We start from the raw sequence: 53,140 nt of genomic DNA on the forward strand, positions 1-53,140 counted from the left end.
CCCCATGACGCTCCCCCGCCCCCGCCGCCGTTGTTGACCGCCAACATCCGGGCCTTCCGGGTGATGGTTCGCAATGAGATGTTCCGCAGGGTTGAACTTTTTGCCGACGAGGACTCCGCCGCGTTGGGCGAACTCGACGCCGATGCCGGCTGGGATGCGGAGCGGTGGGAAGAGGTCTTGGACGACTACTTCGACGAACATGACGACATTGGCACCGGTCCTGACGCGCGGGGTCCTGGTTTGCTCATCATCAATGAGGAAACGGGCACGTGGAAGGTCCGGCAAATTTTCGACGATCCCGCGGGCAACCACGACTGGGGAATCTCTGCCGACATCGACTTGGCGGCGTCCGATGAGACCGGCACCGCCGTGGTCCGGGTGACAGACGTCAACAGGCTCTAGGTACACGTGCAATGGAACCCGGCGCCATGGAATCCGTCCCCGATCTGACCTCCGGCCTGCGCGGGGTGGAAGCCCTGCGCAAGGAACAGCCGGCGGCCTGCAGTGGTTCACGTCGGTGGTGGGGTGGCAGCTTGGACGTCGAGGGTTTGGCGCTCGGTTCGGTTCAAAGCGCCGCCACAGCGCTCAACGCACTGACAGGTTCCCCGGGGAGATACTCGGTTGACTCAGGGCTGACGGCAGCATCCTTCGATTCGCTGGGGCACCTCCGGATTGGGGGCCGCAAGCCCCAGGGCTTCGCGCCCGCATCCGGGTTCCGGCGCACTGCGGACGGCTGGATCCGCCTTCACGCCAACTATCCCCATCATGCAGCCCGGTTGATGGAAGCGCTCTCGGCGACCGTTCCGCAGGACGTGGACAACGCGTTGTTGTCCATGACCTCCTTGGAGGCGGAGACTGAAATCGTGGCACACAAGGGTGCGGCTTCCGCTGTCCGGCGCCGCGATGCATGGGTCTCATCCCCCATGCACTCTGCGGCAAGCTCCGGCCCTTGGGTCAGCCTGTCCCTCTCTGATATTGCGTCCTTGGGTTCGAAGGCCTCGTCATGGGCGCCGTCTGCGGACCCGCTCCGGCCCTTGGACGGGCTGAAAGTGCTCGACCTGACGCGCGTCATCGCCGGGCCCACGTCAACGCGCCTTTTAGGTGCGCTGGGTGCGGACGTTTTGCGTATCGACCCGCCCCTCCTTCCGGAGCTGAGCGAAGCCTTCATCGACGCCGGGTTCGACAAGCGCAGCGCCGAATCGGATCTCAGGAAGTCGGACCACCTGGCAGCTGTCCACGGTCTTGTTGCCTCCGCGGATGTGGTGATCACCGGGTACCGGGCCGGCGGCTTGGACAGATTCGGTTTATCTCCCGCTGCCCTGCTCGCTGCGAGGCCGGAGCTCGTGGTGGGCACCCTGACAGCTTGGGGCACTAGCGGCCATTGGCGGGAAAGGCGTGGCTTTGACAGCCTGGTACAGGCGGCTTGCGGAATAGCGGAGCGGTATGGACAGAAGCACGACGACGGGTGGAAACCCGGGGCGCTCCCGGTACAGGCCCTGGACCACGCCACAGGTTACGGACTCGCGGCGGCGGTGTTGGCTTTGCTGGCGGAGCGATCAAGGACTGGAGCCGGTGGATCTGCGAGTCTCTCTTTGGCACGGACGGCAGAGGAGCTGTTCGCCTTGCCTTCCGGGTATCAGGGCATCCCTGTGAGCTCACTACGGGAGCCGAACCTCCTGGGAGCAGAGAGCCCCTACGGCCAGCTCACGTTTGTAGGGCCGCCTCTTCTGGTTGAGGGCGCCCCACTCAGGTATCGGCAGCCGCCTGTTCGTTACGGAACGTCAAAGCTTGCCTGGCGGTAGGAAGCCCGCGGGCCCCTAGTAAGCTCGAATGCATGAGTGTAATCCGCCCCGCCACCATTGAAGACGTCCCTGCCATCCTTCGGATGATCCACGACCTTGCGATCTACGAAAAGGAACCGGACGCCGTGAAGAACACCCCGGCCATGCTCACCGAAGTACTCTTTGGCGAGAATCCACGTGTCTACGCCACCATTGCGGAAAACAGTGCGGGCACAGTTCAGGGTTTCGCGCTCTGGTTCCTGAACTACTCCACCTGGGAGGGCGTCCACGGCATCTATCTTGAGGACCTCTACGTGGTTCCGGATGCCCGTGGCGAGGGCCACGGGAAGGCGCTCTTGCAGTATCTGGCCACCACCGCCGTCGAACGCGGTTACGCCCGGGTGGAGTGGAGCGTCCTGAACTGGAACGAACCCTCCATCAACTTCTACAAGAACCTCGGTGCATTCCCAATGGAGGAATGGTCAACGTTCAGGCTGACGGGCGACGCACTCCAGGCGTACGGGACGAGCATCGGTGAGGCGAAAGAGGCTCTCACCCATGGCTGAATCGTCAGTGGCTGACCAGCGGCCCTCCGCCGGCGGGCACCGCATCCAAGCCCGCCACGAATTTCGTGGACTCCGGACGGCGGAGCATTATTTTACGGTTCCCTTGGTGCACCAGGAGCTGGTCCCCGAAGAGACGATCACCATCTTTGCGCGGGAATACTCTTCCACCAGCCATTCGCCGCAAGAGGCCGCCAAGCTGCCGTGGCTGCTGTACCTCCAGGGTGGGCCAGGCGGCCGGGGTAACCGCGTCACGTCACTGTCCGGCTGGATGAAGGCGGCCGCCAAGGACTTCCGCATCCTGATGCTTGATCAACGCGGCACGGGTTTATCCACTCCGATTGAGCGGCAGTCATTGGAGCTCCGTGGCGACGCCGCAGCGCAAGCGGACTACCTGACCCATTTCCGCGCTGATTCCATCGTGGCCGATGCCGAGTACATCCGGGGCGTTCTGGGCTCCGGGCCGTGGTCGGTGCTGGGACAGAGCTTCGGTGGATTCTGTGCGCTGACGTATCTGTCCTTTGCGCCGGAGGGTTTGCGTGAGGTGCTGATCACCGGTGGCCTGGCCCCGCTCCACGGTTCAGCAGACCGCGTTTACCAGGCAACGTTCCGTCGGGTTGCCGCAAGGAACGCCGAGTATTTCTCGTGGTACCCGGAGGACCGGGAAAAGGTCACGCGAATCGCCCGTCATCTGGAGCAGCACCCTGAACTCCTGGCCAGCGGTGAACGGCTGACTCCTGAGCGTTTCCAGATGGTGGGATCCTTCCTGGGCGGAAACACCAGGGTGGATGGGCTCCACTACCTTCTGGAAGACGCGTTCATCAGCACGCTCACCGGTGAGCGGTTGTCCGAATCTTTCCTGGAACAGGTACGGGCACTCGTGAGCCGTGCGGCCAATCCGCTCTATGCCGTCCTGCACGAATCCATCTACGGCCAAGGCGAGGCAACCAATTGGGCTGCTTGGCGTGTTCTTGAGGACTACCCGGAGTTCAAGCCTGAAGCAGTCGAGCCGCTGCTCACGGGAGAAATGGTTTACCCCTGGTACTTCGAACAGGATCCGGCGCTTGTTCCCCTGCGGGAAGTCGCCGAACACCTCGCGGCCCGGAAAGACTGGAAACCGTTGTATGACCCCGCCCGGTTGGCATCCAACAGCGTGCCCGTAGCGGCAGCCGTGTACAAAGACGATATCTACGTGGACCACGATCTCTCGCTGGAGACCGCTGCAGCCGTGCGAGGTCTTCAGGCCTGGGTCACATCGGACTTCCACCATGATGGCATCGGTGAAGACGGTGAGGGGATCTTCAGGAAGCTCTTGGGCATGGTGCGCGCCCAGCGCTAGGTGGATGTGTTCTCCAGTGGTCCGCTCCCCGCGGCCGACATACGCTGGCGGACAGCAATGACGGCCGTCAAGGCCAACACTGCTGCCGCCAGAAGGCTTGAAGCGATGTTGAGCCCCTGATAGCCGATCCAGGCTAAGAGCAGGCCGGACGTTGCGCCGCCGAGTGCTCCTGCGGCACCCATCAGGGTGTCCGAGACGCCTTGCACAGTGACCCGTTGTTCGGGTTCGACGCTTTCGGCCAAGAGCGTTGACCCGGCAATGGTTGCCGCGGACCATCCCAGGCCGAGGAATATCAACCCCACAGTGACCAACACAGGTTCACGTTGGCCGAATCCGGCGATGAACACCGCCACCAACAGGAGCCCGTGCCCCATGGCAATGGTCTGGAAGCGGCCGGCCTTGTCCGTCAGCCACCCCCAGAGGGGCGACAGGGCGAACATGCCGGCAATGTGGAGGGAGATCGTTAGCCCAATAACCACCAGGGCATCCGTGCTGTCCGTGGTCCCACCATGGTGTCCATCATGGCTTCCACCCACAAGCTGTTGGAGATGCAGCGGTGTCATGGACATAACGGCCACCATGACGCCATGGGCGGCGACGACTGCCGCCAGCGCCAACACCGCCTGGGGTGATGCACGAACGGCGCGAAGACCGGACCGGATGGTTCCCCGGACGGGTTGCGCCCCTGGATCGTCACCAGCCCCAACGTGAGCAGCCAGCTGACGGGACAGCAGTAGTGGATCCGGCCTCAAGCCTGCGAACAACAGTCCGGCTGCCAGGAAAAGTCCCACAGCGGAGAACACGAAGGGGCCTGCGATGGGCGGCAGGCCAAGTGCCTCCCCCACTGCGGCTCCGGGCTGGATCAGGTTGGGCCCAGCCACGGCTCCGATGGTGATGGCCCAGACCACGGTGGACAATGATCGGCCCCGGCGCTCCGGTTCAGCGAGGTCGACGGCGGCGAACCGGGCCTGCAGGTTAGCGGCAGTGCCCAGTCCGAGGAAGGCTGCGCCCAGCAAAAGTAGAACGAAAGACTGGCTCATGACTGAGGCGATGATGAGCAGTGCACCGACCATCGCAGCTACCAACCCGGTGACAAGGCCCACGCGCCGTCCGCGGGCCTCAGCCAAGCGAGCCAGCGGCAGTGCTGCGATTGCGGCAGCCAGTGTCAGGACGGTGGTGATGGATCCCGCCCAGGCTTCGGATCCGGACAAATCCACGGCCAGCAAGGACCCAATGGAGAGTGTGGCGCCATTGCCGACGCCGCTGAGCAACTGCGCGGAACTGAGCAGGAAAACAGTACGGCGCTGAACCCGTTGTGGGTCCAGCGCCGTAGTTGAAGTGGTAGTCACTTCACGAGACTACAACTTTTGGGGGTCAGTTACTCTGCCTCGCTCATGCTCTTGCGTGCGTCCTCTTCCAAACGCGCATCCAGCTTCGCCTGGCGTGCTGCGGGGCTCATCAGGCTGGCTACGACAGCAATGATGATGGTACCGACAATGACGGCCAACGATACGTAAGTGGGGATCTCAGGAGCCCACTCAATGTGCTGGCCGCCGTTGATGAACGGGAGCTCATTGACGTGCATGGCGTGCAGGACAAGCTTGACGCCGATGAAGGCCAGGATCACGGATAGGGCGTGCTTGAGGTACACCAGACGTGTCATGAGCCCGCCGAGGAGGAAGTACAGCTGACGCAGGCCCATCAACGCGAAGATGTTCGCCGTAAAGACGATGAAGGCGCTCTGGGTCAGGCCGAAGATAGCGGGGATGGAGTCAACGGCGAACAGGAGGTCGGTCAAGCCAATGGTCACGAAGACGATCAGCATGGGGGTGAAGACCTTCTTGCCGTCCACCACCGTGCGGATTTTGTTGCCGTCGAACTTCTCGGACATCGGCAAGACCTTGCGGAGGCGACCGATCAGCGGGTTCTCGGCGCCCTCTTCTTCGTCTTCACCGGAATCCTTGGCTTGCTTCCACGCAGTCCAGAGGAGGAACGCGCCGAAGATGTAGAAGACCCAGCTGAACTGCTCGATCACTACTGCACCCAGGGCGATGAAGATTCCGCGAAGGATCAGCGCGATGATGATGCCCACCATCAGCACTTCCTGCTGGTACTTACGGGGCACCGAGAAGCGGGCCATGATGATGATGAACACAAAGAGGTTGTCGATGCTGAGGCTGTACTCAGTGACCCACCCTGCGACGAACTGGCCCCCATATTCGGGACCGGCGAATGCGAACATGGCTACTGCGAACAGCAGCGCCAGTCCTACATAGAAGCCGACCCAGAGGCCGGCTTCCTTCATGGAAGGTTCGTGGGGACGCTTGACGACCAACAGGAGGTCGATGAGCAGGATGATTCCGAGAACGACAAAGGAGCCGATCTCAAACCAGACGGGAAGCTGCATTAAAGGTGCCTTTCGCAGGGTACGGGAAAGCGGTGTAAGTCTCTCCGGCCTGCCAGGGTGCGGTGAATGCAAAAATTGGCGGCCCGCTAGATCCGGCGAGGCATCTGTGCCTTGCGTGCTGACGGATGTAGCGCTTGGGATACTCCCCTACGTGACCTAAACCATACCTTAGGCGTGCCCGGCGGACTGCATCTGGCGTAATTCGCGCTTCAACTCCTTGACTTCGTCACGGATGCGGGCGGCAACTTCGAACTGGAGTTCTGCAGCCGCCCCGTGCATCTGTTCTGTTAGTTGCTCAATGAGGCCCACAAGGTCTTCGGCTGGAGCTGCGGCAAGACCGTCCTGGCGTACGGTGGCGGCACCCTTTGCGGACGTCTTGCGCTTGCCCCCCTTGGCGAGCCGGTTGTTATTGAGCAGTTCCTGGGTGTCTGCGTCTTCCTTAGCCAGCTGATCGGTTATGTCGGCAATCTTTTTGCGCAATGGCTGAGGATCAATGCCATGGTCCGTGTTGTACTGAACCTGGATGGCGCGGCGTCGGTTGGTCTCCTCGATGGCGTGGGCCATGGAGTCGGTGATCCTGTCCGCGTACATATGGACTTGGCCGGACACGTTACGCGCTGCGCGGCCGATGGTCTGGATCAAGGAGGTTGAGGATCGCAGGAACCCTTCTTTGTCAGCGTCGAGGATACTCACGAGGGAAACTTCAGGCAGGTCGAGGCCTTCACGGAGGAGGTTGATGCCAACCAGGACATCGAACACGCCCATGCGGAGTTCGCGGAGCAGTTCCACCCGCCGCAGGGTGTCGACGTCGGAGTGCAAATACTCAACTTTCACTCCGTGGCCCACGAGGTAGTCCGTCAGGTCCTCCGCCATGCGCTTGGTGAGCGTGGTGACAAGAACGCGTTCATTCTTCTCCGTCCGGGTCCTGATTTCACCGAGGAGGTCGTCGATTTGACCCTTGGTGGGCTTGACCACGACCTCGGGATCGATAAGGCCGGTGGGGCGGATGATCTGCTGGACGTAGCCGTCGGCTTTGCCGAGCTCGTACTTACCCGGCGTTGCGGACAGATAGACGGTCTGGCCGATGCGCTCCAGGAATTCGTCCCACTTCAGGGGCCGGTTGTCCATGGCCGAGGGAAGGCGGAAGCCGAAGTCCACGAGGTTCCGCTTGCGGGACATGTCGCCCTCGTACATGGCACCGATCTGCGGAATGGTGACGTGTGATTCATCCACTACCAGAAGGAAATCATCAGGGAAGTAGTCGATCAGGCAGTGTGGCGCCGTTCCGGGTTCGCGGCCATCGATATGGACGGAATAGTTCTCGATGCCGTTGCAGAAACCCATCTGCTGCATCATTTCGAGGTCGTATGTTGTGCGCATCCGCAGCCGTTGGGCTTCGACAAGCTTGTTTTGGCCTTCGAGGACCTTCAAACGGTCAGCAAGTTCGTCCTCAATCCGCTTGATGGCGCGGGCCATCCGCTCCGGACCAGCCACGTAGTGTGAGGCCGGGAAAACATACATTTCTTCTTCGTCCCGCAGCACTTCGCCGGTGAGGGGATGGAGCGTTTGAATGTTCTCGATCTCATCGCCGAAGAACTCAATCCTGATGGCGAGTTCTTCATACATGGGAATGATCTCCACGGTGTCGCCGCGAACCCGGAAGGTACCCCGGTGGAAATCCATGTCATTCCGGGCGTACTGCATGGAGACAAACTTCCGGAGAAGGTGGTCGCGGTTCATCTCTGCGCCCTTGCGGAGCGTGACCATGCCGGCGATGTATTCCTCGGGCGTGCCCAGGCCATAAATGCAGGAAACCGTGGCCACCACGATGACGTCGCGTCGGGTCAGCAACGCATTGGTGGCGGAGTGACGGAGTCTTTCCACTTCCTCATTGATGGAGGAATCCTTCTCAATGAAAGTATCCGTCTGCGCTACGTAGGCCTCAGGTTGGTAGTAGTCATAGTAGGACACGAAGTATTCCACCGCGTTGTTGGGCAGCAGTTCCCTGAACTCATTGGCCAGCTGCGCGGCGAGTGTCTTGTTTTGGACCATCACCAGGGTGGGTCGCTGGACCTGTTCGATGAGCCACGCCGTCGTTGCACTCTTACCTGTACCTGTGGCGCCGAGGAGGACAACGTCTTTTTCGCCGTTGTTGATTCGCTCGGTCAGTTCCGCGATAGCGGTGGGCTGATCGCCGGCAGGTTTGAATTCACTGATTACTTCGAAGGGCGCGACCACACGATTGATCTCCTGGGCAAGACTCATATAAACCAATCTACCCCTGCCCTAGGACAGCTACTGTCCGCGTTTGCCATCAGCAGAAGACATATACGACGGCGGCATCCACCCTGTGCGGGTGGCCCACGCATCCATGAGTGGCCAAGCGACCTCTGTGAACCACGGCTCCTTTGCGTCGGCGTAGGCAGCAGTGCCCTGGTCCCCGGCGTGCGTGGCCGCCACTTCATGTTTGTGTGCTTGATACAGTTCCGCCGCAGACTGTTCTGCCCGTAACCAGTCGCGGAACAGCAGTGCGTACCGCCATCCGGGTGAGCCGGCCACCCGGACGTGCAGGTTCACCGCACGGCCCGGATCAGCGTTGGCGTGGAACCGTTTCTGCCATAGCGCGGGATCTAGTTCCGGTGGCTTCGGGGTGTCCTGATGGGAATCGGGCACGGCGGGGAAACCGGCCGCGGCGAGGGCAGGAGCAATGCGGTCCGCTGTCTCAAGGTCAGCCACGGCGAGTTGAAGGTCGATCACGTCCTTTGCCGCCAGCCCTGGCACCGAGGTAGAGCCTACGTGATCCACTGCAAGGATCTCGCGGGGAGCTGCAGCGGTGATGCGCGCAGCCAACCGCTGCGCCTGCACAATCCACTCCGACTTGGAAGCGTTCATGACCGGCCCGGTTTCGCGCGGGGCCCTGGTGCCCCGCTGAAGGTTCTCCGCGAAGGGCGCCAGGCGGTGCGTCCATAAAGCATCCACCGCGGCGAGCAACTGCTCCCGGGCTCCGGAGTTGTCCAGGACGACGTCGGCAGCGGCGTTGCGTTCTGCTCGCGTAGCCTGTGAGGCCATACGAGCCAACGCGTCCTCCGTGGTCATCTGCCGAAACTCCACCATGCGTTGAACGCGGACGTCATCCGGGGCATCCACCACCACTACCAGATGGAAGTTGCTGCCCTGCCCGGTTTCGACAAGAAGTGGAATGTCCTGGACCACGATGTCACCAGGTCCCGCACTGGCCACGATTGCCGCAGCAACCTCCCGGACCAGCGGATGGATGATGCTGTTGAGAACTTCGCGTTGGGAAGGGTCCTGAAACACCATGGAACCGAGCTTCGGCCGGTCAAGCCTGCCATTGGCGTCGAGGATGCCGGGACCGAAGGCCCCAACAACCCGCTCCAGGCCAGGAGTTCCGGGCTCCACTACCTCACGCGCAATAAGATCTGCGTCCACCAGGATTGCACCAAGTTCCCGCAACCTGGACGCCACCAACGATTTTCCCGAGGCGATGCCGCCAGTCAACCCAATCTTCAACACCCTCCAACACTAGACTGAAGCGGTGAAAAATGAGGATGACAGCCGCGCTACGACGTATACGACCATCGCGGCCGGTGCGGATTTCCGCAACGAACTGGAGATCCGCAGATCCCGCTTCATCACAGTCCTCCGTCGCGCAACCGATGAGGAAATAGCACGCTCATTGGTCAGTGACCTTCGCCGTGAATTCCACGACGCCCGCCACCATTGCTCAGCTTTCGTCATAGGTCCTGATCGCATGATCCAACGCTCCAGCGATGACGGCGAACCCTCGGGTACGGCGGGTGTCCCCATGCTGGAGGCGCTCGTCAAAAGGGAGACCTCACCCAAGGTGACGAACCTTAGCGACGTCAGTGTCGTCGTCGTGCGCTATTTCGGCGGGGTCTTGCTGGGCGCAGGCGGCCTGGTCCGCGCGTACTCCGAGTCGGTGTCCGCCGCCTTGGACCTGGCACCGTTGGTTCAGCGGCGAAGACTGCGCCTGTGCTCCATTGACGTCCCCCACGCGGAGGCTGGTCGTTTGGAAAACGAACTTCGCGGCGCCGGGTATGTCATGGCGGAAACCGGATACGAAGCCAGAGACACGGTTCTTCGAGTGGCTTTGCCTGACGATGCAGGCGCCATCTCCGAGGCCCACGCCCGGCTGGCGTCCCTCACCGCAGGAACTCTTGAGCTGCTGCCACAGGGCACCGAATGGGTGGACGTCCCCTACTGAACTGCGTTCGCACCCCTAACGCCGTTTACACCCCCTAACGCCGTTTGCACCTGGCTCATCCCGGCAGCGCGCCCGTTGCCGCCTATTGCACCAGTGGTTAAGGGTGCGTCGGGAGGAAACAGATGCGATGTAGGGGCCGAAAGCAGAAGGACCCCTGCCCGGAGGCAGGGGTCCTTCGTTGGCTATTCAGCTCATCCCGTGAGGGAAGCGGAATTAGTTGCCGGTCAGCTTCTCACGCAGTGCAGCGAGTGCTTCGTCGGACGCCAGGGTACCGCCGCCGGTGTTGGACTCAGCAGCAGCCGGCTCCGAGGAGTAGCTGGTGGTGCCGGAATCGGACTCACCGGACGTTGCAGCAGCAGCGTCGTCAGCAGCGTGCTGGGCAACCTGCTTCTTGTGAGCTTCCCAGCGGGTCTGGGCGTCAGCGTACTGCTGCTCCCAAGCGGCGCGCTGGGTCTCGTAGCCCTCGAGCCATTCGTTCGACTCGGGGTCGAAGCCCTCGGGGTACTTGTAGTTGCCCTCTTCGTCGTACTCAGCGGCCATGCCGTACAGAGCGGGATCGAACTCGGTGCTGTCAGCGTCAACGCCCTCGTTAGCCTGCTTGAGGGAGAGGGAGATGCGGCGACGCTCGAGGTCGATGTCGATGACCTTGACGAACAGTTCGTCGCCAACGGAGACAACCTGCTCTGCAAGCTCCACGTGGCGGACAGCCAGCTCGGAGATGTGCACGAGGCCTTCGATGCCGTCTTCGACGCGAACGAACGCACCGAACGGAACCAGCTTGGTGACCTTACCCGGAACAACCTGGCCGAGGGCGTGGGTGCGGGCGAAGGTCTGCCACGGATCTTCCTGCGTAGCCTTGAGCGACAGGGAGACACGCTCGCGGTCCAGATCCACTTCGAGGACCTCGACAGTGACTTCCTGGCCAACCTCGACAACCTCGGACGGGTGGTCGATGTGCTTCCAGGACAGCTCGGAAACGTGAACGAGGCCGTCTACGCCGCCCAGGTCCACGAATGCACCGAAGTTGACGATGGAGGAAACAACGCCCGGACGAACCTGGCCCTTTTCCAGCTTGTTGAGGAACGTGGAGCGAACCTCGGACTGGGTCTGCTCGAGCCATGCACGGCGGGACAGCACAACGTTGTTGCGGTTCTTGTCCAGCTCGATGATCTTGGCTTCGATCTGCTGACCGATGTACGGAGCGAGGTCGCGGACACGACGCATCTCCACGAGCGATGCGGGGAGGAAGCCACGCAGGCCGATGTCCAGGATGAGGCCACCCTTGACAACCTCGATGACGGTACCGGTAACGACGCCGTCTTCTTCCTTGACCTTCTCGATGTCGCCCCAGGCGCGCTCGTACTGAGCACGCTTCTTGGAGAGGATCAGACGGCCTTCTTTGTCTTCCTTGGTGAGAACCAAAGCTTCGACCTGATCGCCAACGGCGACAACGTCGCCGGGATCAACATCGTGCTTGATGGAAAGCTCGCGGGAAGGGATGACACCTTCGGTCTTGTAACCGATGTCGAGCAGAACTTCGTCGCGGTCGACCTTGACGACGGTACCTTCGACGAGGTCTCCGTCGTTGAAGTACTTGATGGTGGCGTCGACAGCTGCGAGGAAGTCCTCAGCGGTACCGATGTCGTTAATGGCGACTACGGGGGTACCGGGCTTCTCGGTGGAGGTGATGGTCATGTAGTAGGGGCTCCGTTGTGGATAGTTAGTCGGTCAGGCAAACCGCTGCCGCCCGGGTCCGGACGGCAGAACACGGCAAATTACCGGGTCATCCTGATTTGTGGATTAGTACAAAATGGATGCATGCACGTAGTACACGCCCGTTTATTCTAGTCGCATTGGCAAAGCAGGGTCAAAAGGAGCGTTATACCGTCAGGACGTCCCCGAGGCGGGCAAAGGAGACTCCGTGGTCCAGCAGCTGGGGCAAAGCCCGCGCGTAGCCGCCGGCGGTGCCTGCCGCAGGTCTGTTGAAATGCGAAATGACGATGTCCCCGGCCACCACACGCCCCACTTCACCGGCCACTGTGGCAGCAGAATATGTGGCTCCACCGTCGCCGTTGACTGTGAAGTTGACCGGCAACATACCGAGCCTTCGCGTCATTTCCACCGCAACTTCGTCGTAGAACGCAGTGCCTGGGCGGAAAAACTTCGGGGCCGTTCCGCACAGCTCCTGCAGGATTTGCTGGTTACCCATCAACTCATCGTAAGCGGCTGCCACTGAAGCGGTACCCTGAATGCCGTAGGCGGACTTGCCACTCACTGACAACGGCAGGTGGGCAGTGCCGTGATTGGCGAGTTCGAACAGGGGGTCGGCGGCCAACTCTGCCGAGAGCGCGGGGTTGGCATGGATCCATCGGCTGTTGATGAACAGCGTTGCAGGGACGTTGTGTCTCCGGAGAGTTTGCAGGAGTGCGTGGTCGCATCCTGTGCCGCCGTGACCGCCACACGCATCAAATGTCAAGACCACCTTGGCGGACGCTGTGCGGTTCACCACTCCCGTCACGTGCAGTCCCCATTCCTTGGGGTGCCTTCCGTGGAACTCCGCCATGATGTGTTGCTTCGACGGCACAGTGGATGCGGGCCCTGGCGAAGCGGGAGACGTTGGAGCGAGGGCCGCAACGGCTTGCTCGCGGGACTTGGCGGCTATGGAAGGCGGCGGTGTGGCCGGGCCCGAACGAGGGGACGTTGGGGCAGCAAGGTCTCCGCTCGAGCCGGCGGTATGCGTAGGGCCACTCGCACACGCCGTCAGGGCAGCCGAGGCAAGGCCTGCCATTCCAAGCAGCACTGATCGCCGGCCGGCCAACGGCCGCCGCGTGGAATCCCCCATGGATGTCCTTCTCTGGTTGTAACTATGTGGTTGTGGTGGTGGTCGCGCTTGCTTGACGGCCTCTAGAAGTGCGTCAGGCAGTGCGCGGATCGTTCCACAGCAAACAGTTGCTGTGCTAGGAACGCAGCTCCCGGCGTGTGCTCGCTAATGCGACCAGCGGCCGCCAAGGTAACGGGCGACACAGCCCCAAGATAAATGGAGGCGAGGTCGGCGACGTCCAGGCTGAGGTCGGGCGCCTCGCCTGACGCTTCCGTCACGACGGCGGCAGCACCGCCGTCGGACTCCAGAACCCAGGTGCCACCCGCCAAATCCAGGGAGTCCGTCACCTCCAGCACCAGCCTGCCGGCAACGGGGAAGCTGCGGGCCTGCAAGGCAGCTGGTGTATCCAGGATCCTGAGCCACAGCATGTCGCGGATCTCCGAGGCCTCAATGCACCTCGGATCTTCCAGCGCCCACGCAAGAGGGTCATCCACCGGCGCTTCAACCCACGTCACTTTGTCGATGAGGTCAATGCTGCCCAGAAACCTCCACAGGTCCATGTAGGCCGCATTGCTTGCGGCCACGAGGTCCACGATCTCCATGGTGAACGGCTTGTGGTCCCAGCCCTTGAAGCGGTAGGAAACGTAGCCATCCAATGATCCGGAAAGGTCATAGTGCAGGGCGCAACGAACGGAGGTGTCGGGCTTGCCGTCGTGGCCGATGGAACCGGAAGCGAGAAGCCGGTAGTATTCCTGCCGGTCAATGGAACCCGGCGAGAGCCGCTGGACACGTTCAAAGACCTGCGGTGCCACGTCCAGGAGCACGGACGGATCGGCGACTTCCATGGTGCCTTGCGGCAGCCCCCGGAGCCTGAACCGAGGGCCGGTATCAACCTTGATGCTTCGCTCAAAAGTGGCCACGCCAAAGCCAAAACGGCCGTAGATGGACGCTTCAGACGCCGTGAGGGCGGCCATGGCAAGGCCGTCATCCTTGGCAGCTTCCAGATCGGCGGTCATCATGCCGCGCAGGATTCCGTTCCGCCGGTGCGTGCCGCGGACCGTCACGGCGGTAACGAGGTTGGACTCAAGTTGGCGGCCAAAACCAATGTTCAAGGCCTTGCGCATGGTGGCGTACGTTGCCACGGGAACCTCTGAGCCAAGAGAATGCTCCGGCACGTTGCCGTTGACGTAGACGCCCGTCAGCTCGCGCTGATCTGTTTGATAGGCCGCCAAGGTTCTGGCGAGGTATTCATCGTCGCGCCGTTGTTGGTGGAACCCGTGGGATACGGCCTGCACCCAGGTGGTGCAGCGGCTGTAGCCGGCGTCATCTGGATCAGCTACGGCAGGGAATCGTTGAACGGTGTACTTTCCGGACTTGTTTTCATTGGGATCGGCCACGCCATTGAGCCTAGCCAGACGCCGGAGGGCGCGCCACCATCTCGGCGGCGCGCCCTCAGGCGTTCGCTTGAATCCTTGGCTGGACTCAACAAATACGTGCCTGGCTTAGTGTCCGGCCTCGTACCAGCTGGAACCGACGCCAATCTGGACATCCAGCGGCACTGACAATTCAGCAGCCGAGCCCATCTGTTCGATGACCAGCTTCTCCACGGCTTCGCGTTCTCCCGGCGCAACTTCCAGCACCAGTTCGTCGTGGACCTGGAGCAGCATGCGGGACTTGAGTCCTTGGCTGGCGAGTTCGGCCGAGACGCCCAGCATGGCGCGCTTGATGAGGTCTGCCGCTGAGCCTTGGATGGGTGAGTTCAAGGCGATGCGCTCGGCTGCTTCGCGGGCTTGCCGGTTGGTGCTGGTCAAGTCCGGGAGGTAGCGGCGGCGGCCCTCGATGGTGGCTGTGTAACCGTCTGTCCGGGCCTGGTCCACTACGCCGCGCAGGTAGTCGCGGACTCCGCCGAAGCGGTCGAAGTAGTCCTTCATGAGAGTCCGGGCTTCATCCACGGAGATTTCCAACTGCTTGGATAATCCGAAGGACGTCAGGCCGTACGCCAGGCCGTAAGACATTGCCTTGACCTTGGAACGCATGGCACTGGTGACTTCGGCCGGCGCAACGTTGAAGATCCGCGATCCCACGAAGCGGTGGAGGTCCTCGCCATCACGGTAGGCCTGGATGAGGGCCTCGTCCCCGGAGAGGTGCGCCATGATGCGCATCTCGATCTGGGAGTAGTCGGCCGACAGCAAGCACTCATAGCCGTCGCTGACGACGAAGATGCCGCGAACGCGACGCCCTTCTTCACTGCGGACCGGGATGTTCTGCAAGTTGGGGTTGTTGGAGGAGATGCGGCCTGTTGCTGCAATGTTCTGCGCATACGTGGTGTGGATACGACCATCATCGGCAACGGACTTCTTGAGGGTCTCCACCATCTGGGCGAGCTTGGAAGATTCCCTGTGTGCCATGAGCTGGACCAGGAATTCGTGGCCGGTCTTCTCCAGCAGCCCCTTCAGGGACGCGGCGTCGGTGGTGTAGCCGGACTTGATCTTCTTGGTCTTGGGCAGGCCGAGTTCCTCGAACAGGACGGTCTGCAACTGCTTGGGCGAACCGAGATTGACCTCGTGTCCGATCGCGGCAAAAGCCTGCTCCTGAGCGTTCTCGATGACCTTGGTGAGGTCGGCGAGCTGTTCGTCCATCCGGTCGGTGGATACGTAGATGCCGGTGAGTTCCATCTGGGCCAGCACGCGCGCCACGGGGAGTTCCAGCGTGGTCAACAGGGCGTCGGCCTTGATGTCGGCAAGTTCGGTTTCGAAGTGTTTGCTGAGTGCATGCACGACGGCGGCATGCTGGACGAGCGCTGCTGCGGCAGCTTCGTCGGTGTCACCGGAAAGGTCCAATTCCAACTGTCCGGATTGGGCCGCAGCAGCGGCCAAGGAGATCTTCAGGTGCACTTGGGCCAGCTCAGCGAGGTCGTAGCTGCGGCGGTCCGGCTGGATCAGGTAGCCGGAGATGGAGGTGTCATCCACCACGCCTTCCAAGCCGAGGCCACGGTTGTGGAGGGCCTTGAGTGCAGACTTGAACTCGTGCAGCACCTTGGCTTCCTCGGGGTCCTGGAGCCACCGGGACAAAACCGACTCAGCTGCGGCGTCCAGGCCCGTTAGGTCGATGTAGGCCGCACCGTTGCTCCTGACGACAGCCAGGGCACTTGCGTCATCACCGACGCGTCCGGGTACCAGTTGGACCGCGAGTGCCGAACGCACGCCGGATCCAGCGGCAAAGAAGGCCTCGAGTCCCGGGGCGTCCTTGAGGACGGTGTATTCCGGGGTTTCAATGGTGTCCGGGGCCGCTCCGGCGGTGTCCTCACCGTAGAGATCGAACAGCCGCGTCCGGAGAGTCCGGAATTCGAGTTCCTCAAAAAGCTCCTCGATCGCCTGGCGGTCCGGACGTGGCTCGTGCAAGTCAGCCAAGGTGAGGGGTAGGTCGAGGTCGGTCAGCAGCTGGTTCAGCCTGCGGTTGCGCTTGACGTTCTCAAGGTTCTCCTTCAGGGCGCCGCCCACTTTGCCGCCGATGGAGTCTAGGTTTTCCAGGATGCCCTCAAGGCCACCGTAGAGATTGATCCATTTGGCCGCGGTCTTGGGGCCGACGCCCGGAACGCCGGGAAGGTTGTCCGCGGTTTCACCCACGAGGGCAGCGAGGTCAGAGTACAAACCGGGCTTGACGAAGTATTTTTCCTCAATGGCCGCAGCATCCATCCGGGGGATATTGCTGACACCCTGCTTGGGGTACAGGACAAAGACGTTGTCATTGATGAGCTGGAACGCATCCCTATCACCGGAAACAAGCAGCACCTCAAAGCCTGCGGCGTCGCCCTGGGCGGCCAGCGTGGCCAGGACGTCATCGGCTTCATATCCGGGCATGGCAATGGTCCTGATGCCCCAGGCTTCCATGACCTTGGCGATGAGGCCGATCTGGCCGGCGAACTCGGCGGGGGTGGCGTTGCGGCCGCCCTTGTATTCGCTGTACTCAGCCTTACGGAACGTGGTGTCGTCAGAAACGTCGAATGCCACGGCAACGTGGGTGGGCTTCTGGTCCTTGATCAGGTTGATCAGCATGGAAGTAAACCCATGGACAGCGTTGGTGTATTGCCCCCTGGCCGTAGAGAAATTCTCCGCAGGAAGGGCATAGAAAGCCCGGAATGCCATGGAGTGGCCGTCCAGGACCAGCAGCCTGGGCCGGCCCTCCCCCGTAGTGCTGGTGGTGGTTGATGCAGAGGGGGTGGGTGCTGTAGCGATGGCAGCAGCTTGGGCCGTTGGAACCTGGTCCGGTTTGGTTGTTTCACTCACAGGTGCCAGCCTAGTTGGCATGATGGACAATTTCACGCCGAACCGGTTTGTCGACGAGCTCAATGAAGCAGGTGTCCCCGAAGAGTTCCACGATTGGCTCTCAGCGCATGGCGTTGGCGCCCTCGTGGTGAAACTGGGTATCCGATTCACGGAAATGGGTGCGGAGCGCACGGTGGCCACTATGCCGGTGGAAGGAAACACGCAGGTGGCAGGTATCCTGCACGGCGGAGCCCACGTTGTCCTTGCAGAGACCTTGGGGTCGTTCGCTGCATCGCTTCACGCCGGCCGGGGACGACACGCCGTAGGCATAGAGGTGGGCGCAACCCACCACCGTTCCGTTGCCAGCGGTATCGTGACGGGCACCTGCACCGCCATCCATCTGGGTGGCACACTGGCAACGCACGAGATTGTTATCACCGATGACAAGGGCCGCCGGCTCTCAACTGCCCGGATCACCAATATGATCCGGGACAACCGTCACTGAAGCCGGTAGTGAAGTTCAGCCGCCGCCCCACCAAGGATCTTGGAAGAGACCAACTCAAGCGGCGCCGTCGGGCCGTTGAGCGGCAGCAGCCGTTTTCCCGCGCCCAGCACCACGGGAATGATGGTGACGATCATCTCGTGGAGCAATCCGGCGTTGGCGAACTGAGCCACGAGGTGGCCTCCGCCCACCAGCCAGACGTTCTTGTCGCCTGCATCCTTGAGTAAGTCCGGTGCGAACTCGCGGACGTCGCCACGGACAAAGGTGATATCCGCTCCGGCCGGTGCTGAGTACTCATGGTGGGTGAAGACCCAGCATGGGGTATCCGGGTACGGCCATTTGCCGGGTTCATGTTCCATGAGCCAGCGGTAGGTGTCGCCGCCCATGGCAATGCATCCAACGCCCGCCATGAAAGATTCGATGCTCTCATTGACTCCCTCAGCTTGGTCGAACTGGAGGAGCCAGCCAAGATCGTCCTCAGGTGAGGCGATGAAGCCATCAATGGTTGAAGCTACGTAATACTGGAAAATCGCCATGGCCTCAGACTAGGGCAATCCGAGCGGGCCAGGACAGTGACCGGCCATTACAGTGACCGGACTGGGCAGCGACCGGACTGGGCAGCGACCCTGACTCATCAGCGGGCTGCGGTATTGGCTGGCTTACCCGGGACGACTTTTTTCGGAGTCGTACGCGGCGATGAACTGGGCGTCTAGGGCTCCTTGGCCGGTTCAGCAGCAGGTGGAAGGGTGCTGCCAGGCACGGCAGGATCCACGTAGAAGAACGTCACCGTTCCGGCAACCTCCACCGTGTCTTTGATGGAGATCCGGATGGATTCCCTGCCTTCAGCGGGCGGCATCCGCAGGTATAACGCTTGGTAGTCCCCTCCCCCGGCCACAATGTCCGGAACTGTGGGGACGCCATCAAACAGGACTTCTCCTACCCGCACGTAGTAGCCGTCCAAGCGAACAATAGTGCCCCCTGAGATGGGTCCCGATGCGCGGGGCATGCCAATCACTGGCCGCAAGTCCTCGTCCACTACGGTCAACCTCAGCAATTGCCGGGGGCACGCTTCGCCGGGACCGGGCTCCGCCTTGAAAACAGATCCGGGGTTACTGCGGTACTGAGCCACCAGAAATGCCGATGTGGCCGCCACCCGGAACTCAAGGCACTGCTTTTGCGGGATACGCGGGGTCCTGGCCACGGCTAAGGATGCTTGCTGCCAGTCGTCCTGACTTCCGGTTTGCAGGGCCCTGCACACCGCCGCGCCCGCCTGCCAGACGGCAGCGTCTGCTGCGCCCTCAACGCTTTGAGTCAGCGCATCGCATTGGAACTGCTGCAGCATGAGGTACCGCTGACCGGGGGCGGGATCATCTGACCCAATGGGCCCGGTTGGCAGCCAACTCACCACGGTGGGCTCCTGCGGGGGCGCCTCTGCGGTTTCCTCGGACTTCGGCGCCCGCTCGGGTTGACTGCCGCTGCGGGGACTGCCGGTTGGTCCGACGCCGGTGGGCTGTTGCGGCGCCGACTCACTTTGCGGCGTTGCGGCCGGCGGTGGGCTGGTCTGGACAGCGTCCGGTGTTGAGGCGGCCTGCGTGGCGGTGGCTTCAGCTGAAGCTTCCTGCGGTGATGTGGCCTCTGGTGAGGCGGCCTGAGCCGTGGACGTCGCCGGGGGTGAGACGGACGTCGAGGTGGGCGTGGAGATAGAGGGGAGGCCGTCGTTTCCGGAAGGAAGGCAGGCAGAAAGTCCCAAGACGACGACGGGAACCAGCACCACTCCAATGAGCTGGTCCCGGGTAAGGAACGTCATGACGGCCCCACATCTGCCGGTTCAGAATGACGCAGCTATGTGCATAACTGCACTGCTGATTATTCTCCCTGGAGGACCTCACAGCCAGAAAACAGCGGCTACTTTCCGAAATAGGGCACAATCAGGTAGATGCCGAAAAGTACCGCGGCTGCGCAGAACGCGAAGCATACGTAGGCCAATGAGCGCACCAAAACAGGCGACTTTTGCTGGGCGTCACCGGCGATGGCCGTTAGGCGAACGCCCAATGAGTAAAGCACCACCAAGGTAACGGCGGCCACGAGGGTTACTCCCGCCACCTGCAGCAATTCCAACCATTTCATCGCTGCACATCCTCGCTGGGGGTTGTCTTTCGGGATTTCTTCTTCTTGCGGAACCGCACGGCATGGCCGGCTTCTTCAACTTCGACGGCGTTGTGGTGGCCGACGTGCGACTTGCGGGAAACGACGAACATGAACAGTACCGCGGCAGTACCCACCACTGCGGCGATGATGACGCCAACGACGCCGATGCTCACCAGGAGAGCCGTCAGCGCGCCGACGATGGCAGAGGCCGGTAGCGTGAACAACCAGCCCAGGGCAATCTTGCCCGCAGTGCCCCAGCGGACAGATGTCCCCTTGCGGCCAAGGCCTGAGCCGATGACTGAGCCTGATGCTACCTGCGTGGTGGAAAGGGCAAAGCCCAGGTGGGATGAGGCCAGGATGGCAGAGGCGGTGCTGGTTTCCGCGGAGAAACCCTGTGCCGGCTTTACCTCGGTGAGGCCCGAGCCCATGGTGCGGATGATGCGCCAACCACCTGCGTAGGTACCGATGGCGATGGCGAAAGCACAGGCTGCGATGACCCAGAACTGCGGACCACTGCCCGGAGCCTGAGTGCCTCCTGCGATAAGCACCAGGGTGATGATGCCCATGGTCTTCTGGGCGTCGTTGGTTCCGTGTGCCAGGGCCACCAGGCTTGAGGTGAAAATCTGTCCAGTGCGGAAGCCACCACGTTTCTGAGTTAGCTTGTCGCCTGTCTCGGGATCATGCCGGGAGGTGAGGGCATAAGCGAGGCGGGTGCAGATGTACGCGACGAGCCCTGCTATGAGCGGCGCGAAGATGGCAGGCAGGATCACCTTCTGCAGTACTGTCTCAAAGTTGATGGAGTGGAAGCCGATGCCTACTACTGCTGCGCCGATGAGGCCGCCGAACAGTGCATGCGACGAACTCGATGGCAGGCCCTTGAGCCAGGTGATCATGTTCCAGAGAACAGCCCCCATGAGGCCGGCAAAAATGATGTCAGGGGTGATGTGGATTCCCTCTGACCCTTCCCGGATCAATCCACCGGAGATGGTCTTGGCCACTTCCGTAGAGAGGAATGCGCCGACGAGGTTGAGCACGGCAGCCAGGGCGACAGCCGTCTTGGGCTTGATCGCCCCCGTGGCGATAGGCGTAGCCATCGCGTTGGCAGTGTCGTGAAACCCGTTGGTGAAGTCAAAGAATAGGGCCAACGCTATTACCAGCGCGACCATGAAGGTGATATCCACCTGTTGCCCAATCTGCAGAGTCGACGACGTTCAGCAGTTTCACTTCCCCATACCTGCCATCCACAGCATAGTTCAGCAAGTGTTCAACTGACTCGGCTTGCGGTATTCACTCCGGCGGGCTTGAAACCTTAAGAATCCTACGTGCCTTCCGGTGAGCGGACAAACGTGCCGGGGCTCCGGTTCACCGCAGGTAAGCCCTGACAGCCTCGAGGTCGCGACGGGATAGACCTTTGCGCGGATCCGGTGAGATGCAAAGCACACGATCCTGCTGGTATTCGGCCCAGGATCGGGCCTCGGACTCCTGGCTGAGTTGGTCGTCAATCCATATGATCCGCTCACTTCCGGCGCCGGCCAGATCCTTTTGAAGGGCCACCAGTTTCCACCACTCATTGCCCTCATCCCAGCCCAGGCTGGAAAGCACCGGCCAGTCCTGTCCGTTCAGGCCGATGGCGGGGCATAGAAACTCCGGCGCGAGGCCCTCCCAGGTGGTCAGCCACACAAATCGAGCATCGGGGTGACGTGCAAGGTCATTGAGTTCAGCGACAACCTCCTGCGCAAAAGCGACATCCAGGATTCCGGCGTCGGCGAAGGTCCATTCGCTTCCCCAGTCCGTGGTTCCGAGGGGACTGAAGGGGTTCACCACGCCGTCGACGTCCAGATATACGGACACAGGTGCATGAGTGTCTTGACGGGCATCCATGGCCACTCCCCTTCCCCAACGGTTGAGATTCAGCCTACGCGAGAACTTAGCTACAAACCGGAGCTGGATACTTTGCGTAAATCAATACCTTGACGTGCGTCATGCAAGTGATATTGTCTAAGCATGGAAAAGCCCACAGTCCATTCCGCCCAAAGCGTCCGCGATATCGAGGACAGTGTCCGCACCGATTTCCGGCATGCAATGTCTTATGGCGGGTATCTGGACCTCGACCGCCTGCTGAGCTCCCAGCACCCCCTCAGTGAGCCAGAGCACCACGACGAGTTGCTGTTCATCATCCAGCACCAGACCAGCGAGCTCTGGTTGAAGCTGGTTTTGCATGAATTGCTGGAAGCCCGGAGGCTTTTCGACGCCGACAATTTGGGCAAGGCGCTCAAGTGCATCGCCCGGGTCAAGGCCATCCAGCGAACCATGACTGAGCAATGGTCCGTCCTTGGGACCCTCACGCCCCGCGAATACGCCCAGTTCCGCGGCTTCCTGGGCAGTTCGTCAGGGTTCCAGTCGTATCAATACCGCGGCGTGGAATTTCTGTTGGGCAACAAGAACCGCGGGATGCTGCGCGTCTTTGAAAGCGAACCCGAAGCTCATGCGTTACTCAGCACGCTCCTGGAGGAGCCCACGTTGTATGACGCTTTCCTGAACGTCCTGGCCCGCGCAGGTTACGACATCCCCGCCGACATCCTGGCCCGGGATACCAGCGAGCCGTGGACCTTCCGTCAAGACCTCGTACCCATCTTCCAGAAGATCTACGAATCGGACGACACTCCGTGGGGCCTTTACGAAGCCTGCGAGGATCTTGTGGATATTGAGGACAACTTCCAAGCCTGGCGGTTCCGCCACCTGAGGACAGTCCAGCGCACCATCGGCTTCAAGGTAGGCACAGGCGGATCGTCGGGAGTGGACTTCCTGAAGCGCGCCCTGGACCTCACGTTCTTCCCCGAGCTTTACGCCGTCCGCACCGAGATCGGCAACTAACCAGACGCCCGGCTCTGCCGCCCAACACTTCCGCAGGAGGAACCATGACAACAGCGCAACAAACCCAAAAACCGACGTCGGCCGAACTGGATGCCGCTGATCCCCTCGCCGCCCAGCGCGAGGCCTTCTACGCGCCCGACGCCGATCAGCTCGTCTCGTATTTGGACGGCAACTCACTGGGCCGCCCGCTGAAGGTCACCTCCGCGAATCTGGCATCCTTTGTCCACGACGCCTGGGGCAGCCGCCTGATCCGCGGATGGGACGAGCAGTGGATGGACGAGCCCACCGCGGTAGGCGACCTCATTGGTGAAGTGACCCTGGGTGCCGCTCCGGGACAGACCACTGTGGGTGACTCCACCTCGGTGATGCTCTATAAAATGATCCGCGCAGCCGTGGACGCCCAGCCGGGCCGCGATGAGATCATCATCGACCGCGACAACTTCCCTACCGACCGATTCATCATTGAGGGCATCGCCAAGGAGCGCGGGGCCAGCATCAAATGGATCGCTGCGAACCCTGCCAGCGGTGTTCGTGCCGAAGACCTGGACGGACTGCTGGGTGAGCGGACGGCAGTGGTGGTCCTCAGCCATGTAGCCTACCGCTCGGGGTTCCTGGCCGACGCCAAGGGGATCACGGAAAAGGTGCACCAAGCCGGAGCACTGATGCTTTGGGACCTTTGCCACTCGGTTGCTTCGGTGCCCATGGAACTTGACGCATGGGGCGTGGACCTCGCCGTCGGTTGCACGTACAAATACCTCAACGGCGGACCAGGCTCACCCGCCTTTGCCTACGTCAACGCCTCTCAGCAGGATCGTTTGCAGCAACCCATCTGGGGTTGGATGGGTGCCGATAATCCCTTCGGAATGACGGAGTCATACAAGCCCGCGCAGGGCATGCGCAGGTTTATCACCGGAACACCTCCGGTGCTGGCCATGCAGCCGATGAAGGACATGCTGGAACTGATCGCCTCGGTAGGCATGGACGCCGTGCGTGAAAAATCGGTCAAACTGACCGAGTACGCAATCGCGCTCTCCGAAGAGCACTTGGTGCCTCTTGGTGCGGAAATCGTAAGCCCCCGGAATCCTGCAGAGCGAGGCTCGCACATTACCGTGGACCACCCGCTGTTCGCCGATGTCACGGCCAAGCTCTGGGAAAAGGGCGTCATCCCGGACTTCCGCCCCCCGCACGGCCTCCGCATTGGCCTGTCGCCCCTGAGCACGAGCTACGCCGAGGTTGAGTTGGGAGTCGCAGCCATCCGCGATGCCCTCTCCGAACTGCTGTGAGCCGGTGATGAGTGCCGTCCTTGACGACATGGACTCCCGCCCCGGGAGTACAACCTCGTTGCTGCGCACAGTCGTTGGCCTGTATCTGCGGGACGCCGGGGGCTGGATGTCCACCAAGGACATTGTGACCCTCATGGAAGCGTTGGGGACTTCCGGAACAGTAACCCGGACTGCCCTGGGCCGGCTTCGCAAGAAAGATGTGGTGTTGCAGGAATCCCGCAATGGTGTGCCCGGGTTTACGCTGACCGAGGGCGCCGCAACCATGCTGGCCCGCGGCGACCGGAGGATCTACAACCCGCGGAGTATGTCGGAATCAGATCCCTGGTGCTTGATTTCCTTCTCCATACCGGAGACCGAACGCGAAAAACGGCATCAATTACGCCGCAGGCTGCACTGGATCGGTTGCGGTACGGTGGCTGCCGGACTGTGGATCTGCCCCGATTCGCTGCGTCCGGAGGTGGAGGAAATCCTCACAGATCTGGAGCTACGGACCATGTCCACCATCTTCGTGACGGAAACTCCGCTGGTGGGCGGCACCCTTCAGGACGCCGCGTCCAAATGGTGGGACCTGGATGCGGTAGCTGCACTGCACAGGGACTTCATCCACGAGCACGGATCAGGCAGCGGAAACGGCGCCGATGCCCAAGGGCAGTCCGGCCAACCCGTGGAGCCTTCACCTGAGGCCTTTGCTACGTATGTGCAGTGCATCGACAGGTGGCGGATCATCCCGTACCTCGACCCCGGACTGCCGTCGGCGTTCCTGCCTGAGGACTGGCCCGGGGCCGAAGGTACTGCCCTGTTCAGCCGGATAGTTGATGCCTACGCGGAACCGAGCGGGGAGTTTGTGCGCAGCATACTGCGTGCTTCCTGATGCAGTTGCTCCCGAAGCCTACTTCCCGTTCCGGGACACGACGCCCTGCCAGTACGGCTCCCCGAGGTCCTCAAGGGGTGTCTTGGCGGTCTCCCGGGAAGAGAACGCAGCTACCCCTGCGATAACCATGCACAGGACCCCGAAGCAGGCTACGGGTAGCCAGCCGTCGCTACCTTTGCCGAGGAGCAAACCTGCGATCAACGGCGCGAATCCGGCAACCACCAAGCCCAGCTGGTTGCCCAAAGCCATCCCGGAGTAGCGGACGGGGGCGGCAAAGAGTTCAGCGAAGTAAGCGGGCCAGATCCCGTTGAAACAGGAGTAGAGCAGTGTCATGTTGACGAACGCCGCGGCGAAGACCAAGAAGATGTTGCCGGTGGATAACGCCGCGAAATAGGCGAAGATGGTCACCGAGCAGCCGATGGCCGCCGTCAGGAGCAGCGGCCGCCGGCCCACCCGGTCAGAGATCCTGGCGGTCAAGGGCATCACAAACATGGACAGGCCGATCGCCACGGCATTGACGGTGAGAATGGATGCTTTATCGAATCCCGCCGCACCTGTGGCGTAGGACAGGCCGAAGACAGTGAAGATGGTTTGCATGACCGACATGATGGACATGCCAACCACCCGGACCACATCTGCCGATTGAAAGCGCAGGACTTCCCGGAGCGGCATGGGCGCAACTGACTTGCGGTCCTTTGCTTCTTCGAACACCGGGGTTTCGTCCAAGTGCGTCCGCACCCAGTAGGCGATGGCCAGAACCACAATGGAGAGCCAGAACGGTACACGCCATCCCCAGCTCATGAGGGCTTCAGTGGGAAGTGCGGCCACGGGAATGAAAACAAGCGTGGCAAGCACCATCCCTGAGGCGTATCCGGTCATGACAAAGCTGGTGAAAAATCCACGCCGTCCCTCGGGAGAGTGTTCCAGGGTCAAGGTTGAAGCACCCGCAGATTCGGCGCCGGCGGAAAAACCCTGAGCAAGGCGCCCTGCCACCAGGAGGATGGGTGCCCATACCCCGATCTGGCTGTAGCTGGGTAGGAATCCGATGCCCAGGGAAGCAAGACCCATGACGCTCAACGTGATGAGCAGGACCTTCTTCCGGCCCAGTTTGTCACCGAAATGGCCCATCACCAGCCCGCCCACCGGACGTGCCACATAAGCCACGCCAAAGGTGGCGAATGCACCGATCAAGCCGACTGCGGGGTCATCCGAAGGGAAGAACAAAGGACCGAACACCAATGCCGCGGCTGAGCCGTAAATAAAGAAGTCGTAATACTCAAGTGTGCTACCCAGGAAAGAGGCCAAGGCCGCTTTTCCGGGTGTCTTGCGCAGCGCAGTAGACTGCTGGGTTGTGCTGGACATGCGATTCTCCTTCGAATGGCGCAGGTTCGGGAACGTCGGAGCTAAAGCCGAAAATCAACGGCGATGATCTGCTCGCTGTTAGGGAACGAGTACTTCTTGAGCGGCTCATGCAGCGGATGCGTGTTGTAAACATCAACGTCTTCCAGAGCACCGAAGTCGGCCACGATCGCGTAATCGAACGATCGATCATGCTGAAGCACATCAGGCCCGTGGGTGAGGCTCAAGAGCCCCGGAATGTTGCCCTCCATCCGGTTCAAGCCTTCAATCCATGCGGCCCGGTCCGCGACGGGAAAATCCGGTGTGAATTTGAAGAGGACCGCATGGCGGATCATGCGCCGGCTCCGCAGTCAGCACCGGATCCGGCCCCCGCGAATTCTGCAGCGACGTATTCCGCCGGCTGCCCGGCAATGGCACGGCCTGCGAGGTACCCCATGGTCATGATGGGTCCCAGCGTGGCCCCGGCCCCCGGATAGCCTGCAGCGTAGGCATTTTCCGTGGTGTTTCCCGCGGCGAACAGTCCGGGAACTGCTTGCCCGTCAACGTCCAGGACCCTTGCCGAACCATCCGTGGCAACTCCCCCGTTACTTCCAAAGGCGCCGTTGACTACCTCCATGGCGTAAAACGGTCCACTGTGTAGTGGTCCGAGGGAGGGGTTGGGCCAAGGGCAATCGTCGTCGCCCCAGTATTTGTCGTAGGCGCTTTCGCCGCGCCCAAAGTCAGGATCCTCCCCCCTCACTGCGTACTCGTTGAAGCGCGTTACCGTGGCCTGGAGGTTTTCCGCGGGGACACCGATCTTCGCTGCGAGTTCGGCGAGGGACGGAGCTTCCACCAGATAGTCCGGAGTCGGCTGGCCCGCCCGGTGGGCGAGGACGCCGTAGCGTTCCAAGTAACTGTGATCGAAGACCACGTGGGCCGGGGTATTCAGGGGCTGGTTATTGGGCGAATCCCATGACTGCAGGCACCGTGCGAGGTCGTTATAGTTTTGGGATTCGTTGGCGAAGCGGCGGCCGTGGCGATTAACCATCAGCGAACCCGGCCCTTGCCTCTCAAAACGGAGCAGGGTTCCAATAGGTTGGCCATCCCGGGTGTCTCCTGTGATGGACATGGGCGCCCACCAGGCTTCCCGGGTACCGCGGGTTTGGGCACCGATTCGTTGGGCCATCTTCAGGCCGTCGCCCGTGTTCGAAGGAGGCGAGCACATGATGTACAGCCGCGAAGCCAGCAACGAGTCCGCCAAGGCCGTGTCCCACTCGAAACCGCCGGTTGCGAGGACCACACCGTCGTTGGCGTGGAAGGCCTCCCCCGATTCGAGCTCGACGCCCACTACCCTGCTGCCATCACTGAGCAGCCGATGTCCGCGGGCGCCAACTACCAACGCGGCGCCATCACGGACCAGGCTGGCCAAGAGCATCGAAACCAGCGCCTGGCCCTTTGCCACCAGGCCCTGCTCTTGGCGCTCGTACAGTTCCTGCCAGGGAAATTTGGTAAAAGCTCCCCAGTTTTCATATTCCTGCATGGTGAAGGGGGCCCGCCCATCAGAGCGGACATGGACAGCGAGATCGCCGAGTGCTTCACGGACGTTGTACAGCTCAGGTTCCACCGTTCTGCCACCCTCAACCGAGCCCGGGAGGTCCTGCCGGTAATCCGGAAAATTGTCCAGGAAGATGAACCGCACGCCGCATTCGTCTTCAGTGAAGCGGAGCATGGTGTCGCCGTAGTTCAGAGCGGCGTCCAGCAACTCTTTACGGCTCCGACCCCGTGCCACCGCGCGGACATACTCCGCGGCCGCCTCCTTGGAATCGCTCAGCCCCGCCTCGCGTGCATGGTGGTTGTCAGCCACCCACAGCATGCCGCCCGAAACGGCAGACGTGCCGCCCAGCAGTTCGGTCTTTTCAAGCACGACGACGGATTTGCCGGCCCGCGCGGCCGTCGCCGCCGCCGTCAAGGCACCTGCGCCGGATCCGACAACTACGACATCGTAGGTATCTGCTTTAGTCCCGTTAATGAATTTCATGGTGGTGTCTCTCTCCGTTGAATGTGGTCACACAAAGAACCTGCAGTACTACGGTGACGTTGATGACGCGGTGTTATGCCCGCGGTGTTTGTCAGCGATACTGCTCAAACCGCCGTGTATCCGCCGTCGATGACGAGCTCTGAACCAGTGGTGAACCGGGACTCATCGGAGGCCAGGTAAAGGACCCCGTACGCGATCTCGTCCGGTTCGCCCTGCCGGGGAAGCGGGTTTCCGCCCACCAGCTGCTTGTAGTAGGCCTCCGCGCCGATGTCCGATTGCTCTGCCGAGCGGCGGCTCATCCGGGTATTCATTGACCCGGGGTGGACCGAGTTGACCCTAATGCCGTGTGCGCCGTAAGCCGCCGCATCAGACTTGCTGAGGAGCCGCACAGCACCCTTGGTGGCGTGGTAAAGAGGCACGTTGCGCCCACCGGTCAGTCCATGGATTGAGGAAAAATTGATGATGCTGCCTGACTGTTTGAGGATCATCCCCGGAACGATGTGCTTGGTCATGAGCCACACGCCCTTGACGTTGACATCGAAGATGAGGTCGAAATCGTCCAGTGTTGCTGTGTGGCTGGCTCCGGCCGGACCGATGATTCCTGCAGCATTGACCAAGACGTCGGGACTGCCGTGATCCGCAGAGACGCGGTGGATTGCTTCGACCACGCTGGCTTCATCGGTGACATCGACGTCGTACTCGGTGATGCCGGCATGTACGCCTGCAACTGCAGTTCCTGCACGGTCCAAGCTGGCTACCGTGGCTCCGTGATCGGCAAGCAACCTGGCCGTTGCGCCGCCTAGGTCTCCCCTACCGCCCGTGACTACGACAATCTTGCCGGCCACCCGCCCGTCCTTGGACGGATTACCTGCCTGTGTTGCTGTTACCACCACAACTCCTCCTGCCGCTGCATTGCGGCTGCTGAAACCTCAGTTGGACGCAGGGCAGCACGGAATGAACCCACAAGGGCCTTTAAGTGTGGTGCCCGGGCGAGATGCCCTGCTTGGTTCCACAGTGCCAGCGGCCCTGTGAGTGAAGCCACAGGGTTACCGATGAACGGGAATCAGAGACTTCCATTGCTTTGGCGGAGGGCACCTTTGAGTTCTCCGCGCCATCCCAGCGCTCGGGAGATTCCGCGTGCTGCCGTCATCAGAACAGGCACGCGGGCTGCCGTGTTTTCCTCGTTCCTGGGAACCACAACACTCAGTGCAGCCACCACGGTATTTGCCCGACCAACCACCGGGACCGCGATTCCACTGGACTCAGGGACAATAATGCCGGGCATGGAAGCGAACCCGCGTTGACGGATGCCGGCGAGGTGTCGCCGTAGTTCAGCGGGATCGGTGAGCGTCACGTCAGTGAACTTCTCCAGCGTCCGGGCCAGAAACAAGTCCTGGTAGGCAGGTGGAGAATAGGCCAGCAACACCAGCCCCGAGGACGTTCCATGGACCGGCAGGCGGCCGGCAACCTTGGTGATGTCCACCATGGAATCACGGGAGCCGATGCGCTCAATGTAGAGGACCTCATCGGAATCCAGGATCCCCAACGTAGTGGAGTGCTGAACCACCGATTGGACGTCCTCCATGAACGGCAGGGCAGCTTCGCGGAGGCCGACCATGCGGGAGCTCCTGGACACCAGCTCCCACAAGCGGGTGCCGAGCCGAACCTCGGCATTGGCTTCCCGTTCCAGCAGGCCCTCACTCAAGAGCTCGTCCACCAGGCGATACGTGGTTGTCACGGGTAAGCCGGAGCGCCGGGCCAACGCAGCGACGCTCATGGTGCGATGGGCGTCGTCGAATGCTCCGACCAAGCGGACCACACGGCGGATGACGGACTCACCCGAGGACGAGTTGGCCACCTTAGTCACCTGACCTAACGCGGGAAACGAACCGGAACCTGTCGCCGCGGAATGCGCTCCGGGTCCATTCCACCGGCGCGCCGACTGCATCCCGGGCAAGGCGGTGTACCAGCAGCAAAGGTGCCCCCATCTCTATTCCCAGCAGCCTGACCTCAGCAGGGCCGGCGAGTGCTGTCTCCACTGTGTCCTCGACGTCGGCTATCCGAATCCCGTAAACGTCGGCCAGGGCAGCATATAGCGATCCCGCCTTGGCCAGCTGGGACTTGAACCGGGGCAGCCTTGCTGGAAGCCAAGCAACCTCATGCGCCAGCGGTTCCCCCTCAATCAGGCGGATACGCTCGAGCCGGGTGACGGGCTTGCCTTGGTCAATCCCCAAATGTGCTGAGACCTCCGCATCAGAGCCCAGAACGTCCAGGGCAAGCAACTTGGAGTCAGGCCGCAGACCTTGGGTGCGGGCGTCGTCGGAGAAGGAAGTCAGCTGCCGGACATGGGTCACTTTTGGAGGCGCCACGAACGTGCCGTGCCCTTGGATGCGGCCCAGCTTTCCCTCGGCGACCAGTTCGCTGATCGCCTGCCTGACCGTGGTCCGGGAAGTTGCGTACTTTTCCGCCAAGGCGCGCTCGGTGGGAATGAGTGTGCCCGGACGTTGACCCGCTATAAGCCCTAATACCTCGGTCTTCAGGAGGTAGTACTTGGGAGCTGACTGTGGGACATTGCTGGACATAGTGGAGATCCTACTTATGGACAACGCCATTGGTCTATGCCAATGTAGATCTAATTGTCAATGTAGACCCGATTGCCAATGGAGACCGCGTCGCCACCGTTGACCCCGTCGCCATTGTTAAGCTGTCGGTCTGAACCCACCAGATCCGGTGAACTGGCAATCCCCGGGTTTATGTTTGTCCAGTAGTCAGCACTCGAAACGAAGGGCCGTCAGTTGAAGGATTTTCAGCGAAAGAGCAGTGAATCGGCGGGAACCCTGTGACTCCGGCTGTGCTGGGCCTTCACATCGGCGGCTCTAAGACGCACGCCGTTCGCTCCGACGCAGCGCAAGGCGACATCGACGCCCGCAGCGGCACCGGCGTCGAAATCACCGAGGCCAGCGCCAACCTGTCCTCGGTGGGCCACCAGGGGGCTGACGCGGTGCTGCGCCGCATTGCTGCAAAGGTGGGCGGCGGGATCGAGGCCGTCTGTGCCGGAGCCGCCGGAGCAGATACCCCGGCTAGCCGTGCTGTCCTGTCCGCCCTGCTCACGGAGCATTTCCCGGGCGCCAGGATCGAGGTTGTGCACGACACCCGCATAGTCCTTGCAGCAGCAGGGCTCGACGTCGGAGCTGTAGTGGTTGCGGGCACCGGCTCCGTTGCATGGGGTCGGAACCGTGACGGGAGAGAAGCCCGCAGCGGAGGCTATGGGTATCTGCTGGGTGATGAGGGTGGCGGCTACTCCGTGGTGCGCGACGCCGTCCGCGAGGCTTTGCGGGAGTACTACGCAGGTCTGGAACCAGGCACATTGGTCAGAGCCGTGATGGCGGCAACGGCGAGCGCGGACGCATTGCAGCTCATGGACTCGTTCTACGCCAAACCCGAACCTGACCATTGGGCGGGTTTGGCGCCGCTTGTTTTGGATTTGGCAGCCGAGGGTGACCCGGCGGCGTTGCGGATCCAGGCTGAGGCCGCGCATTCGCTGGCAACGCATGCCCGCCAGGTTCTGGGTGAGTTGGGATTGGATCTGCCGTTGGTCATGGCTGGTGCTCTGTTGGTGAATCAGAGTCAGCTGGCCGGGGCCGTGGCGCGCAAGGTTTCCCTGGAGGACCCGTCCTCGATCCGGATTCTGGCGCAGCCTCCGGTTCACGGTGCGGTGGAACTGGCCAGGCAACTCCTTCAGAACTGATCCAGTTACGTCATGCCGGGCGGGTGATCACTGCAGCCAAGCGGAGTAGTCTGGACTCATGCCTCTCACGAGCGGTGGTTGGTAATAATGGCGCGGGCCCGGCAGCGGTGGCTGTCAGCTCTCCTGATTCCCCTTGCCTTGGCGATTGCCGTGGTGTTCGGCTCTGTCCAAGCAGGCGCCAGCGTTTCCCTTCCGCCCAAGAGCGCTGAAGAAATCCTTGCCATGATCGCGCGCACTGAGGTGCGGGCTCTGTCCGGCACTATGGAGCAGAACGCCGAACTGGGACTTCCCGAGCTGCCCTCGTCCGGTTCGGGCAGTGTTCCTGGTGCTGCCTCCGCCGTGGAATTCCTGACTGGTTCGCACACAGCCAGGGTCTACGTGGATGGCCCCCTGAAGGCGCGGTTGCAGATTCTTGACCGCATGGCTGAACGCGACGTTGTCCTCAATAGCCGCGAGCTCTGGTTCTACAACTCGAAGGACAACAGCGCCACACATCTGACAGTGCCGGCACCGTCCCTTGCTGAACTGAAGGACACTCTGCCCACTAGGCCCACTCCAAACAGGCCCGCGCAGGAGATGCCCGCGCAGGAGATTCCGACCCCCGAGGCCATGGCCGGACGTTTCCTTGCTTCCCTTGATGCCAGCACTGAGGTCACCGTTGGTGAGGCGGCATCGGTTGCTGGTCGAAGCGTATATTCCTTGGTCCTCAACCCGCGCAGTTCCGAAACACTGGTTGATTCGGTGAGCATCGACGTCGACTCCGAAACCGGCCTGCCCCTGGGTGTCGAGGTGCGGGCCAAGGGCCAGGCCGAACCTGCCTATTCACTGGCATACACCCAACTGGACCTGTCCACGCCGGATGCCGCGTTGTTTGACTTCACCCCGCCGCAGGGAGCGACAATCACTGAGAAGGTACTTCCGGCCAGGCCCGTGCCCACCATGACCCTTCCGTCAGAGCCGCTACACGACCTTTCGTTGAAGGCACCGGCTCATCGGGAGCAGGTCATGGGTCAAGGCTGGGATTCCGTGATCGCCTTGCCCGCGGGTTCTGCTCCTGCTGAGTTCACGTCCAATCCCCAATTGTCCCAAGCGCTGCTTCCTGTTGACGGTGGCCGGGCGTTGACGACGTCACTGGTGAGCGTGTTGGTTCTCGACGACGGCCGTGTCTTTGCCGGCATGGTGCCTTTGGAACGGCTCCAGACGGCCGCTGCCGCCCAGTGAACGAACCCCGGGAAGCCGCCAATGTTGATGGAAATGGGCATGCGAATCCCGTCCGCTCATCTAATCTTGTTATCGAAACGCACGCCTTAGTGAAGCGCTTCGGGCGCCGGTCTGCCGTCGACGGAATTGACCTTGCTGTGCCCCGTGGCTCGGTGTTCGGCTTTCTTGGGCCCAATGGTTCGGGGAAGACCACCACTATCAGGATGCTGCTCGGCCTTGCTTCGGCGACCAGCGGGGACATCCGCGTTCTTGGCAAGGACATGCCCCAAGGTTTGGCTTCTGTACTGCCGGGCGTTGGCGCTTTGGTGGAGGGGCCGGGCTTTTACCCTTTCCTTTCGGGTACGGGGAACCTGATGCGTTTGGATGCCGCCGACCCCCATGCGTCGTCATCGACCAGAAGTCGGCGCGTCCAGGATGCCCTTGACCGGGTTGGACTCAGCCATGCGGCGGGAAAAAAGGTCCGCGCCTACTCGCTGGGCATGAAGCAGCGCCTCGGTTTGGCCAACGCGATGCTCAGGCCACGGGAGCTCCTGGTTCTGGACGAACCAACCAACGGCTTGGACCCCCAGGGCACCCGTGAAGTCCGCAATCTGGTTCGCTCCCTCGCTGCAGGCGGGACCACCGTGTTCGTTTCCAGCCACCTGCTCGCCGAGGTGGAGCATATGTGTACCCATGTGGGTGTGATGAGTGCTGGTCGCCTTGTGGCCCAGGGGCGGATTGAGGAGCTCCGGTCCGCCGGACAGGCCCGCGTTGTGGTGCAGACGCCCGACGTCGACGTCGCGTCCCGGGTGTTGGCACGCCTTGGCCTGGTTCCCGGCGAAGCCCCGGGAACTGTGGGTAGCCGGGGAACCACTGCGGTGTATGCGACCGGGATCAATGGCCGTGAACCCGAGGCGGTAGTGTCAGCGTTGGTTGCCGACGGCGTCCGCATCCGTGGCTTTGCAGTGGAGAACGCGAGTTTGGAAGAGCGGTTCGTGTCCCTGACCGGAGAGGGGTTCGACGTTGTCGGCTGAAACCACTGGCCTGTCCCGCGGTGGTGGCGTACGTCCGGGAATGGGGTGGGCGCTCCTGGGCTCGGAGTTGTCCGTGCTCTTCCGTCGGCTCCGCACATGGGCAATGTTGATCGCACTCGCTGCCGTGCCCATCTTGATCGCCGTGGCCGTCAAGTTATCGTCGCGGCCCACCGCTCCTGGCCGCGGGCCGCTCTTCCTGGACCGCATCACCCAGAACGGCCTCTTCGTCGCCGTCACGGCGTTGGTAGTGTGTGTCCCTCTGTTCCTGCCGCTTACGGTTGGGGTGGTAGCCGGGGATACCATCGCCGGGGAGGCGAACCTTGGAACCCTGCGGTACCTGCTGATCGCTCCCGCAGGGCGGATACGACTCTTGCTGGTGAAGTATGCCGGGGCCGTCGCTTTCTGTTGCGCCGCTACCGCCACCGTAGCTGCGGCCGGTGCCCTGGCCGGCGTCGTGCTTTTTCCTGTGGGTCCGGTGACTTTGCTGTCCGGGGATACCATCAGCGTTGGCGAGTCGGCGTTGAGATCTTTGCTGATCGCCGCCTACATCACGGTTTCCCTGCTGGGACTCTCAGCTATAGGCCTAATGATCTCAACCTTCACGGACGTGCCGGTGGGCGCCATGGCTGCCACCATTGTGCTCTCCGTGGTGTCCCAGGTGCTGGATAACCTGCCACAGCTCGAGTGGCTGCATCCGTGGCTGTTCAGCCACCACTGGCTTGGTTTCGCAGATCTTCTGCGCCAGCCGATCTCCTGGACATCGTTCGGTGAGAACGCCCTCCTCCAAACCGGGTACATCGCGGTGTGCGGCGCGCTGGCTTACGCAAAATTCTCCAACAAGGACGTCTTGTCATAGCTTTGTCGTAGGCTCTTCACATGGCCAGATTCTTTGATGTGCACCCGGAAGATCCCCAACCACGCGCCATCGGCCAAGTGGTGAACATGCTCCAAGGTGGCGGCCTGATCGCCTACCCTACCGACTCCTGTTATGCGCTTGGCGCACAGATCGGCAACAGGGAAGCCCTGGACCGCATCAGATCCATCAGGCATCTGGATGATAAACACCACTTCACCCTGGTGTGCAAGGACTTTGCACAGATGGGGCAGTTCGTGATGTTGGACAACGACATCTTCAGGAGCATCAAGGCTGTCACCCCCGGCAGCTATACGTTTATCCTCCCCGCCACCCGCGAAGTTCCCAAACGCCTCCTGCACCCCAAGAAGAAGACCGTGGGTGTGCGCATCCCTGATCACCGGGTGGTCCAGGCACTCTTGGCCGAGCTGGGCGAACCACTGCTCTCCAGCACCCTTCTGCTGCCGGACGAGGAAGAACCATTGACCCAGGGCTGGGAGATTAAGGAACGCCTGGACAATCAGGTGGATGGCGTCATTGATGCCGGCGACACCGGCTCGGAACCCACCACCGTGATCGACTTCTCCAGCGGCGTGGCCGAGGTTATCCGCTACGGGACGGGCGATCCCTCGCGCTTCGAATAGAGGTCACTGGATTCCTGTTCGCCGTTCACCGGAGTTGGCCGTTCACCGGAACTGGAAGCGGCATCCCGCATTCAGGGCCACCTGGGCGACGCCGGTCATTTCCAGTGCCAAGGCTGAGGGCTGTGTGGACAACTCCTGGGGTGGGTAGGCCATGAAAATGAACAGTTGGCGGTTGCCGTCCGCGCTGCTCATGGCAATGCTTCCATACCCCGGAACGTCGCCGGCGTGGCCGTAGTAGGAGCCGTTGGTGCAACGGTCATACCAGTGATCCAGGCCAAGGCCATAGTCGTCAAACACCGTCCCCTTCATGGCGATAAGGCCTGCCGGGGATACTAACTGGCCCCTCAGTAGGGCGGCGTAGAACGTGGACATGTCCTCAACGGTGGACACCAGGCCGCCGTTGGCGATCCCGTCTGGGATTCCAATGCCGGTAACGTCCACGGTTTCTCCCTCCAACTGGACGTATCCATGGATGAGGTCACCGGGGATTGCTGCATCAGCATCCAGCAGCTCCGTGGAAAGAAGGTTCAAGGGCGCCAGGACATCCGTGCGGAGCACGCCACTCAGCGGCGCGCCTCTGAGCCGCTCCACCACCTGACCGAGCACGGCGTATGCATCCGGACCTGTCGCAGCCGGAACGTCGCCGGTGTCTCCGAGGAGCTGCCGGATTGTCACCGGACCATCCACAGCGAGGGATCCGGGAAGATACGTCGAAACGGGGACCTCTAATCCGAGCCGGCCCTCCTCCACAAGCTTCATGACTGACAAAGCCACCAGGGTCCGGAACTGCTCGCCCACAGGGAAACGGTGACCCGGCTGGACAGCAGCCCGCCCCTCCCGGCTGAGGACTCCTTGTGCGTGAGTCCACTCTTGCTGGCCGACCCGTGCCTTGATGAGGACAGCTGACGCACCTTCATCCAGCTTCTCCCGCGAGAACAGTTCAAGGGTGGCGCGAAGCTCTTGGAACGCCGGGGTGACTGCGACGCTGTTCGTGGGCGCCGGCGCAGGCTCGAGGGTAGGAACGGAAGGAGAGCCTGACACTGCCGGTTGCGTTGTTGGATTCGGCGTTGTTGGCGTCGGCGTTGACGGGAGTGCTGCAGCGGTGGAGGGCGGGAGCGGACGTGGCTCAGAGCCTTCGGTGCACCCGCCAAGAAACATACAGCCCACAAACAAGCTCAAGAGCAAGCCGCTCGGAAATGGACGGCTCAGGGACGAACTGCTCAGGGACAAGCTACTGAGGGACAAGCTACTGAGGGACAAGCTGCACGCTCGGGCAGTGGCAGGGATACTTATGCCTGGTCGTCTCGGCACACGCTCTCCCGGTGCAATTTTTCCGGCCTACCCTTCCGGCCTACTCTTCCGGCTTGCGTGCCCGGCTTGGCTGTACGCGCATGGGCTCGCCAGGCATCTTGGGGAATTCCGGCGGGAAGGGCATTTCCCCCTGACCGTTTTTGACGTCGCGCTCCCACCACTTCAGTAGAACATCGATGTCACCGGGGTGATCGTGCATGGACGCCCAGGGGTCGCCCACCTTCGCCAGGCGGTCCGGGACCGTCTTAATGGTGTACTTCGCGGGATCGGCATTCTCCAGTTCGTCCCAGGTCAACGGGCAGGACACCTGGGCCGTGGGGACGGCACGTGGGCTGTACGCCCCGGCAATGGTGCGATCCCTGTTGGCCTGGTTGAAGTCCACGAAAATCCTCGTACCGCGCTCCTCTTTCCACCAGGCAGTGGTGACCTTCTCCGGCATGCGGCGCTCCAACTCACGTCCAGCAGCGATCACGGCATGGCGGACATCCAGGAATTCATGCTTCGGATGGATGGGCGCGTACACGTGCAGACCACGGTTTCCGGAGGTCTTGATGAAAGCCGTCAGTCCGGCTTCTTCCAGAACGGTGCGTAGTTCCAGAGCCGCCGGGATAGCGTCGTCGAAGTCCGTGCCGGGTTGGGGATCCAGATCGATCCTGAGCTGATCCGGATTGTCAGGATCGTTGGCCCGGGACGCCCAGGGGTGGAACACCACAGTATTCATTTGCGCGGCCCACACTGCAGCCGCCGGCTCGTCGATCACCAACTGGGGATGCGAACGCGCGCTGGGGTACGTCACCGTCACGGAACGGACATACTCCGGGGCACCCTTGGGGGGATTCTTGGAAAAGAACATATCGCCCTCGATGTTGCCCGAGTAACGCTGGAGGCTGATGGGCCGGTTCCCGTTAGCCAAGACGAAAGCCTCGCCGACGTCGATGAGGTATGTGGCAAGGTCCAGTTTGGTCAGACCGGCCTCAGGCCACATCACCCTGCTTGGACTGGAGATCCTGACCTCGCGCGGGCCCTCGGGACCAGGGACAGTAACGGTGGTTGCTTCGCTCGCCATGGCCACAAGCTACCCCGTTTGTGCCCTGCGCGTCTGCACCTGAGTGCGTTTTGTCGGGATGGGACATGATGGTTGCATGCCAAATACTGAAACATCCTTGAGCGTCGCTGTGGGAGAAACCGAAGTCTCTGCCCTTCACATCCGGCCCACGCAGGCGTTCGCCACCCTGGTAGTGGCGCACGGCGCGGGAGCAGGAATGGAACATCCGTTCCTGCAGGGTTTCGCTGAGGCGATGGGCGAGGAAGGGGTGGCGACGTTGCGCTTCAACTTTCCCTACCGTGAGGCCGGCCGGCGTTTTCCGGATCGCCCTCCTCTAGCCATCGCTACATGGCGGGCTGTGATGGACAAAGCGGCTGAGCTCGGCCAAGGACAGCCCCTCTGGGCGGCCGGTAAATCGTTCGGTGGACGCATGGCATCCATGGCTGTGGCTGACGGGATGCCCGCAGGGGGTCTGGTGTACCTCGGCTACCCTCTCCACGCCCCCGGAAAGCCTGAAAAGCTTAGGGACGAACACCTCTACGGCGTCACGGTGCCGATGCTTTTCCTCCAAGGCACCCGCGATACGTTCGCGACGCCGGAACTACTGGAGCAGGTAGTAGAAAAAATCGGCCCGACGGCGACACTTCAGTGGGTCGACGGCGGCGACCATTCGTTTGCGGTCAAGGGTATGAAGCGTGGCGCGGCCGAGGTGGGGGCGTCCTTGGCGCCGGCAGTTGCTGCCTTCCTGCGGACAAACGCTTAAACCTGCTTCGGAAGGGGCTCGTGGCGAAGGAAGGACCGGCGGAAACGCCCCGTTCCTGCTGTGAGGGCGCGGAGTTCAATGGCGTATCGCAGGAGCTCCTGGTCCGGGACCTCGGCGCTGATTTCGGTTCCCTCTCCGTCTGCGGCGGTGGTGCCGGTGACCCTGCCCCGGCGTCCGGACAGATCACTCATCACCGCACCCACGTAGTCATCCGGAACGCTGATGACAACGGAGGATACGGGTTCCAGCAACTGGATTTTGGCAGCTGCCGCAGCTTCCCGTAGCGCCAGCGCACCGGCAGCCTGGAAAGCTGCGTCGGACGAGTCAACGCTGTGCGTTTTTCCGCCCACCAGCGTCACCTTGATGTCCACCACGGGGAATCCCGCTGACACACCCTTAAGCATTTGCGAGCGGACGCCCTTTTCCACTGACGCGACAAACGTAGCGGGGATTGCACCGCCAACGATTTTGTCAGCGAATTCAAAGCCCCCGCCGCGGGCCAGGGGCTCCACCTCGATGTCGCAAATGGCGAACTGCCCGTGGCCACCTGATTGCTTTACATGCCGCCCGTGTCCGGCGGCCTTGCTGGCAAAGGTTTCCCTGAGTGGAGTGATCACGTCCACGGTCTGGAGTTTAACGCCTTGACCACGCAGCCTGTCCAGGACCACCTCTGCGTGGGCCTCCCCCATGCACCACAGGATCAGCTGGTGCGTGTCCTGGTTGCGTTCCAATCGCAGCGTCGGATCGGCGGCCGCCACCTTCCCGATGCTTTTGGCAAGCGCGTCCTCATCACTGCGTGAGGCCCCTTCAATAGCTACAGGCATCAAAGGCTCGGGCATGTTCCAGGTCTCGATTAGCAGCGGTGCCTCACGGCTGGAGACAGTGTCCCCTGTTTCGGCGCTGGCCAGCTTGCTGATGGCGCAGATGTCGCCGGCAATGCACTGTGGAACCGCGTTGAGGCTCGAACCCACAGGCGAGTAGAGATGGGTGATGCGTTCGTCGGCGTCGTGGTCCTCATGGCCCCTGTCTGCCAGGCCCCGTCCGCCGATGTGGATTGACGAATCCTCCCTCAGAGTCCCCGAAAAGACCCTGACCAAACACACCCGGCCGAGGAACGGATCTACTGTGGTCCTTACTACTTCAGCGGCGAGGCGCCCGGCGGGGTTGCATTCCAGAGGCTTCAACGAAGAACCGTCGAGTTTCATCACCGCGGGGGTGATGCGCTCCAAGGGCGATGGCAAAGCATCGGTCAACAGGGCCATGAGTTCCGGGAGGCCAAGACCGGTTTCGGCCGACGTCGGCATGACGGGAAAGAAACTGCCCCGCGCGACAGCCGTTTCAAGGTCGGCGATCAGGTCCACGAGCGGCAGTTCTTCGCCGCCAAGGTACCGGTCCATGAGGGTTTCGTCTTCGCTCTCAGCGATGATTCCTTCGATCAAAGGTCCCCTGGCTGCTTCCACGTTCGCGGTGGGCATCAGATCCTGGCCCCCAGTGCCGTGAAGAGTGCCGTGGAGGACTCCGATGAGTCCGGCGTCGCCCGCAGTCGGGAGATACAGCGGGAGGACCGACTCACCGAACGCTTCCTGGCAACGCACGACGGCGGCACTGAAGTCGGCGCGCGGATGGTCCAGTTTGCTGACTACCACCGCACGCGGCATCCGGATCTTCTCGCACTCGCCCCACAACGCCACAGTGGCACCGTCAATGCCATCAACAGCCGAAACAACAAAAAGGGCCGCGTCGGCGGCCCTCAAACCTGCGCGAAGTTCGCCGGTGAAGTCGGTGTAGCCGGGTGTGTCGACCAGATTGACCTTGATGTCGTCGACCATAATCGGGGCTACGGATAACGTGACTGACCGTTGCTGATGAATCGCTGAGGGGTCGGAGTCACTGACGGTGGTTCCTTCGCTGATGGAGCCCATCCTGGTGATGGCTCCAGTTGCCGCCAGCAACGCCTCCACCAGTGTCGTCTTGCCCGCACCCGAATGCCCCACAAGGGCCACGTTCCGGACTTTCGCTGGATCACTCGCCGCCAAGACAGTGCCGTTGTCGCCTCGCCTGGTATCCGGGGTGCCGGCTCCGGGACCCTTGGTTGTTTCGCGCGTGCCCTTCGCGGACATGGGCACCTCCTGGTGTTGAATCCCGGCACGGAGTCCGAACACCTCCAGTTCGAACCTTATAGAGGATTGGACACCCTAAGCGCCCACAGGGCAAGGCCTGCCAGCAACCAAAGCCGAACAACCGCCGTCGGGCTTCCCACTACGGTCAACCACCGGCTAAACGGTGAGCATCCCCCACAGCAACCAGGCGGACGCGAGGGAGCATCCGGTGATCACCACCGTGAACCCGGTCAACCAGACGAACGCCGGGACTCCAGTGGTGCGGCCCAGGATGAAGGCGTCCGATGCCGCCAGTCGGTCGCGGCGACGGGTGTGCACACCGGCAAGTTTGAACAGGTCCCTGACGCCGCCTACGGAAAGGGCAATTCCGAGAGCCAGGACAACGTAGTTGACGGTTGTGGGTGTGGCGAACAGGATCATGAGTTGGGCAATCGCGGCGCTCAACACCGCTACGAGGATCCCGGTGAGGTTCCTCAGGAATATCAGCGAGACCAGCAGGATCAAGGCCCCTATGGACATGGCGGCTCCGGAGCGGCCGGCGGCGAAGGCGGCAATCAAGCACAAACCAACCACGGCGGGTGCAGGGTAGCCCCAGAATCCGGACCACGCTGCCCCGAAAGGGCTCCGGCCGCTGCTGACAAGGCGGCCCGAATGGTCCAGTCCGATCCGGAGCCCATGGACAAAGCGGCCCGTCATGAGCGCGGCGTAGGCATGGCCCAGCTCGTGGACAAAGGTGACGTAGAGTCCGAACCAGCGCCAGGTGACGCGCGGGATGCTCAAAACGACGGCGCACGCGAGTATGACCAGCAGGGCTGGCAAGGGCACCGCTGTGGTGTGGGTGTCGGTGAAGCCGCGGACCACGGCGTCCCACCAGGTTTGAAGGAGGTTCACTCACAGCACCGTCGACTGAAGACGGGAATGCAGTCCGGCGATGAGGATCTCCAGGCCGAACTCGAAGGCGGCCTCGCCTCGCTCGTCCGCAGGTCCGGCTTGGGCCAAGGCATTGGTGAGGGCGGGGTACCCCTGTGCGGGTGGTGCCCAGACGACGTCCGGTGCCGCCAAGTCCAAAGCGAAGCCCAGGGCGAAGCTGTCAATGGTGGAAATTGCGGACATCACGTCCCGGCCCCGGAACCCTGCGGCTTCGAGGGCCACAGCCAGGTTCTCGTAGAGGGCCATGACCTGGGCATCTTGCACCGTCTGGAGTACCAGCAGCGGCGCGAGTTTTGGATGGCGGGCGAAGGCATCACGATAGCTCCGGACGATGGCGCGAAGCGAAGCCTCCCAATCATGCTCATCCTCCAGGACGTACGGGCTTTCCGCGATGATCCGGCCCCGCATGAGCTCAAGGATCTCCTCCCGGCCGCTGACGTGGTTGTAGATGGAGGACTGGCTGACCCCGATCCGTTTGGCCAGTTTCGGCAGGCTGAAGTCCCCTGCCTCATCCACCAGCTCCAAGGCAGCGGTGACGAGGGCGTCGATGGATATCAGCGGGACCAGCGGGCGTGCCATACGTGTGTCTCCATTCAAGGTTGTTGTTACGACTCTAGCCAGAACTTTGCGTCGAAGTATTGTGCCGCCGGTCACAAGGACCTACCATAAACGAAAGCCTTTCGCTTTATGTCTGGCTCACCTTTGAATCTTCCCTCCCCAAACACCTAGAGGATCCCCATGTCCGACCTCGAAACCCGACCTCCGGCAGCAGATGCCGGCAACGGGCTCAAAAGAAATGCCATAGGCACCGGCGGTATTGCCTTCCTGGTGATCTCCGCAGCGGCTCCCCTGACAGTGATGGCCGGCGTTGCCCCTCTCGCCATTGGCGTCGGGGGCATAGGCGCCCCCATGGGCTACATCATTGCCGGAGCAGTCCTGCTGGTTTTCGCGATCTCCTTCATGGCCATGACCAAGCACGTCAAAGCAGCCGGTGGTTTCTACACCTACATCACCTTGGCCATGGGCAAGACGGTAGGGCTGGCCTCAGCCATCCTGGCGATCGTTTCCTACAACTGCCTACAAATCGGCGTGTACGGATTGTTCGCCGTCCAAACCCAAGGCATGCTTCGCGCCCTCTTCGGCCTGGATGTTCCCTGGCCCGTAGTTGCACTGGCGGCCATCGCGGCGGTCTGGTTCCTCGGCTACCGCGGGATCGACGTCGGCGCCAAGGTACTCGGCGTCCTGCTCATCGCCGAAACCGCGATCCTGGCCATCATGGGCTTCGGAATCCTGGCACGCGGCGGCGCCCAAGGCATCAGCTTCTCCTCCTTCTCCCCTGAATACGCCTTCACTCCAGGTGTTCTTGCCATCCTGGCCATCTGCTTTGCTGCCTTCATGGGCTTCGAGTCCACCGTGCTGTACCGGCGCGAGGCCCGGAATCCGGACAAGTCCGTACCCAGGGCAACCTACATCGCGGTGGGTTTTATGTCCGTGTTCTACGCCTTCATTGTGTGGACCGTTATCCAGGCCTACGGCGATGGAAACGTGGTTGTTGCTGCCGGCGAGCTAGCCGACGGCATGTTCTTTGCCACCATCAACCAGTACGTGGGCCCTTGGGCCGAAGTAGTGATGTATGTGCTGATTGTGACCAGCGTTTATGCCTCCCAGCTTGCGTTCCACAACGCCATCAACCGCTACGTGTACATGCTCGCCAATGACGGCGTGCTCCCCGCGTTCCTCGGCAGGACCCACCCCAAGTACAAGTCCCCGCACCGTGCCGGTCAGATGCAGACCATCCTGGCCGCCGTTGTCATTATCGTCTGCGCCATCGCCGGTGCCGACCCCTACAAGCAACTGCTGATCTGGGTCAACACGCCGGGTATCTTCGGGATTGTGGCTCTGCAGGGACTGGTCGCTGTAGCAGCGATCATCTACCTTCGGCGCAACCCGGCCGCAGCCACCAACCGCATACTCATTCCTTTGAGCGTGGCCTCGGCCGTCCTACTGTTCGGTGTTGTGGCGTTGATAGCCATCAACATCGAGCTCCTCACCTTCGCCGACGCCCTGACCAACACCATCCTGCTGATGGTCGCCCCCGCTGTTTTCCTTGCAGGCCTGCTGATTGCCCGCAGACTGCGCACCACCCGCCCCCACGTCTTCGCCCGGATCGGAAGCTTCGAAACCCATGACTCCTGACCTCATCATCCTTGCCGACACCATTCACACCATGGACGAGCTACACCCTGGCCAGCCAGTCCAGGCCGTTGCCATCAGCGACGGGTTGATTGCCGCCGTCGGTAGTCGCCAGGATGCCGGCCAGTGGCAGCAAACGGACACCCAAGTGGTGGACCTTGGCAACGCGACACTCACGCCGGGATTGGTGGATTGCCATATTCACCCGGTGTTCGGCTTGGACCTGACGGTAGGCGCTGACCTCAACGGTGCCGCGACCCTAAAAGACGTCCTCACCGTATTGCGGGCAGAAGCAGGACACGACGGCGGCTGGTTGCGTGGATGGGGACTGAACCCGAACGCTTTCGGCTCAGTACAGCTGCACCGAAGTGTGCTGGACAGGGTTTCAGGCGAGCAGCCCGCGTTCATCCGCTTGTTCGACGGACATTCAGCGCTGGCAAACAGCCGAGCCCTGGAACTGGCCGGAATCCATGGCAGCTATGACTTCGACCAGGCCTCTGAGGTGGTCTGCGACGCAGACGGTGTGCCCACCGGATTATTGCTCGAAGCCGCTGCGATGGAGTTGGTCCAGCGCCATATCCCGCAAGAGTCCTTCGCCCAGCGCAAAGCGCGGCTAGGCGAGCTCTTGAGAGACTTCGCCCGTTCGGGGCTGACCGGCGGTCACATCATGGACCACAGCGAGGAATCCGCCGCACTCTTCCAGGCCTTGGAGGCCGAAGGCGAGCTTCCTTTGCGGCTCCGGTCCGCGCCCTGGTGCATGCCCGGCAGCGGCGAAGCAACTTGGAAGGAACTGGCCCGCAGTATCGGTACAGGCGGACGCCGCTGGTCCGTTGAAGCCATAAAACTGTTCGTCGATGGCACCGTGGACAACGGAACGGCCTGGCTCTACGAACCTGATGTTCATGGACAATCCACAGCGCCGTTCTGGCCGCGTCCCGAAGAATACTCCGCGGCCGTCCGCTATTTTGCCTCCCGGGGCATCCCGACTGCGACGCACGCAATCGGAGACGCCGGGGTTGATCACGTGTTGGAGGCCCTCGAATCCCTGTGCCATGTGGTCCCTGGCGATGTTCTGCGCAGAACTGTTCACAGGATTGAGCACATAGAAACCGTGCCGGATGAGCTGGTGGAGCGTTTCCGTGGCGCAGGAGTAGTGGCGAGCATGCAGCCGACCCATTGCACCCATTACTCCATGGCCGATCACAGCGACAACTGGTCAACCCGCCTTGGCACTGAGCGGGCGGGCAGGGCCTGGCGCTGCAGGGATCTTCGCGATGTGGGTGTGACGCTGGGCATCGGCTCTGACTGGCCGATCGCACCCTTCGAGCCGCTTCCGATCATCGCGGACGCCCAACTGCGCCGGCGATCGGGACATCCGGACCAGCAACCCATCGCACCATCCCAAGCCCTCACCGCGCTTCAGGCGTTGGAAGGATACACCTCCCACGCGGCCAAAGCTGCCGGGCTCTGGGATGTATCGGGCTCGATCACGGTAGGCAAGCGGGCAGACTTCACGGCGTTCGAACTCGATCCGCTGACCACGGCTCCGGATGAATTTGCGGCAAGCAGCGTTCTGGGAACGTTCGTGGACGGCGAGATTCAGTTCATGCTGGAGCGGCTCGCTTAGCGTTTCCTGGAGCGTGCTCCGGAGGCCCCGACGGAGGCTCCCGGAGCACGCGTTGGGCTACATCCTGTTCTTCGTCTTAGCCGTAGCCGGCGCAGTCCACGGGTCTTCGGGCCAGGGATGCCTGGGGTAGCGCCCACGCATCTCGGCCCGAACCTGGGAGTAAGGACCGGACCAGAACGACGCGAGATCGTCCGTGACGGCCAACGGCCTTCCTGCCGGGGATAGCAGGTGAAACAAGACTGGAACCCTGCCATCCACGAGGCGCGGCGTGCTGTCCCAACCGAAACATTCCTGAAGCTTGACCGCCACCACCGGACGGCCGCCGTCGTGATCCGCACCATCGTGATTCGCTCCGCCGCGATGCGTACTGTCCGGAACTTCGGGATAGTCGATCCGGATGCGCGAACCACTTGGCACCATCAGACGCTCCGGCACGAGGTCGTCGAGCCGAGCGGCCTCCGGCCATGGGAGCAGGCGCCTGAGGGGGTCAACAAGGTTTATGGCGCTGACGGGTGTCCCGGTTGCCATCGATTCCATCTCCGGGCCCAGCCACTCATCAAGTGTGGATAGCAGGGCAGCCTCACGGACGTCAGGCCACGGACTCCCGATTTCACGGTGCACCATGGCAAGGCGCCGGCGCAGGGAATCAGCTGCCGTTGACCAGCCGATCATGGACAATCCCGACTTTTCCAACGCTCTGGACACTGCGTGCCGCCCCGATTCCGCGCTGGGGCGAACGGGGGTGGAGGACAACACGATGGCACCCAGACTGCGTTCCAGCCTGGCCATCACCCGGCCTCGATCGAACTTTGCCTGCACTTTCTCCGTAAGAAGGCCCGGCGCAGCTTCTACGGCCAGTTCGGCTGACAATGGCGCGGCAGAACGGACCACGGCGCCGGTTCCGGCGGCATCGCGCCCCTGGGCGCGTGACACCTCGGCCACAGCAAGCCAATCATGCCCGGACAGTGAACTCCCCGAGGGAAGCCCGGCCCGCGTCCCGGACGACAGCAAGTACGTGGTGGACCCATCACCGGGTACGCGCCTGGCTATGCGGTCCGGGAAAGCCAGCGCCACCACAAAGCCGGGTGCTTCCCTTGCCGTGACATCGGCGGCCGGTTGGGGAGACCCGACCCCGGCAGCCCCGTCCCCTGACCGCATTTCCTTCTCTGCCAACGACTGCATCCGCCTGACGTCCTCGGCGAAACGACGGGAGCCGGGGTCTGATCCCGAACGCAGCGCAGTAAGCAGCTTTGTTAGGTCGGCAGCGGGTGCTCTGTGGTCACCTGCCACGAGTGCTACCGTCTCAGCGGCCGTGCGGCGCCCCACCACCGCGGCCCCGTCCAACAAGGCGCGGGCAAGCCGGGGGTCCGCAGGGATGCGGGCCAAAGTCTTACCCATGGCGGTGACCGTTCCGTCCTGTCCTACGGCGCCTAGTTCACGCAGAACCTCCACGGCGTCGGTCATGGCGACGGCAGGCGCCGCGTCCGGGAGCTTCAACCCCGAACCGCCCGGCGCACCCCAGCACGCAAGAATCAGCGCCGCGCCGGTGAGGTCTGCAACAGAGATTTCAGGGGTCTGATGTGCCGGAGCTGCGCCATAGGCCTGTTGGTCGTAGCAGCGAACCACCGTTCCTGGGCCCTGTCGCGCTGCACGGCCGGCCCGCTGATCGGCCGAGGCACGGGAACAGGAAACGGTCACGAGTCCGGACATGCCGCGGCCGGCATCCCGGCGCGGTTCCCGTGAAAGCCCCGAGTCAATGACCAAACGCACGCCGGGCACCGTGAGGGAGGATTCCGCCAAGGATGTAGACACGATGATCCGCGGTGATCCGCCAGGTCCTCGGCCAGATACCGCCCGGTCCTGGGCTTCCGGACCGATCTGGCCATGCAACTCGAGAACTTCCACGCTGTGGGGCAGCTGCATGCGAAGACGGGTGGCGACGTCGGAAACTTCCCGGGCTCCCGGGAGGAAAACCAGGGCGTCCGCCGCGGGATTCCGGCTCAGGGCAGCCGAGTAGGCAGCCGCTGCTGTGTTGGCCACATGATCGAGGAAACTCCGGGACACTCCCCTGGTATCCAGACGATGCTCCCGGGCCGGAACCCACCGGACTTCCATCGGGTACAGGGCCGAAGGGCAGTCGACCACCGGAGCCGGCACACCGCCGTCGGGGTCCCCGCCCGCTCCCAATAGTGCTGCAAAGCGCGGTGCGTCGAGAGTTGCCGACATCGCCACCAGGGTCAGGTCACCGCGCAGCTCCCGGACCTCCGCGAGCATACCCACCAGGAGATCCGTTTCCAGGCCGCGTTCGTGGACTTCGTCCAGGACCACGGCGTGCACGTCCTCAAGTCCGGGGTCAGCCAGAAGCCGCCGCAGGAGAATGCCCGGCGTGACGAATTCCACCACGGTGTCTTTGCTGACCTTGCTTTCACCCCGGACTGTGTAGCCCACTCTGTCACCGAGGCGGCTTCCGTCCAACGAGGCCAGGCGGCGTGCGGCTGAGCGGGCTGCCACACGGCGCGGTTGGGTCACGACAACGCGTGGCTGGCCAGGGTTCTGTTCGGACACGAGATTGGCGAGCAACGGCGGGACCAGGGTGGTTTTACCTGTGCCCGGAGGTGCCTGAACCACGGCGATGCCTCCAACCATTACCGCTCCCCCAAACGCCGCCTTTCGCCCACGGAGAGCGCCGGCGTCGGCCTGGATTGTCAGGGCCGCCGTGAGGTCAGCGAGGGACTTAGCAAAAGCCAGCCCCGTGCCGATGGTGTCCAGTCTGAAAGTCACCAGACCATTGTCCCTGCTGCGGGAACCGGAAAGGCCATGCCCGTCAAGGGGCATGGCCTTTCTCATGGTGCGGCGCCTCTATGGTGCGGCACCTTTATGGTGCAGCGACTCTAGCCGATAGTGGAGGCGTCAATGACAAAGCGGTAGCGGACGTCCGAGGCAAGGACGCGCTCGTAAGCGTCGTTGATCTTGCTGGCCGGGATGACCTCGATCTCTGCGCCGAGGCCGTGCTCCGCGCAGAAGTTCAACATTTCCTGAGTTTCGCGGATACCACCGATTGCGGAACCGGCAAAGCGTCGACGACCCGTGATCAGCGAGAAAACGTTGACGGGCAGGGGTTCGGCCGGTGCGCCAACGTTGACCAACGTGCCGTCGAGAGTCAGCAACTGCAGGTACGCGCTGATGTCGATGGAGGCGCTCACGGTGTTGATGATGAGGTCGAAGGTGCCCGCAAGTTCCTCGAACGTGGAGGGATCGCTGGTGGCGTAGTAGTGGTCGGCGCCGAGCTTCAAGCCGTCTTCCATCTTCTTCAGCGACTGCGACAGCACGGTGACCTCAGCACCCATGGCGTCGGCAATCTTCACTGCCATGTGGCCGAGTCCACCTAGACCCACCACGGCAACCTTCTTGCCGGGGCCGGCACCCCAGTGGTGCAGGGGCGAGTAGGTGGTGATGCCGGCGCACAACAGCGGAGCGGCGACGTCAAGGTCCAAACCTTCCGGAATGGTGACCACGAAGTCTTCATTCACCACGACGTTGCTGGAGTAGCCGCCCTGGGTGATGGTGCCGTCACGGTCAACAGCACCGTAGGTGCCCACATTGCCCTTGAGGCAATACTGTTCCTCTCCGGCCAGGCAGTTCTTGCACTCCTTGCAGGAGTTCACCATGCAGCCGACGCCAACACGGTCACCCACCTTGTGCTTGGTGACGTCCGAGCCGACCTCGGTGACAATTCCGGCGATTTCGTGACCAGGGGCCAGAGGGTACTGCTGCGGGCCCCAGTCACCGCGGACCGTGTGGATGTCAGAGTGGCAGATACCCGCAAACTTGATGTCGATGTGGACGTCGTTGGGGCCGACCTCGCGACGTTCAATGGTGGTCAGGGTCAGGTCGCCCGTGGCCGAGGGGGCAGCGTAAGCGTTAGCGGTAGGCATGTTTCTCCTGCGTGGTTCACTTTGTTGGATATCTCTATCTAACCCTGATTCCCTGAGAGGAAGGAGTCACTGCTGTTAGGGGTAATGACAGGGACTCCCTCAGCGGGCCAAAGGATTTACCGTTGAAGCATGGACAATCGGACCGAGACGCGCGACTTCCTCTCCACCCGGAGGGCGAAGATCGCACCCGAGCAAGCGGGTCTGACCGTCTATGGCGGCAACCGCCGTGTACCGGGCCTACGTCGCGGCGAGGTGGCCATGCTGGCCGGCGTAAGCGTGGAGTACTACACCCGACTTGAGCGGGGAAATCTCGCGGGGGTCTCGGAGAGCGTGCTGGAATCCCTGGCGAACGCACTCCAACTCGACGACGCCGAACGAGCCCACCTCTACGATCTCGCCCGGGCGGCGAGCGACGGCGGCAAGTCCCGCCGTCGACCGGTCCGGAAGCAGGCCATCCGGCCGGGCGTACAACTCACCTTGGATGCGATTAGCGGCTCGCCCGCTTTCATCCGCAACGGTCGCTTGGACCTCTTGGCAACGAACGCCCTCGGCCGGGCTTTGTATGCCGATATTTACGACAGCCCCTCCGGACCACCAAACCATGCACGATTCCTGTTCCTGGACCCTCGCAGCCACGATTTCTACACGGATTGGGAACGTGCCGCCAACGACACCGTGGCAATTATGCGGACCGAAGCCGGCAAGGATCCCTACGACCGCGGCCTCAGCGACCTGGTGGGCGAGCTTTCCACCCGCAGCGAGGAGTTCCGGGTCCGCTGGGCAGCGCACAATGTCCGCCAGCACTACACAGGGAAGAAGCATTTCCGCCACCGGATAGTGGGCGACCTTCACTTGCTCTACGAAGCCCTCGACCTGTCTGCCGACGCCGGCATGACCTTGACGGTTTACAACGCCGAGCCCGGCACCGGCACGGACGACGCTTTGAAATTGCTGGCAAGCTGGGCAGCGACGACTCTCAATGGCACTGATAACTCGGGGCTTGTCCGGGACATTCACTAGAAGTGAATGGATCACTGACAAGAAGTGTGGACATCCGGAGGGATCGAGGCTGATCGTTTACCGACGCCGCATTGACCGCCCTCCTGTAGCCGCGAATAATGGGGGAAGCGCTTTCCAGCTTCGCCCCACCATGGAGACATCAACGTGAATCCTCAGCACGGCCTCAACTATGACTACTCACCGTGGACCTTCTGGAGTTCTGCTTCGGAAGCTGAACGCCAGGCGCAGGACGCCCACCACAAACGTTTGGTTAAACGTGCTGGAGCTAAAATTGGCGAGCGGGCCTTCCTGTCTCCCTTGGCGAACGTGGATCCCGACACGCTCTCCATCGGTGCTGATTCTTTCATCGCGGCCTACGCTTACATCACAGGCGCCATCACCCTGGGCGATGATTGCACCGTCAATGCTTTCAGCGTAGTCAGAGGCAACGTCACCATGGGCGACGGCGTGCGGATCGGTGCCCACACGTCCATCCTCGGTTTCAACCACTCCATGGATGCTTCCGAGCCTGTGTTTAAGCAGCCACTCACGAGTAAGGGCATCACCATAGGGGACGATGTCTGGATCGGTTCGAATGTTGTGGTTCTTGACGGCGTTACTGTGGGCTCGCACGCAGTGCTGGCCGCAGGAGCGGTGGTAACCAAGGATGTGCCGGAATGGTCGATTGTGGGTGGAAACCCTGCGCGCCGGATCAGGGACCGGCGAGAGGCAACAATCCCGGCTACGGCTGTTGAGGCGCCGTCCGACGACGCCTTGATGGCTGAGCTGGCTGCCTTCGCCAACGCTGCACGCGCCGATGCATCAGCCCTTCTTGGGCGGAGTTGGACCTCTGAAGCAGGCGGCGCTTACCGCGACCAGCCAGGTGCTGAGCCGACCGTCAGGGCCCATTGCGACGCGATTGAAATCGCGGACTTGCTGCTGGGTTCTGTCCCTCCGCAACTGTCACGGGACGAACACATGGCGCGGCTCCGGAAGCTCCAAGATCCCGTCACGGGCCTGGTTCCAGAGTTCGGGTCCGACGTCTACGGGGATTCAACAATCACCTTCGGCGCCGGTCCTGCCACCTACCATGTGCTTTCTGTCGGTTATGCCCTGGACCTCATCGGAAGTCGCTTCGAGCATCCGATCCACGCCATAGCTGACATGGATCCGGCCGCGGTAAGGTCTTCCCTGGATACTCTCCCGTGGCGTAACGAAGCATGGGGATCCGGTGCTTGGGTGGACGCATGGGGGACGGCTGCGTATTGGAACCTCGCGCAATCCCATCCCAATGCCACGGGTTCCCTCGAGGCTCTCTTCGGTTGGTTGCTGACTAGGGTCAGTTCCGCCTCGGGAACATGGGTCACCCCAACGGACGACAATCGATTGGAGGTAGTCAACGGTTACTACCGACTGACGCGCGGCACCTTCGCCCAATTCGGCGTACCGATTCCTCACGTTGAGCGGCTGGTAGACACTGTTCTGGAGCACGCCGCGGACCCACGATACTTCTCCCCCGGCCGGCAGAACGCCTGCAACGTCCTGGACGTGGTGCACCCACTGTGGCTGGCGTTCCAGCACACCACGCACCGCCGGGAGGATGCCAGGAATTGGGCACGAACTCAGCTCAGCCAGGCACTTGAACGGTGGGTGCCCGGCGAGGGGATGGCCTTCAGCGCTGAACCCTCAACCGGTGACAGAAACGTCCCCACGCTGCAGGGCACGGAGATGTGGCTGGCAATCATCTGGTACCTGGCCGACCTTCTTGGCTGCGCTGCAGCGCTCGGATATCGGCCCCGGGGCGTCCATCGACCTGAACCTGCCCTTTCGCTGCCGACCCTATAGGCATCTCATCACCATGTTTTCCGCGATCGGCTACCCAACGAGGACCTCTGGTGTGAGCAGTGGTGGGGTTTTCCACATAGCGTCGATTGGGTCTGATGGTGGTGAAGCCTTCGTGACAGGGTTGGGTTATGGAAGGCATTGGGCAGGTCGTGGCGCGGCGGGACGGTTCCCCCGGCGCCAGTGAGGTGCCTGGAATTGGCTCCCCCGTTTCCTCGGACATGCTTTCCCGGCCATCGGTGCGCAAGCCCCCGACGGCGGCAGGACCCGCCGCTGATCCCTCTTGGAACGCTGGGCTGCTTCTTGGATTCGAATCGTTGCATGGGCTTGGGGAACCAGGGCCGGAAGAAGTGCCCCCGTTGTTGCTCAAGCAGCCGTCCGAGCGCGGGGAATCCACCCCGACAGAAGAACCAGTGCTTG

At 62.2% G+C, this 53,140-nt stretch carries 46 protein-coding genes; 20 read left to right on the plus strand and 26 right to left on the minus strand.

Annotation, left to right across the window (positions count from 1 at the left end; translation table 11 throughout):
- From EU811_RS15620 to EU811_RS15635, 4 genes are all read left to right on the plus strand, one after another.
- Positions 1-402, plus strand: a 402-nt coding sequence (locus EU811_RS15620) for a DUF3516 domain-containing protein (RefSeq protein WP_142939253.1), incomplete at its 5' end; no start/stop codon positions are given.
- Positions 403-428: 26 nt separating this feature from the next.
- Positions 429-1,802 carry a CoA transferase gene (locus tag EU811_RS15625; protein WP_238703428.1) on the plus strand — a complete coding sequence of 458 codons (1,374 nt, stop codon included), beginning with the start codon at positions 429-431 and terminating at the stop codon, positions 1,800-1,802.
- 32 nt (positions 1,803-1,834) lie between these two features.
- On the plus strand, positions 1,835-2,347 hold the full coding sequence (locus tag EU811_RS15630; RefSeq protein WP_142939255.1) for a GNAT family N-acetyltransferase: 513 nt from the start codon (positions 1,835-1,837) through the stop codon (positions 2,345-2,347).
- A complete protein-coding gene (locus EU811_RS15635; RefSeq protein ID WP_142939256.1) occupies positions 2,340-3,683 on the plus strand; it encodes an alpha/beta fold hydrolase in 1,344 nt (447 codons plus the stop codon). Before EU811_RS15630 ends, EU811_RS15635 begins: the two co-directional genes overlap by 8 nt.
- Here the strand turns inward: EU811_RS15635 and EU811_RS15640 are convergent.
- The 4 genes from EU811_RS15640 to coaE all read right to left on the minus strand — a co-directional run bounded on the left by EU811_RS15640 (position 3,680) and on the right by coaE (position 9,624).
- A complete protein-coding gene (locus EU811_RS15640; protein ID WP_142939257.1) occupies positions 3,680-5,032 on the minus strand; it encodes an MFS transporter in 1,353 nt (450 codons plus the stop codon). The genes EU811_RS15635 and EU811_RS15640 overlap by 4 nt on opposite strands.
- A gap of 29 nt (positions 5,033-5,061) precedes the next feature.
- Positions 5,062-6,090 carry a TerC family protein gene (locus EU811_RS15645; protein ID WP_142939258.1) on the minus strand — a complete coding sequence of 343 codons (1,029 nt, stop codon included), beginning with the start codon at positions 6,088-6,090 and terminating at the stop codon, positions 5,062-5,064.
- Between the two features lie 168 nt (positions 6,091-6,258).
- Complete coding sequence (uvrB, locus tag EU811_RS15650) at positions 6,259-8,355, minus strand: excinuclease ABC subunit UvrB (RefSeq protein ID WP_142939259.1); 2,097 nt, start codon at positions 8,353-8,355, stop codon at positions 6,259-6,261.
- A 30-nt stretch (positions 8,356-8,385) separates the two neighbouring features.
- Complete coding sequence (gene coaE, locus EU811_RS15655) at positions 8,386-9,624, minus strand: dephospho-CoA kinase (RefSeq protein ID WP_142939260.1); 1,239 nt, start codon at positions 9,622-9,624, stop codon at positions 8,386-8,388.
- A 22-nt stretch (positions 9,625-9,646) separates the two neighbouring features.
- Here coaE and EU811_RS15660 point away from each other — a divergent pair, with 22 nt between their 5' ends.
- A complete protein-coding gene (locus EU811_RS15660) occupies positions 9,647-10,336 on the plus strand; it encodes an IMPACT family protein (protein ID WP_142939261.1) in 690 nt (229 codons plus the stop codon).
- Between the two features lie 213 nt (positions 10,337-10,549).
- Here the strand turns inward: EU811_RS15660 and rpsA are convergent, their stop codons facing one another.
- The 4 genes from rpsA to polA form a co-directional block, all read right to left on the minus strand.
- Positions 10,550-12,031, minus strand: a complete 1,482-nt coding sequence (rpsA, locus tag EU811_RS15665; protein WP_026540604.1) for a 30S ribosomal protein S1 — start codon at positions 12,029-12,031, stop codon at positions 10,550-10,552.
- Between the two features lie 184 nt (positions 12,032-12,215).
- Positions 12,216-12,899 (minus strand): polysaccharide deacetylase family protein, encoded by a 684-nt coding sequence (locus tag EU811_RS15670; protein ID WP_238703429.1) that lies wholly within the window; start codon positions 12,897-12,899, stop codon positions 12,216-12,218.
- A gap of 341 nt (positions 12,900-13,240) precedes the next feature.
- Positions 13,241-14,554, minus strand: coding sequence for a GNAT family N-acetyltransferase (locus EU811_RS15675; protein WP_142939263.1), 1,314 nt, complete (start codon positions 14,552-14,554; stop codon positions 13,241-13,243).
- A gap of 105 nt (positions 14,555-14,659) precedes the next feature.
- Positions 14,660-17,302 carry a DNA polymerase I gene (gene polA / locus EU811_RS15680; protein WP_238703433.1) on the minus strand — a complete coding sequence of 881 codons (2,643 nt, stop codon included), beginning with the start codon at positions 17,300-17,302 and terminating at the stop codon, positions 14,660-14,662.
- Between the two features lie 160 nt (positions 17,303-17,462).
- Here polA and EU811_RS15685 point away from each other — a divergent pair, with 160 nt between their 5' ends.
- On the plus strand, positions 17,463-17,927 hold the full coding sequence (locus EU811_RS15685) for a hotdog fold thioesterase (RefSeq protein WP_142939265.1): 465 nt from the start codon (positions 17,463-17,465) through the stop codon (positions 17,925-17,927).
- On the opposite strand, the gene EU811_RS15690 is transcribed toward EU811_RS15685, so the two are convergent.
- From EU811_RS15690 to EU811_RS15710, 5 genes are all read right to left on the minus strand, one after another.
- Positions 17,921-18,460 carry a dihydrofolate reductase family protein gene (locus tag EU811_RS15690; RefSeq protein WP_142939266.1) on the minus strand — a complete coding sequence of 180 codons (540 nt, stop codon included), beginning with the start codon at positions 18,458-18,460 and terminating at the stop codon, positions 17,921-17,923. The genes EU811_RS15685 and EU811_RS15690 overlap by 7 nt on opposite strands.
- 173 nt (positions 18,461-18,633) lie before the next feature.
- On the minus strand, positions 18,634-19,731 hold the full coding sequence (locus tag EU811_RS15695) for a hypothetical protein (RefSeq protein ID WP_142939267.1): 1,098 nt from the start codon (positions 19,729-19,731) through the stop codon (positions 18,634-18,636).
- 98 nt (positions 19,732-19,829) lie between these two features.
- Positions 19,830-20,051: a hypothetical protein gene (locus EU811_RS15700; protein WP_142939268.1), complete on the minus strand. Its 222-nt coding sequence runs from the start codon at positions 20,049-20,051 to the stop codon at positions 19,830-19,832.
- Positions 20,048-21,253: an inorganic phosphate transporter gene (locus tag EU811_RS15705; RefSeq protein WP_142939269.1), complete on the minus strand. Its 1,206-nt coding sequence runs from the start codon at positions 21,251-21,253 to the stop codon at positions 20,048-20,050. The genes EU811_RS15700 and EU811_RS15705 overlap by 4 nt, the downstream gene beginning before the upstream one ends.
- A gap of 181 nt (positions 21,254-21,434) precedes the next feature.
- Positions 21,435-21,953, minus strand: coding sequence for an HAD domain-containing protein (locus EU811_RS15710; RefSeq protein ID WP_142939270.1), 519 nt, complete (start codon positions 21,951-21,953; stop codon positions 21,435-21,437).
- Positions 21,954-22,076: 123 nt separating this feature from the next.
- Here EU811_RS15710 and kynA point away from each other — a divergent pair, with 123 nt between their 5' ends.
- Genes kynA through EU811_RS15725 form a run of 3 tightly spaced genes read left to right on the plus strand, consistent with a single transcriptional unit; the run spans position 22,077 to position 25,100 of the window.
- A complete protein-coding gene (gene kynA, locus EU811_RS15715; protein ID WP_142939271.1) occupies positions 22,077-22,946 on the plus strand; it encodes a tryptophan 2,3-dioxygenase in 870 nt (289 codons plus the stop codon).
- A gap of 44 nt (positions 22,947-22,990) precedes the next feature.
- Positions 22,991-24,229: a kynureninase gene (gene kynU, locus EU811_RS15720; protein WP_142939272.1), complete on the plus strand. Its 1,239-nt coding sequence runs from the start codon at positions 22,991-22,993 to the stop codon at positions 24,227-24,229.
- A 7-nt stretch (positions 24,230-24,236) separates the two neighbouring features.
- Positions 24,237-25,100: a PaaX family transcriptional regulator gene (locus EU811_RS15725; RefSeq protein WP_142939273.1), complete on the plus strand. Its 864-nt coding sequence runs from the start codon at positions 24,237-24,239 to the stop codon at positions 25,098-25,100.
- A gap of 18 nt (positions 25,101-25,118) precedes the next feature.
- Here EU811_RS15725 and EU811_RS15730 read toward each other — a convergent pair whose 3' ends face one another.
- From EU811_RS15730 to EU811_RS15755, 6 genes are all read right to left on the minus strand, one after another.
- On the minus strand, positions 25,119-26,462 hold the full coding sequence (locus EU811_RS15730) for an MFS transporter (RefSeq protein WP_142939274.1): 1,344 nt from the start codon (positions 26,460-26,462) through the stop codon (positions 25,119-25,121).
- A gap of 41 nt (positions 26,463-26,503) precedes the next feature.
- A complete protein-coding gene (locus EU811_RS15735; RefSeq protein ID WP_142939275.1) occupies positions 26,504-26,794 on the minus strand; it encodes a Dabb family protein in 291 nt (96 codons plus the stop codon).
- Positions 26,791-28,476 (minus strand): FAD-dependent oxidoreductase, encoded by a 1,686-nt coding sequence (locus EU811_RS15740; protein WP_142939276.1) that lies wholly within the window; start codon positions 28,474-28,476, stop codon positions 26,791-26,793. Before EU811_RS15740 ends, EU811_RS15735 begins: the two co-directional genes overlap by 4 nt.
- Positions 28,477-28,580: 104 nt before the next feature.
- Positions 28,581-29,366 (minus strand): SDR family NAD(P)-dependent oxidoreductase, encoded by a 786-nt coding sequence (locus EU811_RS15745; RefSeq protein WP_142939277.1) that lies wholly within the window; start codon positions 29,364-29,366, stop codon positions 28,581-28,583.
- 173 nt (positions 29,367-29,539) lie between these two features.
- Entirely contained in the window at positions 29,540-30,334 is a 795-nt protein-coding gene (locus tag EU811_RS15750; RefSeq protein ID WP_142939278.1) for an IclR family transcriptional regulator, read from the minus strand.
- 1 nt (position 30,335) lies between these two features.
- The gene (locus EU811_RS15755) at positions 30,336-31,058 is read right to left on the minus strand and encodes a GntR family transcriptional regulator (protein WP_165450198.1); all 723 of its coding nucleotides are present in this window, start codon (positions 31,056-31,058) and stop codon (positions 30,336-30,338) included.
- Positions 31,059-31,315: 257 nt separating this feature from the next.
- Here EU811_RS15755 and EU811_RS15760 point away from each other — a divergent pair, with 257 nt between their 5' ends.
- From EU811_RS15760 to EU811_RS15780, 5 genes are all read left to right on the plus strand, one after another.
- Entirely contained in the window at positions 31,316-32,224 is a 909-nt protein-coding gene (locus tag EU811_RS15760) for an N-acetylglucosamine kinase (protein WP_142939280.1), read from the plus strand.
- An 87-nt stretch (positions 32,225-32,311) separates the two neighbouring features.
- Entirely contained in the window at positions 32,312-33,445 is a 1,134-nt protein-coding gene (locus tag EU811_RS15765; RefSeq protein WP_142939281.1) for a LolA family protein, read from the plus strand.
- Entirely contained in the window at positions 33,442-34,458 is a 1,017-nt protein-coding gene (locus EU811_RS15770) for an ABC transporter ATP-binding protein (protein ID WP_142939282.1), read from the plus strand. Before EU811_RS15765 ends, EU811_RS15770 begins: the two co-directional genes overlap by 4 nt.
- A gap of 40 nt (positions 34,459-34,498) precedes the next feature.
- Positions 34,499-35,314, plus strand: a complete 816-nt coding sequence (locus tag EU811_RS15775) for an ABC transporter permease (protein WP_142939295.1) — start codon at positions 34,499-34,501, stop codon at positions 35,312-35,314.
- A gap of 20 nt (positions 35,315-35,334) precedes the next feature.
- Positions 35,335-35,955 carry an L-threonylcarbamoyladenylate synthase gene (locus EU811_RS15780; protein WP_142939283.1) on the plus strand — a complete coding sequence of 207 codons (621 nt, stop codon included), beginning with the start codon at positions 35,335-35,337 and terminating at the stop codon, positions 35,953-35,955.
- A gap of 42 nt (positions 35,956-35,997) precedes the next feature.
- On the opposite strand, the gene EU811_RS15785 is transcribed toward EU811_RS15780, so the two are convergent.
- Both EU811_RS15785 and ligD read right to left on the minus strand, forming a co-directional pair.
- Positions 35,998-36,996: a serine hydrolase domain-containing protein gene (locus EU811_RS15785; RefSeq protein ID WP_238703430.1), complete on the minus strand. Its 999-nt coding sequence runs from the start codon at positions 36,994-36,996 to the stop codon at positions 35,998-36,000.
- 310 nt (positions 36,997-37,306) lie between these two features.
- Positions 37,307-38,332 carry a non-homologous end-joining DNA ligase gene (gene ligD / locus EU811_RS15790; RefSeq protein WP_142939285.1) on the minus strand — a complete coding sequence of 342 codons (1,026 nt, stop codon included), beginning with the start codon at positions 38,330-38,332 and terminating at the stop codon, positions 37,307-37,309.
- A 76-nt stretch (positions 38,333-38,408) separates the two neighbouring features.
- Here ligD and EU811_RS15795 point away from each other — a divergent pair, with 76 nt between their 5' ends.
- Positions 38,409-39,074, plus strand: a complete 666-nt coding sequence (locus EU811_RS15795) for an alpha/beta hydrolase family protein (RefSeq protein ID WP_142939286.1) — start codon at positions 38,409-38,411, stop codon at positions 39,072-39,074.
- On the opposite strand, the gene EU811_RS15800 is transcribed toward EU811_RS15795, so the two are convergent.
- The 3 genes from EU811_RS15800 to EU811_RS15810 all read right to left on the minus strand — a co-directional run bounded on the left by EU811_RS15800 (position 39,071) and on the right by EU811_RS15810 (position 42,703).
- Complete coding sequence (locus EU811_RS15800; protein WP_142939287.1) at positions 39,071-41,194, minus strand: elongation factor G-like protein EF-G2; 2,124 nt, start codon at positions 41,192-41,194, stop codon at positions 39,071-39,073. The genes EU811_RS15795 and EU811_RS15800 overlap by 4 nt on opposite strands.
- Positions 41,195-41,350: 156 nt before the next feature.
- Positions 41,351-42,085, minus strand: a complete 735-nt coding sequence (locus tag EU811_RS15805) for a M50 family metallopeptidase (protein WP_142939288.1) — start codon at positions 42,083-42,085, stop codon at positions 41,351-41,353.
- A complete protein-coding gene (locus EU811_RS15810) occupies positions 42,086-42,703 on the minus strand; it encodes a TetR/AcrR family transcriptional regulator C-terminal domain-containing protein (RefSeq protein WP_142939289.1) in 618 nt (205 codons plus the stop codon).
- Positions 42,704-42,862: 159 nt separating this feature from the next.
- On the opposite strand from EU811_RS15810, the gene EU811_RS15815 reads away from it, so the two are divergent.
- A complete protein-coding gene (locus tag EU811_RS15815) occupies positions 42,863-44,320 on the plus strand; it encodes an APC family permease (protein WP_142939290.1) in 1,458 nt (485 codons plus the stop codon).
- Positions 44,310-45,944: an amidohydrolase gene (locus tag EU811_RS15820; RefSeq protein ID WP_142939291.1), complete on the plus strand. Its 1,635-nt coding sequence runs from the start codon at positions 44,310-44,312 to the stop codon at positions 45,942-45,944. The genes EU811_RS15815 and EU811_RS15820 overlap by 11 nt, the downstream gene beginning before the upstream one ends.
- Before the next feature lie 57 nt (positions 45,945-46,001).
- Here EU811_RS15820 and hrpB read toward each other — a convergent pair whose 3' ends face one another.
- Both hrpB and EU811_RS15830 read right to left on the minus strand, forming a co-directional pair.
- Positions 46,002-48,725, minus strand: coding sequence for an ATP-dependent helicase HrpB (gene hrpB, locus EU811_RS15825; RefSeq protein WP_238703431.1), 2,724 nt, complete (start codon positions 48,723-48,725; stop codon positions 46,002-46,004).
- 110 nt (positions 48,726-48,835) lie between these two features.
- The gene (locus EU811_RS15830) at positions 48,836-49,879 is read right to left on the minus strand and encodes an NAD(P)-dependent alcohol dehydrogenase (RefSeq protein ID WP_142939292.1); all 1,044 of its coding nucleotides are present in this window, start codon (positions 49,877-49,879) and stop codon (positions 48,836-48,838) included.
- A gap of 129 nt (positions 49,880-50,008) precedes the next feature.
- Here EU811_RS15830 and EU811_RS15835 point away from each other — a divergent pair, with 129 nt between their 5' ends.
- From EU811_RS15835 to EU811_RS24265, 3 genes are all read left to right on the plus strand, one after another.
- Entirely contained in the window at positions 50,009-50,899 is an 891-nt protein-coding gene (locus EU811_RS15835) for a helix-turn-helix transcriptional regulator (protein WP_142939293.1), read from the plus strand.
- A 144-nt stretch (positions 50,900-51,043) separates the two neighbouring features.
- On the plus strand, positions 51,044-52,723 hold the full coding sequence (locus EU811_RS15840; protein WP_142939294.1) for an acyltransferase: 1,680 nt from the start codon (positions 51,044-51,046) through the stop codon (positions 52,721-52,723).
- Positions 52,724-52,851: 128 nt separating this feature from the next.
- Positions 52,852-53,140 (plus strand): hypothetical protein (locus EU811_RS24265; protein WP_238703432.1); only part of this gene is annotated, 289 nt, incomplete at its 3' end.

The sequence above is a fragment of the Arthrobacter sp. TS-15 genome (genome assembly GCF_006964045.1).
In the GTDB taxonomy this organism is placed as follows: Bacteria; Actinomycetota; Actinomycetes; order Actinomycetales; family Micrococcaceae; genus Arthrobacter.

Excerpts from the sequence above, each read along its gene's own strand:
- EU811_RS15625 (WP_238703428.1), top strand. The coding sequence starts at position 429 with ATGGAATCCGTCCCCGATCTGACCTCCGGCCTGCGCGGGGTGGAAGCC.
- EU811_RS15630 (WP_142939255.1), top strand. The coding sequence starts at position 1,835 with ATGAGTGTAATCCGCCCCGCCACCATTGAAGACGTCCCTGCCATCCTT.
- EU811_RS15635 (WP_142939256.1), top strand. The coding sequence starts at position 2,340 with ATGGCTGAATCGTCAGTGGCTGACCAGCGGCCCTCCGCCGGCGGGCAC.
- EU811_RS15645 (WP_142939258.1), bottom strand. The coding sequence starts at position 6,090 with ATGCAGCTTCCCGTCTGGTTTGAGATCGGCTCCTTTGTCGTTCTCGGA.
- uvrB (WP_142939259.1), bottom strand. The coding sequence starts at position 8,355 with ATGAGTCTTGCCCAGGAGATCAATCGTGTGGTCGCGCCCTTCGAAGTA.
- rpsA (WP_026540604.1), bottom strand. The coding sequence starts at position 12,031 with ATGACCATCACCTCCACCGAGAAGCCCGGTACCCCCGTAGTCGCCATT.
- EU811_RS15670 (WP_238703429.1), bottom strand. The coding sequence starts at position 12,899 with ATGGCGGAGTTCCACGGAAGGCACCCCAAGGAATGGGGACTGCACGTG.
- polA (WP_238703433.1), bottom strand. The coding sequence starts at position 17,302 with ATGGCATTCCGGGCTTTCTATGCCCTTCCTGCGGAGAATTTCTCTACG.
- EU811_RS15685 (WP_142939265.1), top strand. The coding sequence starts at position 17,463 with ATGATGGACAATTTCACGCCGAACCGGTTTGTCGACGAGCTCAATGAA.
- EU811_RS15690 (WP_142939266.1), bottom strand. The coding sequence starts at position 18,460 with ATGGCGATTTTCCAGTATTACGTAGCTTCAACCATTGATGGCTTCATC.
- EU811_RS15695 (WP_142939267.1), bottom strand. The coding sequence starts at position 19,731 with ATGACGTTCCTTACCCGGGACCAGCTCATTGGAGTGGTGCTGGTTCCC.
- EU811_RS15700 (WP_142939268.1), bottom strand. The coding sequence starts at position 20,051 with ATGAAATGGTTGGAATTGCTGCAGGTGGCGGGAGTAACCCTCGTGGCC.
- EU811_RS15710 (WP_142939270.1), bottom strand. The coding sequence starts at position 21,953 with ATGGATGCCCGTCAAGACACTCATGCACCTGTGTCCGTATATCTGGAC.
- kynA (WP_142939271.1), top strand. The coding sequence starts at position 22,077 with ATGGAAAAGCCCACAGTCCATTCCGCCCAAAGCGTCCGCGATATCGAG.
- kynU (WP_142939272.1), top strand. The coding sequence starts at position 22,991 with ATGACAACAGCGCAACAAACCCAAAAACCGACGTCGGCCGAACTGGAT.
- EU811_RS15725 (WP_142939273.1), top strand. The coding sequence starts at position 24,237 with ATGAGTGCCGTCCTTGACGACATGGACTCCCGCCCCGGGAGTACAACC.
- EU811_RS15730 (WP_142939274.1), bottom strand. The coding sequence starts at position 26,462 with ATGTCCAGCACAACCCAGCAGTCTACTGCGCTGCGCAAGACACCCGGA.
- EU811_RS15735 (WP_142939275.1), bottom strand. The coding sequence starts at position 26,794 with ATGATCCGCCATGCGGTCCTCTTCAAATTCACACCGGATTTTCCCGTC.
- EU811_RS15740 (WP_142939276.1), bottom strand. The coding sequence starts at position 28,476 with ATGAAATTCATTAACGGGACTAAAGCAGATACCTACGATGTCGTAGTT.
- EU811_RS15755 (WP_165450198.1), bottom strand. The coding sequence starts at position 31,058 with ATGTCCAGCAATGTCCCACAGTCAGCTCCCAAGTACTACCTCCTGAAG.
- EU811_RS15765 (WP_142939281.1), top strand. The coding sequence starts at position 32,312 with ATGGCGCGGGCCCGGCAGCGGTGGCTGTCAGCTCTCCTGATTCCCCTT.
- EU811_RS15775 (WP_142939295.1), top strand. The coding sequence starts at position 34,499 with ATGGGGTGGGCGCTCCTGGGCTCGGAGTTGTCCGTGCTCTTCCGTCGG.
- EU811_RS15780 (WP_142939283.1), top strand. The coding sequence starts at position 35,335 with ATGGCCAGATTCTTTGATGTGCACCCGGAAGATCCCCAACCACGCGCC.
- ligD (WP_142939285.1), bottom strand. The coding sequence starts at position 38,332 with ATGGCGAGCGAAGCAACCACCGTTACTGTCCCTGGTCCCGAGGGCCCG.
- EU811_RS15795 (WP_142939286.1), top strand. The coding sequence starts at position 38,409 with ATGCCAAATACTGAAACATCCTTGAGCGTCGCTGTGGGAGAAACCGAA.
- EU811_RS15800 (WP_142939287.1), bottom strand. The coding sequence starts at position 41,194 with ATGTCCGCGAAGGGCACGCGCGAAACAACCAAGGGTCCCGGAGCCGGC.
- EU811_RS15810 (WP_142939289.1), bottom strand. The coding sequence starts at position 42,703 with ATGGCACGCCCGCTGGTCCCGCTGATATCCATCGACGCCCTCGTCACC.
- EU811_RS15815 (WP_142939290.1), top strand. The coding sequence starts at position 42,863 with ATGTCCGACCTCGAAACCCGACCTCCGGCAGCAGATGCCGGCAACGGG.
- EU811_RS15820 (WP_142939291.1), top strand. The coding sequence starts at position 44,310 with ATGACTCCTGACCTCATCATCCTTGCCGACACCATTCACACCATGGAC.
- EU811_RS15830 (WP_142939292.1), bottom strand. The coding sequence starts at position 49,879 with ATGCCTACCGCTAACGCTTACGCTGCCCCCTCGGCCACGGGCGACCTG.
- EU811_RS15835 (WP_142939293.1), top strand. The coding sequence starts at position 50,009 with ATGGACAATCGGACCGAGACGCGCGACTTCCTCTCCACCCGGAGGGCG.